The sequence below is a fragment of the uncultured Photobacterium sp. genome, from assembly GCF_947039875.1.
Lineage (GTDB): Bacteria > Pseudomonadota > Gammaproteobacteria > Enterobacterales > Vibrionaceae > Photobacterium.
Genome location: NZ_CAMRAN010000008.1, coordinates 1 through 57671 on the forward strand (window position 1 = coordinate 1; position 57671 = coordinate 57671).

General features: G+C 38.8%; 48 protein-coding genes, 1 pseudogene and 1 riboswitch (1 of these 50 running past the window's edge). Of the genes and pseudogenes, 24 read left to right on the plus strand and 25 right to left on the minus strand.

Annotated elements, in window-relative coordinates; genetic code table 11:
• Window positions 1-39: 39 nt before the first annotated feature.
• The 6 genes and pseudogenes from Q0V26_RS04450 to Q0V26_RS04475 form a co-directional block, all read right to left on the minus strand.
• On the minus strand, window positions 40-207 hold the full coding sequence (locus Q0V26_RS04450) for a hypothetical protein (RefSeq protein ID WP_297478447.1): 168 nt from the start codon (window positions 205-207) through the stop codon (window positions 40-42).
• Window positions 208-345: 138 nt separating this feature from the next.
• Window positions 346-2079, minus strand: a complete 1734-nt coding sequence (locus Q0V26_RS04455) for an anti-phage dCTP deaminase (protein WP_297478449.1) — start codon at window positions 2077-2079, stop codon at window positions 346-348.
• 487 nt (window positions 2080-2566) lie between these two features.
• Window positions 2567-2857, minus strand: a pseudogene (gene lepB, locus Q0V26_RS04460) (signal peptidase I); the annotation flags it as partial.
• Between the two features lie 322 nt (window positions 2858-3179).
• On the minus strand, window positions 3180-4061 hold the full coding sequence (lepB, locus tag Q0V26_RS04465; protein ID WP_297478451.1) for a signal peptidase I: 882 nt from the start codon (window positions 4059-4061) through the stop codon (window positions 3180-3182).
• Window positions 4062-4412: 351 nt separating this feature from the next.
• Window positions 4413-5420, minus strand: coding sequence for a transposase (locus Q0V26_RS04470; RefSeq protein ID WP_297478452.1), 1008 nt, complete (start codon window positions 5418-5420; stop codon window positions 4413-4415).
• Between the two features lie 84 nt (window positions 5421-5504).
• Window positions 5505-5732, minus strand: coding sequence for an amphi-Trp domain-containing protein (locus Q0V26_RS04475; protein ID WP_080157619.1), 228 nt, complete (start codon window positions 5730-5732; stop codon window positions 5505-5507).
• 361 nt (window positions 5733-6093) lie between these two features.
• Here Q0V26_RS04475 and gss point away from each other — a divergent pair, with 361 nt between their 5' ends.
• Window positions 6094-7974 carry a bifunctional glutathionylspermidine amidase/synthase gene (gene gss, locus Q0V26_RS04480; protein WP_297478455.1) on the plus strand — a complete coding sequence of 627 codons (1881 nt, stop codon included), beginning with the start codon at window positions 6094-6096 and terminating at the stop codon, window positions 7972-7974.
• A 99-nt stretch (window positions 7975-8073) separates the two neighbouring features.
• On the opposite strand, the gene Q0V26_RS04485 is transcribed toward gss, so the two are convergent.
• Window positions 8074-10209: a TonB-dependent hemoglobin/transferrin/lactoferrin family receptor gene (locus Q0V26_RS04485; RefSeq protein WP_297478457.1), complete on the minus strand. Its 2136-nt coding sequence runs from the start codon at window positions 10207-10209 to the stop codon at window positions 8074-8076.
• Between the two features lie 316 nt (window positions 10210-10525).
• Between Q0V26_RS04485 and rplY the strand changes: the two genes are divergently transcribed.
• Complete coding sequence (rplY, locus tag Q0V26_RS04490) at window positions 10526-10804, plus strand: 50S ribosomal protein L25 (RefSeq protein WP_036794333.1); 279 nt, start codon at window positions 10526-10528, stop codon at window positions 10802-10804.
• Window positions 10805-10852: 48 nt separating this feature from the next.
• Here rplY and Q0V26_RS04495 read toward each other — a convergent pair whose 3' ends face one another.
• Window positions 10853-11128 (minus strand): DUF1289 domain-containing protein, encoded by a 276-nt coding sequence (locus tag Q0V26_RS04495; protein ID WP_297478469.1) that lies wholly within the window; start codon window positions 11126-11128, stop codon window positions 10853-10855.
• A gap of 266 nt (window positions 11129-11394) precedes the next feature.
• Here Q0V26_RS04495 and Q0V26_RS04500 point away from each other — a divergent pair, with 266 nt between their 5' ends.
• Window positions 11395-11712 (plus strand): hypothetical protein, encoded by a 318-nt coding sequence (locus Q0V26_RS04500; protein WP_297478471.1) that lies wholly within the window; start codon window positions 11395-11397, stop codon window positions 11710-11712.
• A 54-nt stretch (window positions 11713-11766) separates the two neighbouring features.
• Here the strand turns inward: Q0V26_RS04500 and Q0V26_RS04505 are convergent, their stop codons facing one another.
• Window positions 11767-14151: a DNA polymerase II gene (locus Q0V26_RS04505; RefSeq protein ID WP_297478474.1), complete on the minus strand. Its 2385-nt coding sequence runs from the start codon at window positions 14149-14151 to the stop codon at window positions 11767-11769.
• Between the two features lie 38 nt (window positions 14152-14189).
• Window positions 14190-14960: a nucleotidyltransferase domain-containing protein gene (locus Q0V26_RS04510; protein WP_297478476.1), complete on the minus strand. Its 771-nt coding sequence runs from the start codon at window positions 14958-14960 to the stop codon at window positions 14190-14192.
• Window positions 14961-15176: 216 nt separating this feature from the next.
• Between Q0V26_RS04510 and Q0V26_RS04515 the strand changes: the two genes are divergently transcribed.
• Entirely contained in the window at window positions 15177-15503 is a 327-nt protein-coding gene (locus Q0V26_RS04515) for an HI1450 family dsDNA-mimic protein (protein ID WP_036794328.1), read from the plus strand.
• Window positions 15504-15616: 113 nt separating this feature from the next.
• Here Q0V26_RS04515 and emrD read toward each other — a convergent pair whose 3' ends face one another.
• The 3 genes from emrD to Q0V26_RS04530 form a co-directional block, all read right to left on the minus strand.
• Complete coding sequence (gene emrD / locus Q0V26_RS04520) at window positions 15617-16831, minus strand: multidrug efflux MFS transporter EmrD (protein WP_297478482.1); 1215 nt, start codon at window positions 16829-16831, stop codon at window positions 15617-15619.
• Between the two features lie 333 nt (window positions 16832-17164).
• A complete protein-coding gene (gene ribA / locus Q0V26_RS04525) occupies window positions 17165-17761 on the minus strand; it encodes a GTP cyclohydrolase II (protein WP_297478484.1) in 597 nt (198 codons plus the stop codon).
• Between the two features lie 251 nt (window positions 17762-18012).
• Window positions 18013-19290 carry an alpha/beta fold hydrolase gene (locus Q0V26_RS04530; RefSeq protein ID WP_297478486.1) on the minus strand — a complete coding sequence of 426 codons (1278 nt, stop codon included), beginning with the start codon at window positions 19288-19290 and terminating at the stop codon, window positions 18013-18015.
• Between the two features lie 332 nt (window positions 19291-19622).
• Window positions 19623-19696: riboswitch (Fluoride riboswitch) on the plus strand.
• Window positions 19697-19909: 213 nt separating this feature from the next.
• On the opposite strand from Q0V26_RS04530, the gene Q0V26_RS04535 reads away from it, so the two are divergent.
• The 5 genes from Q0V26_RS04535 (at window position 19910) to Q0V26_RS04555 (ending at window position 26924) form a co-directional block, all read left to right on the plus strand.
• Complete coding sequence (locus tag Q0V26_RS04535; protein WP_080157628.1) at window positions 19910-20602, plus strand: iron-sulfur cluster assembly scaffold protein; 693 nt, start codon at window positions 19910-19912, stop codon at window positions 20600-20602.
• A 103-nt stretch (window positions 20603-20705) separates the two neighbouring features.
• Complete coding sequence (locus tag Q0V26_RS04540; protein WP_297478488.1) at window positions 20706-21710, plus strand: GGGtGRT protein; 1005 nt, start codon at window positions 20706-20708, stop codon at window positions 21708-21710.
• A gap of 248 nt (window positions 21711-21958) precedes the next feature.
• Window positions 21959-22867, plus strand: coding sequence for a manganese-dependent inorganic pyrophosphatase (locus Q0V26_RS04545; RefSeq protein ID WP_297478491.1), 909 nt, complete (start codon window positions 21959-21961; stop codon window positions 22865-22867).
• Between the two features lie 342 nt (window positions 22868-23209).
• Window positions 23210-24439, plus strand: coding sequence for an outer membrane protein transport protein (locus Q0V26_RS04550; RefSeq protein WP_297478493.1), 1230 nt, complete (start codon window positions 23210-23212; stop codon window positions 24437-24439).
• A gap of 34 nt (window positions 24440-24473) precedes the next feature.
• Window positions 24474-26924 carry a VolA/Pla-1 family phospholipase gene (locus Q0V26_RS04555; protein WP_297478495.1) on the plus strand — a complete coding sequence of 817 codons (2451 nt, stop codon included), beginning with the start codon at window positions 24474-24476 and terminating at the stop codon, window positions 26922-26924.
• 89 nt (window positions 26925-27013) lie between these two features.
• Here Q0V26_RS04555 and Q0V26_RS04560 read toward each other — a convergent pair whose 3' ends face one another.
• On the minus strand, window positions 27014-28228 hold the full coding sequence (locus Q0V26_RS04560; RefSeq protein WP_297478497.1) for a patatin family protein: 1215 nt from the start codon (window positions 28226-28228) through the stop codon (window positions 27014-27016).
• A 531-nt stretch (window positions 28229-28759) separates the two neighbouring features.
• Between Q0V26_RS04560 and Q0V26_RS04565 the strand changes: the two genes are divergently transcribed.
• Window positions 28760-29752 (plus strand): DUF2860 family protein, encoded by a 993-nt coding sequence (locus tag Q0V26_RS04565; RefSeq protein ID WP_297478498.1) that lies wholly within the window; start codon window positions 28760-28762, stop codon window positions 29750-29752.
• 152 nt (window positions 29753-29904) lie between these two features.
• Window positions 29905-31569, plus strand: coding sequence for a pyridoxal-dependent aspartate 1-decarboxylase PanP (panP, locus tag Q0V26_RS04570; protein WP_297478499.1), 1665 nt, complete (start codon window positions 29905-29907; stop codon window positions 31567-31569).
• A gap of 575 nt (window positions 31570-32144) precedes the next feature.
• Here the strand turns inward: panP and torR are convergent.
• Window positions 32145-32858 carry a two-component system response regulator TorR gene (gene torR, locus Q0V26_RS04575; RefSeq protein ID WP_036794308.1) on the minus strand — a complete coding sequence of 238 codons (714 nt, stop codon included), beginning with the start codon at window positions 32856-32858 and terminating at the stop codon, window positions 32145-32147.
• Window positions 32859-33056: 198 nt separating this feature from the next.
• Here torR and torC point away from each other — a divergent pair, with 198 nt between their 5' ends.
• The 8 genes from torC to Q0V26_RS04615 all read left to right on the plus strand — a co-directional run bounded on the left by torC (window position 33057) and on the right by Q0V26_RS04615 (window position 43970).
• Entirely contained in the window at window positions 33057-34223 is a 1167-nt protein-coding gene (torC, locus tag Q0V26_RS04580; protein WP_080157636.1) for a pentaheme c-type cytochrome TorC, read from the plus strand.
• Between the two features lie 93 nt (window positions 34224-34316).
• Window positions 34317-36845 carry a trimethylamine-N-oxide reductase TorA gene (gene torA / locus Q0V26_RS04585; RefSeq protein WP_297478502.1) on the plus strand — a complete coding sequence of 843 codons (2529 nt, stop codon included), beginning with the start codon at window positions 34317-34319 and terminating at the stop codon, window positions 36843-36845.
• A gap of 152 nt (window positions 36846-36997) precedes the next feature.
• Window positions 36998-37645 carry a molecular chaperone TorD gene (gene torD / locus Q0V26_RS04590; protein WP_297478504.1) on the plus strand — a complete coding sequence of 216 codons (648 nt, stop codon included), beginning with the start codon at window positions 36998-37000 and terminating at the stop codon, window positions 37643-37645.
• 428 nt (window positions 37646-38073) lie between these two features.
• Window positions 38074-39210 (plus strand): hydrogenase small subunit, encoded by a 1137-nt coding sequence (locus Q0V26_RS04595; protein ID WP_297478505.1) that lies wholly within the window; start codon window positions 38074-38076, stop codon window positions 39208-39210.
• A gap of 3 nt (window positions 39211-39213) precedes the next feature.
• Window positions 39214-40917 (plus strand): nickel-dependent hydrogenase large subunit, encoded by a 1704-nt coding sequence (locus Q0V26_RS04600; protein WP_297478506.1) that lies wholly within the window; start codon window positions 39214-39216, stop codon window positions 40915-40917.
• Window positions 40918-40930: 13 nt separating this feature from the next.
• A complete protein-coding gene (cybH, locus tag Q0V26_RS04605; RefSeq protein WP_297478507.1) occupies window positions 40931-41677 on the plus strand; it encodes a Ni/Fe-hydrogenase, b-type cytochrome subunit in 747 nt (248 codons plus the stop codon).
• Window positions 41678-41682: 5 nt separating this feature from the next.
• Window positions 41683-42231, plus strand: coding sequence for a HyaD/HybD family hydrogenase maturation endopeptidase (locus Q0V26_RS04610; protein WP_297478508.1), 549 nt, complete (start codon window positions 41683-41685; stop codon window positions 42229-42231).
• On the plus strand, window positions 42228-43970 hold the full coding sequence (locus tag Q0V26_RS04615; RefSeq protein WP_297478509.1) for a hypothetical protein: 1743 nt from the start codon (window positions 42228-42230) through the stop codon (window positions 43968-43970). Before Q0V26_RS04610 ends, Q0V26_RS04615 begins: the two co-directional genes overlap by 4 nt.
• A gap of 61 nt (window positions 43971-44031) precedes the next feature.
• On the opposite strand, the gene dcm is transcribed toward Q0V26_RS04615, so the two are convergent.
• Window positions 44032-45342 (minus strand): DNA (cytosine-5-)-methyltransferase, encoded by a 1311-nt coding sequence (dcm, locus tag Q0V26_RS04620; protein WP_297478510.1) that lies wholly within the window; start codon window positions 45340-45342, stop codon window positions 44032-44034.
• A gap of 75 nt (window positions 45343-45417) precedes the next feature.
• Here dcm and Q0V26_RS04625 point away from each other — a divergent pair, with 75 nt between their 5' ends.
• Both Q0V26_RS04625 and Q0V26_RS04630 read left to right on the plus strand, forming a co-directional pair.
• Entirely contained in the window at window positions 45418-46851 is a 1434-nt protein-coding gene (locus tag Q0V26_RS04625; protein ID WP_297478511.1) for an AAA family ATPase, read from the plus strand.
• Window positions 46851-48113, plus strand: coding sequence for an LlaJI family restriction endonuclease (locus tag Q0V26_RS04630; protein ID WP_297478512.1), 1263 nt, complete (start codon window positions 46851-46853; stop codon window positions 48111-48113). Before Q0V26_RS04625 ends, Q0V26_RS04630 begins: the two co-directional genes overlap by 1 nt.
• 589 nt (window positions 48114-48702) lie before the next feature.
• Here Q0V26_RS04630 and Q0V26_RS04635 read toward each other — a convergent pair.
• Complete coding sequence (locus Q0V26_RS04635) at window positions 48703-49590, minus strand: LysR family transcriptional regulator (protein WP_297478513.1); 888 nt, start codon at window positions 49588-49590, stop codon at window positions 48703-48705.
• Between the two features lie 101 nt (window positions 49591-49691).
• Between Q0V26_RS04635 and Q0V26_RS04640 the strand changes: the two genes are divergently transcribed.
• Entirely contained in the window at window positions 49692-50507 is an 816-nt protein-coding gene (locus Q0V26_RS04640) for a pirin family protein (protein WP_297478514.1), read from the plus strand.
• A 14-nt stretch (window positions 50508-50521) separates the two neighbouring features.
• Complete coding sequence (locus tag Q0V26_RS04645; protein WP_297478515.1) at window positions 50522-51112, plus strand: isochorismatase family protein; 591 nt, start codon at window positions 50522-50524, stop codon at window positions 51110-51112.
• Window positions 51113-51299: 187 nt separating this feature from the next.
• On the opposite strand, the gene hypA is transcribed toward Q0V26_RS04645, so the two are convergent.
• Genes hypA through hypB form a run of 5 tightly spaced genes read right to left on the minus strand, consistent with a single transcriptional unit; the run spans window position 51300 to window position 54778 of the window.
• A complete protein-coding gene (hypA, locus tag Q0V26_RS04650) occupies window positions 51300-51656 on the minus strand; it encodes a hydrogenase maturation nickel metallochaperone HypA (RefSeq protein WP_297478516.1) in 357 nt (118 codons plus the stop codon).
• Window positions 51656-52687, minus strand: coding sequence for a hydrogenase expression/formation protein HypE (gene hypE / locus Q0V26_RS04655; RefSeq protein WP_297478517.1), 1032 nt, complete (start codon window positions 52685-52687; stop codon window positions 51656-51658). Before hypE ends, hypA begins: the two co-directional genes overlap by 1 nt.
• Window positions 52684-53805, minus strand: coding sequence for a hydrogenase formation protein HypD (gene hypD / locus Q0V26_RS04660; protein WP_297478519.1), 1122 nt, complete (start codon window positions 53803-53805; stop codon window positions 52684-52686). The genes hypE and hypD overlap by 4 nt, the downstream gene beginning before the upstream one ends.
• Window positions 53802-54041 carry a HypC/HybG/HupF family hydrogenase formation chaperone gene (locus tag Q0V26_RS04665; RefSeq protein WP_080157651.1) on the minus strand — a complete coding sequence of 80 codons (240 nt, stop codon included), beginning with the start codon at window positions 54039-54041 and terminating at the stop codon, window positions 53802-53804. The genes hypD and Q0V26_RS04665 overlap by 4 nt, the downstream gene beginning before the upstream one ends.
• 2 nt (window positions 54042-54043) lie before the next feature.
• Window positions 54044-54778 carry a hydrogenase nickel incorporation protein HypB gene (hypB, locus tag Q0V26_RS04670; protein ID WP_297478521.1) on the minus strand — a complete coding sequence of 245 codons (735 nt, stop codon included), beginning with the start codon at window positions 54776-54778 and terminating at the stop codon, window positions 54044-54046.
• A 410-nt stretch (window positions 54779-55188) separates the two neighbouring features.
• Between hypB and Q0V26_RS04675 the strand changes: the two genes are divergently transcribed.
• The gene (locus Q0V26_RS04675; protein ID WP_297478523.1) at window positions 55189-55764 is read left to right on the plus strand and encodes a hypothetical protein; all 576 of its coding nucleotides are present in this window, start codon (window positions 55189-55191) and stop codon (window positions 55762-55764) included.
• 102 nt (window positions 55765-55866) lie between these two features.
• On the opposite strand, the gene Q0V26_RS04680 is transcribed toward Q0V26_RS04675, so the two are convergent.
• The 3 genes from Q0V26_RS04680 to hutX all read right to left on the minus strand — a co-directional run.
• Window positions 55867-56262 carry a hypothetical protein gene (locus tag Q0V26_RS04680; protein WP_297478525.1) on the minus strand — a complete coding sequence of 132 codons (396 nt, stop codon included), beginning with the start codon at window positions 56260-56262 and terminating at the stop codon, window positions 55867-55869.
• Window positions 56263-56471: 209 nt separating this feature from the next.
• Window positions 56472-57029 (minus strand): heme utilization protein HutZ, encoded by a 558-nt coding sequence (hutZ, locus tag Q0V26_RS04685; protein WP_297478528.1) that lies wholly within the window; start codon window positions 57027-57029, stop codon window positions 56472-56474.
• A gap of 131 nt (window positions 57030-57160) precedes the next feature.
• Window positions 57161-57671: the 3' portion of a heme utilization cystosolic carrier protein HutX gene (gene hutX / locus Q0V26_RS04690; protein ID WP_297478531.1), read on the minus strand. 8 nt of this gene lie beyond the right edge of the window; only the last 511 of its 519 coding nucleotides appear in the window; its start codon lies beyond the right edge, outside the window — the gene reads right to left on this strand; the stop codon is at window positions 57161-57163.

Genomic DNA, 57671 nt, shown 5'->3' on the forward strand with positions numbered 1-57671 from the left:
GCAGCCGCTTAATTTAAACACCTATAAAGGTGTACAGTTTTACTTGACCACTTCATTATGAACAGTAGCAAAATAGGTTTCTATTTTCTTTTTATCGCTATCAATTTTACTATATACTAGATTTTTAAACCCTAATACATCTAAAAAAGCAACATAGCTTTTCTCATAATTAATTCTGTAATCTTCTTCTATTTTTTCAAAACTCATTTGATCTCCTTTATTTTTGTATAACGCCTGCATAACACGTTTACTACTAGGCAATTATACTTAATATTGACGCCTTAAAACGAGGAACACCCGGAAAACTGAGATTGCCGAGTGTAGTAAATCGTGTTGATGCGATTATTATAAAGCTTGCATATGACCAAGTTCATCTTTAATTGGGATGATTTGCTCATAAAGTCTATGATATGCTTTCCCTATCGCACCTCTGAATTGAACTAACTTAGGTGCATTGTCACCAATATTGATAATATGCTCTTGTGCAATTCCTGGATATGGGTCGATAAATATTATTTCTGACATCCCAAGTTGATATGCTTTTTTAGCACATAATTCACAGGGGCTTGCTGTCGTATATAACTTTCCACCTTCGATTCCAGAACTCCCATATTTAGTTAATTGTAAGAATGCATTTTCCTCAGCATGAAGAGCTCTTGTATGTACTTGGTTACCTTTATTATCTAAGCTATTATGAATATCTTTAAAACAATATGATAAATTATGCCCATCAAATATTTCATTTTTTGCATTTATTTCTTTGATTTTAATTAACTGCTCATTCGCTTTAACTCTAAAACTTTGATTATTGCGCTCATAATTACTATAAGTTACAGGATCAAACTCTTCAATTAATCCATCTAAAGATCTCATCGAACATGGAACTTGTCCTTTCGCTACATCATTCCAACCAACCGATTTTATCGAATTATTAAAATCTGTAACGACGGCTCCAACCTGTCTAGAAATACAACCTGAATTCATCTTCATTGTATAGGCAACCTGCATTACTCGTTCCATAGAAGCAGGTGTTATTAACCCCGGATGTTGCATTAATGCAACATACCAAACGATCTGAGCTTTCAGTATATTATTATTATCAAATTCATTTTTAGGGTTAAATATATGAATGTCTGATATTTCGATACATTTTTTAACATTCTGCGTTGTAAATTCTACAAATTTACCTTTCGTTTTACCTGATTCAATTTTTTCAATATCATCAATTTGCTCAGATGAAAACTTATGAAGCTTTTGCATGTATTTACTACGATGTTCATCAGGAGCGTTAATTGAAACTAAATGGAATGCTGCATATCTATCTTTAAAAAATTTAGCTTCGTACGGGTTACGGATTGCATCAATTACAATATATGCTTTATCTTTTGTTACTTGTCGAATAATTTTAATTATTCTATTAATTGTTTCAGGTAAGTTAAATACACATTTAGGATTGAATTCACTATTTTCGTATCCATTTTGGACACTTCCTGTTCTACGAATCGAATTTCCACTAGCTTGATACGTTGATACGTATAAACCATGACTAAGCTCATCAAGTTCTTTTTTAAAATCACGAGTGAATTTTCTAATAAGGGTCAAAATTCGAATAAAGTCTTTAGCTTCCTTCTCATTAACATTTAAATCATTTGAATGATCTAATAAGTTAAAAATTAGGTCTTTATGGTTTGTAACTAATCGATTACTACTAAAGACGCCAGTCTTTAGTTTTGTATACACTACATTTTCATCCAATGATTTATTGCTAGTACTACATATAAATTTAGCCAAATGTTCTGGAGATAATGTAAGTATATAAGTGGAAATTAAATCACTAACTTTTATAGAATAAAAGTTATTCCAATGCTTTTCAGCATACTTTTTTACTATTTTATACCGTTTAACATCCAAACCTTCATAAAAACCATTAAGATTATCTGCGTCAGGAAAGCTTGGCGTTTTGCTTTCAAGGATATTCGCCGTTGAAGTACAACCTGAGCCTGTTCGACCAGTTAAGCCAACCAATATGAATTGGCTATTTTCTAAAAATAACTGACTAATAAATTGTTCATTTTTCATATTTTTCTCATTATTTTAATATTGACACTACTTTTTCTTTATTACAACTTGCCAGAATTTGTTCTTTGAACTTGCGCCCGTATTTCATTCGTCATTATACAAACAACATTACAAATCAAACATATTATTATATTTACCACCCGATATAAGTCACAAAATTAGATATATTCCTTTTAGCTTTATTCCTAATACTAATTCGGGTATCTATTAACAGTATAAAAAGTGCAATATAGTTTATCTTTCTCTTATTTAAATAAAGAAACACATCTAGCAAAAATAATAACACTACAACATGCTGTAAGTAGATTCCCTATCTCGTTCGTAACCTCACTGTAGGGAATGACGGGGTGAGTTTTGCATTTACTCTTGGAATTTTCAGCAGCAAACATTAGACAGCCATATATTTTTATTTTAAATAGAATCTAAAAAAACCGACGAGTTATTTGCACGTCGGTTTTATTATTTGAGCTTACTGTTTGTCGTCGTTCTAATGAATACGACCAATACGGTTGAAGCGAACGCCATTAGGTAACCAATGCGGCCACATTGAACCTGCATCATGATTGAAGGTAAAGCTGATCCAAATAAAGGTCGCTTTACCAACTAAGTTCTGCTCTGGCATAAAGCCCCAGTAACGGCTGTCTAAACTGTTATCTCGGTTATCACCCATCGCAAAGTAATGACCTTTTGGTACAACCCATACGCCCATTGGTGAACCTGGCTGTTGGTAATAACGGTAAAGTTGTTCAGGTAATGCAGGATCTCGCAAAATGTGATGCCTCAAACATTGGACAGCCATATATTTTGTTCTTAAATAACGCCCTAAAAAATAAACCATTCCACCAGCAACAGCTTTTTTTACTGTGAAAATTACTGCTTATTTTTACATTCTTGGTTAAATCGATTCTATTTCTATATTTCAGGATCAACAAAACCCACAATATTGACCGTTATTACGGTATTTTCATCTTAATAAAACATTGGAAGCAATAAAACATTGGACAGCCATATATTTTATTTGAAATAAAATAGAATCAAAAAAAACCGACGAGTTATTTGCACGTCGGTTTTATTATCTGAGCTTACTGTTTGTCGTCGTTCTAATGAATACGACCAATACGGTTGAAGCGAACGCCATTAGGTAACCAATGCGGCCACATTGAACCTGCATCATGATTGAAGGTAAAGCTGATCCAAATAAAGGTCGCTTTACCAACTAAGTTCAGTTCTGGCATAAAGCCCCAGTAACGGCTATCTAAACTATTATCTCGGTTATCACCCATTGCAAAGTAATGACCTTTTGGTACAACCCATACGCCCATTGGTGAACCTGACTGTTGGTAATAACGGTAAAGTTGTTCAGGTAATGCAGGATCTCGCAAAATATGATGATTAACTTTGCCTAGTTGCTCGTTGTATTCATCTAACCGCCCCCCTTGCTCTGTAAAATTAGTTAAGCCAACATATTGTTTAGGTACTTCTTGCGCGACGGGACATACTTTTCGACCATCACAAGCCGGTTTAATATACAGAGTTTTGTTTTGGTAAATAACGGTATCACCCGGTAAACCAACAATACGTTTAATTAAATCAATCTTAGGGTTTGATGGATCAATAAATACGGTAATGTCACCACGTTGTGGCTTACCCGTTGGAATTAATGTTTTATGGAAGATAGGATTACGTAGTCCATAAGCGAACTTTTCTACGCCAATAAAATCACCAGGAAGCAAGGTTGGTTGCATTGAACCACTTGGAATTTGAAAAGGTTCGATAATAAATGATCGAATAATCAAAATAGCAAACAATACAGGAAACAATGAGCGAGCTTGAGTCACCCAACCTGATGCACTCTCCTGTGTTACCTCTGCTCGTTTAGGTTGCCATACAAACTTATCTAACGCGAACACAATACCTGTTATTAAGGTCGCAAGAGTAAGAATAAGTGAGAACAATTCTGCTGCGTTGAATACTGAAAGCATGTTCAATCCCAAAAACTGTTTAAATAGAATAATCTATGAATAAAATACGTCTTATTAAACCTGATTAATGTACTAAATAAAACGGTCCGATTTCGTAAACTATGATCTCACTGTGTTAGTCATTACTTTAATAATTTGAAGAACAATTTGGACAGCCAAATATTTTAGTTTCTAAATCGAGCCTCTAAAAAATAAACTATTCCACCAGCAACAGACTCTTTTACTGTAAAAATTACCGCTTATTTTTTACATTCTTGGTTAAATCGATTCTATTTCTATATTTCAGGATCAACAACGCCTACAATCCTGATGGTTATTGCAGTATTTTTATCTCATTCAAAGAAGCTATATTTAATTAGGATGTAACTGATAACTCGCTGACTTCCCTTTACACCAATGCCCACCAATATGTTGTTTGAATGCACACATTCGAGACCATTTACCACTCACATTGGCATAATGCTCCATAAACTGTTCACTGTGTTCAAGCCAAGCATCTGCTGTTATTCCCATTTTCTGTAAAATCTTGGGCTGATTAGGTGCAATAAAGCCTTTTTTATCATTTCGAATACACCGACCAGTCCAGTCAATTAGTTCAAGGTAATCGGCAAAAGCAAAGTTTATCCCTGCGGTTTTAGCTTGATGTTCTGCGCCAACAAAGGGTAATAATTGGAAATGACTTTTGTTTGATGAGGATGGTTTAAAGGGAGTTTTCGTTTGATTATATTCACGAATACGCTGCTGAATTGAGGTAAAATCTGATTGCTCTAGTGATGGTGTAACTCCCGCCCTGATCGGATTTAAATCAACGTACATCATGCATGATAATAACGCTTGTTCGTCGAGTAATGCTTGAGACTTAAACCGCCCTTCCCAAAATGCACCTTTACATTGATCTTCTTTATTGGCTTTGCGCGCAATTTCTTCATTAAGACAGCGCATAAACCAGCTAATACTGCCCAATCGTTGCTGCCATTCAGCCACTAAATTTGATAATGCTTGTTGTTTATCCGAGTCAATTTGCCCCTTTTTTAAAAAATCGACAGCGATTGGATGACCATTAAATAGCTGTAACCAGCGTGATATTACCGCTTCTGGAGTTAACTTTTGCTGCTGCTCTGTATCTATTTTAAGCACTAAATGATAATGGTTACTCATCACAGCATAAGCACACACATCAATACAAAACACAGCGGCTAATTGTTTGATTTTATTTACTATCCAACCACGACGATGCTGATAGTTTTTACCGTTATACGGATCATCCCCACACAAATAGGCACGCCGTACACAGCGGTTAATCACATGATAAAAAGGCGTAATTTGAGGCTCTATCAATTTTCGTCTTGAGATTGTCATTCGCATAACCATAAGCAACTGGAAGCTTAAATATAGTAGCTCATGGTTGATGTGCAAGGTTATGGCTGTCCATTAATCTTTTTTTTAATCTTTATTACACCACTTAATTTGAAATTCGATTTCTTCTTCGTTACCTTCACGTTCATGCTCTACGCTATATTCCGCACGAACAGGCACATATATACGTTCACCTGCAATTTGAATTTCAAACCGGCTACCACTTTCTACAGCATCGGCTAAACGGCGTAATTTGGCCGCAAACTCAGCATTTGAGTAGTGTTTTTCAATGTCTCTTTGTTTTTTATCTGTCATTTTTTAGCTCCTCTCAACCTATATCAAAACCAATAACGTTAAATAACAATAAGCATCGCCACGTCTATTTTTTACGCAATACATCATCTTAATGAACCATAAGAAAAAATACACTAATAAACTGAGACTACATCTCTATTTTTAACAATTCCACACATCCATCATATTGCGTAAAACGCCCATATCATTGAAATATATTTACAAGCCTATGTTCTGTATTGAAAACGCTTCATAAAAGTTTTAGCTTATAGAAAAGCCTTTATTTTCAACACTCCCCTGATGCGTATGCATTCAATAACGCTCACTATTCTGAGCCACATCATCGGTCGAAAAAGGTTAAACCATCAACTAGGCCAAGAACATGAATATAGATAATCCTAACAATGCCCCTTTCGGTACTTTACTCGGCTATGCAGCGGGGGGTATAGCTATTTATTCTTCTGATTACAGTACGATAGATGAAGATGAATATGCTGATGACTCTGCAATGAGGAGTTATGTTCATGGTGAATACATGGGATATAAATGGCAGTGTGTTGAGTTTGCGCGTCGTTTTTTATATATCAACTATGGATTGGTGTTTACCGATGTAGGAATGGCGTATGAAATTTTCTCGTTACGGTTCTTACGCCAAGTGGTTAACGATAAAATTTTACCTTTATATGCTTTTGAAAATGGTTCACGTCAAAAACCAGTTGTTGGATCATTATTGATTTGGCAAAAAGGAGGGGAATTCCAAGACACTGGCCACGTTGCGATTATTACTCATATTGAAGATGATAAAATAATGATTGCTGAACAGAATGTGACTTTTGCCCCCTTACCACTAGGTCAACAATGGACCCGTGAACTTACATTACATGTTGAAGATGGTTATTACACCATTGAAGATACCTTTGATGACACTGAAATTTTAGGTTGGATGGCTTACAATGCTGATGCAACTTATAGCCTCCCCCAACCCTCACCTACCCCTGAGTTACTTAACATTCAAGCAGCTTGGCGATTAAATAGCGGTCAGTTTGCAAACGACTGGTTAGATAGCAATGACGAGCTCGAACAAACGTACTCGCGCGTTAATGCTAACAAGTTACTCAATGATGATATCTACCGCTATTTCACTATTTCAGAAAGTGCGGAACAAGAGCTGGCTAAAGCAACCAATGAATTGCATCTGATGTACTTACATGCAACAGATAAAGTGCTGCAAGATGATAATTTATTAGCACTGTTTGATATTCCAGAAATCCTATGGCCACGGCTACGTTTATCATGGCAAAAACACCGCCATAGCATGCTAACAGGTCGTTTAGATTTCTGTATGGATGAAAATGGCTTGAAAGTTTATGAATACAATGCTGACTCAGCCTCTTGCCATACTGAAGCTTGTTTGATAATTCAAAAGTGGGCCGAACAAGGTGGCGACCTTACTGAAAATAGCCCAGCAGAAGATTTACTGAATGAACTTGCCAGTGTATGGAAATACAGTCAGAAATATTCTTTTGTTCATATCATGCAAGACGATGATGACGAAGAAGATTATCACGCTTTATTCATGCAAAAAGCCCTTACTTTAGCAGGCATTGATAGCAAAATACTGAAAGGATTAGACGGTATTCACTGGAATCCAGCTGGACAATTAATTGATGAAAATGAACGTTTAATTGAATGTGTCTGGAAAACATGGGCGTGGGAAACAGCCATAGATCAAGTGCGTGAAGTTAGCTCTACCGAATATGCAGCAGTGCCGATTCATACTGGCTATCCAGATACAAAAGTACGTTTAATTGACGTGTTATTGCGCCCTGAAATCAAAGTATTTGAGCCACTATGGACGGTGATCCCAAGCAATAAAGCTATTCTGCCCGTATTGTGGTCTTTATTCCCTCATCACCATTACTTATTGGATACCGATTTTCACATCACAGATGAACTCAGCCAAACAGGTTATGCGATTAAACCGATAGCTGGTCGTTGCGGCAGTAATATCGATTTAGTCAGCCATAATGAATCTGTGTTAGATAAAACCGATGGTCAATTTAACGACCAGAAGAACATTTATCAGCAATTATGGTGTTTACCAAAAGTCGCTAATAAATATATTCAAGTCTGTACTTTTACTGTTGATGGTAATTACGGTGGTGTTTGTTTGCGTTCTGATAATTCATTGGTCATCAAAAAAGACAGTGATATTGAACCATTAATTGTTCTCGAAGACAGTGCATTTCTAAAAAACCTATGACGCTTTAATTGTTAAAATCAAAAAAGCCGTGTTAATGAACTTTACATTAAAAAGATCATAACACGGCTTTATTTTTACTGTTTTTTAGCCCATAAAAGCTTAGAAATCGTAATTAAGGTTGATACCAAAGTTACGTCCAGGCTGACTACGACGATCGATACCATCAGTCGTTTTGCTTGCACCTGCCAGATCTTGATATTCCCAATACTCTTTATCTAACGCATTAAACAATCCCGCACGAATAGTCATATCTTTTACTGGATGATAATACGTCGTTAAATCAACTACGGTGTAGCCAGCAACATTTAGATTATTTTTATCTTGCCAATTATCTTTTGCTGCAACCATCTTAACATCTAAGGCCGTTCCCCACGCTTCATTAGGGGCATCATAACCGACACCAACCACTGAGGTTAACGGTGCGATCGTATCAAGTGTTTTACCTGTTTGTTTATCTTCACCATCAATGTATGCAACAGATACTTTTGCGTAAGTCCCCATTGGCGCATTAATAATTTCATCTAACCACACATTCGCCGATAGTTCTGCACCGTAGATACGGGCTTTATCTATATTTTCATTGGTCGTAATGTCGATATTATTAGAGTTTGTTGTCACTTTCTGAATAAAATTAGAATAATCATTATAGTAAACAGATGCCGTTACATTACCGATACGATTTTCTGCACGTAATCCTAACTCATAAGAATTACTTTCTTCAGGTTTAAGGTTAGGGTTTGATTTAATAATATACCCATGTGCAATATTATTTTTGTCGTAATACATTTCATAAAGTGTTGGCGCTCTAAATCCTTGGCTGTATTGAGCATAAGTACTGAAATTATCGTTCCAATGGTATACCGCACCTAAACGAGCAGTAAATGCTTCACTTTTATGATCTTGCAAACCAGAATTTGAATCGGGCTTAGCTTCAAATTCATCATAACGTGCGCCAGCTGTTACCACGGCTTTATCATTAAGCATGAAGATCTGATCTTGAATAAACACGCCACGTTTTTCAGATTTCGCCTTCGGCACTTCTGTCGGCCCTGGCTTAGAAGTGCCATTATCTACATTATAATCAATGTAATTTAAATCAAACTCATCATTGACGATCGTCGCACCGTAAGTCAGTTTGTGGCGTGATTGCGTTAACTCAATGGCTTTAGCAAACTGAATATCAAATTGCTTACTGGTATCTTCCCCTTCACGATAACGGTTACGATTACCAAACATATCGGTATGATCATAATTATCATGTTGGCTATGTTGTTGTTGCCAATTGACTTGCCATTTTAATGAGTCAAACACGGCATTATTCGCTAGCCATTCATGCTCAAAACCAAATCGTTTACGGTTATCCTCATCAACAGCACGTGTTTTAGTATAAGTAAAGCCTGGCATAACAGTATAGCCATCACGAGACAAAATATCGCCATTAGCACTACGCGTATAATACTCACTCGTAAATCCAATACGGTTAGCGTTGTTAATCTGATAAAATGCTTTCGCTAACACATTATGCGATTCTATATTCAATGGTTCAGCTGACTTACGGTTTATCCCTTTGCTGTTGTCATGGGTATCGTAAGCATCGGTCTCATGGCCATTACGGTAGGTATAGATGAACATTGTCTCTAAGTCACCAATTTGCTTAGCCGCTTCAACACCTAACTTATATTGATCATCAGCACTGGCGTAACCACTCTTTAAACCTACATGCGATGATTCACCTTTTAATAAATCTTCAGGATTTTTAGTACGCATGATCACTGTGCCACCCAAAGCATCACTGCCATATAAGGTTGATGTTGGCCCCTTATTGATTTCAATTGCTTTTAATGTATCAATTTCATAATTATTGCTATTTTTACGCATTGCATCTGCGCCGGGGTTATAAGATGTTGGTTGTTCAACACCATCAACTAATACTTTAACGCGACTGCCTTTCATTCCTCGAATGGTAATATCTTCCATACCAAATCGCCCCTGACCATTGACTGAAACCCCTGGCTCATATTTCAATGCTTGCTTTACATCAGCAGCTAAATTTTTATTCATTTGTTCAGAAGTAATTTTAGCAACAGAGGCGGGTATATTTTTTATCGATTCTTCTGTTCGAGTACCTGAAACAACAATTTCATCAAATTGAGAAACGCTATCTTGCGCATAAAGTGATGGTGAAGAAAATGCCATAACGAGTGAACTAGCGATAAGTGTCAGTTGTTTGTTCATAATTCCCTGCTTTAACAATAATCCGACAATGTAATTCGACGATGATTATACATGCGCAAATGATAATTACTATCATTATCATTGGTATTATCGATTAAAAATAAGCAGATTTTTAAACTAATTAACTATTTGAATGAATGAAAATAAACCAGCTGATTACATATCCATCTATCACAGACGAAAACAATAAAAACTGATAAAATCGCAGCCAATGTTCTTGCATATAACAATATTGGTTGTTAGTATGCGCCCTCGTTTTACGATACTAAGTAAGGTCGCATTACTTAGTAAATTATTAAATCAAAGAGTATTGATTATGAAATTTAATGCAATTGTACGTACAGACCTTGGTAAAGGTGCGAGCCGCCGCCTACGTCTTACTGAACACTTCCCTGCAATCGTTTACGGTGGCGAAGCTGCACCAGTAGCTATCACTCTTAAGCACAGTGATATCATCAACCAAATGGATAAGCCTGAGTTCTACGAAGGTTTTGTTCTTGTAATCGATGGCCAGGAAGTTAAGGTTAAGCCTCAAGACATCCAACGTCACGTGTACAAGCCAAAGGTTGAGCACATGGACTTTAAACGCATCTAATTGCGTGTTCATAAAACTCTTCAAAAAAGCACTCTTCGGAGTGCTTTTTTATGGCTTCGATTTTTGAATATCATCAAATATAAATTGTTGTTGCGGTGATGAAATACGACTCTCTTGAGTATCAGTATTTCGCTGACGACGCATAATACGTAAATAGCGCTGTCGGCATAATTTTATAACGTTAATCTTTTGATCTGCAGTCATCTGTTGCCAATAAAATCGCTCATCCCGACTTCGATAACATCCTTTACAATAACCGCGATTATTTACCTGACAACAGCCAACGCAAGGACTTGGCACATCAAAAAAATCAAGTTGCTCCATGTTGCTTCACTCTTTAATGACTCTATTCTCCTTTCTTGATCATAAACCATTCTCCACCATCCGCATTTAAATCGTAGATAAAGCCAAAAAATGTTATTAAAGCAATAATGTTGTGTTTATTGTTAATATTAATTGTTATTATTGTGTGTTGATCTTTAGTCACTAATTCTGCTAAGGTTATTAGCATTGTCACGGCAGATAATTATTTATCACTTAAATGTCTGTATTTATTGATTGGAAAACAAAGACATTAACTGGAGGGAACCATGGATTTTTTCGTACCATTGGCTAAAAGTTTTGATCAAGCACAATCTGTTTATTTATCGATTGCAGAACATGTATCAGCCCCAACACCAACGAATGATAAGCGTATTCAAAAATTAGTCTGGACCCATGAAGGTGTTGAATGCATTGGTGAAATAGGACAATTACCACCTGAAGTTTTTCGTGCTAATGACGAAATTTTAGCGATTTTTGAATGTGATAATGTTTATAAAATTTGTACTCAAAATCGTGGGGTTATTAATTTTGATCCTATTTTAGCAAGTAGAGATACTGTAAAACACATCACTTATTTTGACTAACTGTCTTTAGTTCAAATAAAAGCGCGCTCAATACAGCGCGTTTTCATTGTGCTACTAAAATAGACCTAGCTGTGATGCCGTTATATTATCGAACGATTTTCCTATAAAAATAAGAATACCATCGGCTACAGGCTTTAATTGTTTTTCTAAATAATGATTATAATCAATCGCGTTTTGGCGATATTCAATAGGTTCTGCACCTGAAGTTGTAAATACGTATTCTATCACACCTTTTTGTTGATATTGCAACGGACGCCCCAGCTTAGTATTCATTTCATCTGCCAATCTTGCCGCACGTACTTGTGGTGGAATATTTTTTTGATAATCATCTAAATTACGTCGTAAACGCTTACGGTAAACTAATTGATCATCAAACTCCCCAGCCAACGTTCGATTGGTATAATCACGCACATAATCATCAACATCGAGATCATGAAAGACCATTGAATATAATGTTTGCTGAAAATGTTGAGCTAATGGTGTCCAGTCTGTGCGTACGGTTTCTAAACCTTTAAATACCATTTGCTCACTATCACCTCGCCACACAAGTCCTGCATAACGTTTTTTACTGCCCGTTTCTTGGCCGCGAATTGTTGGCATTAAAAATTTATGATAGTGCGTTTCATATTCAATTTCTAATGCAGATACTAAGCCGTATTGCTGCTGTAAATGTTGTTGCCACCATTGGTTGATATGTTCAACCAGTGCATTACCAATATGAGTTGCATCTTGCTGAGAATGGGCTTTTTTTAGCGAAACAAAGGTTGAATCTGTATCGCCATAAATCACTTCATAGCCTTTCACTTCAATCAGCTCACGAGTGAGCTTCATAATTTCATGACCGCGCATCGTAATTGATGATGCTAAGCGGTGATCAAAAAAACGACAGCCTGATGAACCTAACACCCCATAAAACGAGTTCATGATAATCTTAATTGCTTGTGAAAAGGCTTTATCGCCCTCTTTTTTAGCACGATCACGGGCAGCCCATAACAATTCAATCATCTCAGGTAAAAAATGACGTGTTCGATGAAATTGACCACCACGAAAACCAGCAATGGCTTGATGTTCAGCTTTTCCCTCTTCTAATAATAAGCCTTCAACTAATCCCATTGGATCGATCCTGAATGATCGAATAATAGAGGGATACAGTGACTTAAAATCCAAGACTAGCACAGAGTCATATAATCCGGGCTTAGAATCCATGACATAACCACCAGGACTGGCGATCCAATTATCACTTTCAAGGTTAGGAGCAATATAGCCTGCACGATGTAACTGCGGCATATAAAGATTGGTAAATGCCGCAACTGAACCACCAATACGATCAAGCTCCACCCCCGTAAGGCGGCTTCGCTCTATCGCAAACTCTAACAAATGTGTCTGCTTAAAGATTCGTGTCACTAACTTACAGTCTTGTAGGTTATATGTCGCCAGTGATAATTTGTCGTGCTTAAACATATGGTTAATTTCCGCCATACGATCATGCACATTATGAATGGCTTTACCTTCACCTAATAACTCTTGCGCTACCGCTTCTAATGACCATGAGCGAAAATTATAAGATGCAGTTTTTAAGGTATCAATACCATCCATCACCACTCGGCCAGGAATACTGATAAAGCCTTGATTGGCATTTTGAGTCGACCGTCGATAATGCGGAGTTTGTTTACCTCGACCGATACGAAGACTAATTTTATTCCATTCCGCACGATGCAATAGTAATCGAAAATCAAAATCAATCACATTCCAGCCAATAATAATGTCTGGATCGTACTCAATAAACCATGCTTCTAGTGCCAACAATAATGCTTTTTCGTCAGCCACCCATTCAATATTAAGTTCAGAATTAGGTTGATAATCAGCGGGCTGATCTCCCACCATAATGACGCGACTGTCCATCTGGCTATGAAAACCAATCGAGTATAAAATACCTTTTTCTGAACACTCAATATCGAGTGATACTAAGCTCAGTTCGGGGATATAATCTGCCGCTTTGGCCTTTGTAAATAATACGTCACGGTATCCATTACGCTGCTTTACATCTCCCGTAAAAGCAACCCCGCCGCGAATAAAACGTTCCATCAAAAAGCGATCAGCTAATCGAATATCCGCTTCAAATGCCTGAATACCCTCAGCTTGTAAGCTTTTACTAATAGCGTAATTATCACGAATAGTATCACTATAGCAACCAACGATATCCTGATGCTGAAATGTTTTTAGGGTTAATGGCTTCCATTGCACTTGAATATTAGCCGCTCGAATAATATCCATAGCTTGCTGTTGCTGATGAGCACAAATAAAGAGTACTGGTTTATCGCCAACAATAGATAATCGACAAGGGCCTGTGGCGGTTTTTACCCACAAAACAATTTCCGTTTGTCCTTTTATGTCTCGACTTTGACGAGTTAATACAAACCCGGTTGAATTTGACTGCAAAGAAACCTCAATCTAACCTTGATACGACAAAATAAGTGTTAACCAATTTTTCGCTCGATATTATTAAACTCATTCACAATCCATGCCCCAAATTGCGATAGCATAAAAATAGACGCTTTCTTTGGCACTTGTGGGCCATTAATTAACACAAATAATCGTTCAATCTCTGTTACTTTATTTGGATAGCGTGCCAGAAAAAAATTCGCGCATTGTTGATCAGTATATGCCCAATCATCAACATCAATAGCCACCAGCATAAAACAACTTCTTAGCATTTTTTTACCCGCGCACCGACAATAATATTGGTATTCAGTGATACTTTTAGTGCGTCTAATCTGTTGTTCTATAGCAACTAAAGCCGCGGCAATATCGTGATTAAACGCTTTTGCTATTTCCCAACAAGGTTCAAAATCACCAAATTGTTCACTAAGATTAATACCATATAAACACACGCTACAATGTTTTAGCCAAAAACCCCATTTAAAGATAGATGCAATAGATAACACATCATCAAGCAGTACCCATGTAATATCAACCGCTGAGATCACAGGATAATTATGGCTTAATGCCTGCGACACACAGGCAATACGATGTTGCTCTTCCACTGTTAACGGTGATGTGATCACCACGGTCAGATTCAAATCGGACACACCACTTGTTGCCTGCCGATATGCAATGCTGCCATTCAGATAAATACTGTGTAAGGCTGTTAATTGAGATTGTAAATCTGTAACAGCTGCCATAAGCAATGGCATAAAATCTAATTGAAAAGAGGTTTGACTATCTAACCGAGGTAAAAACTTAGCCACAAAACATACTCATTACATCAACTAATACATATTAATGACATTTAATTATCAATCTCGGTCATTAACTTACTAAATAAACACCACTATTTTCCCCTACTATATCGACCTCAAGCATGATAATCATCAGTTTCGCTAACGATTATCGCTAAATATCGCATATTCCAAGGGTTTCGGTATAATAACACTACTAAACACAGATAGAGATCAATCAGTATCATGGAAACAGAAAACCTTATTTCATACGATGATGTTATTGACGTTGCATACGATATTTTTCTAGAAATGGCAGCGGATAACTTAGAGCCAGCTGATGTATTGCTTTTTACCATGCAATTTGATGATCGCGGCGCTGCTGAAGTTGTTGAAACCCGTGATGATTGGGAAGAACATTTAGCGTGTGAAATCGATAAAGACCTTTACGCAGAAGTATGTGTCGGCCTAGTTAACGAAGAAAATGACGAACTTGACGATGTTTTTGCTCGTTTATTGATCAGCCGCGATCCTGAAAACAAAGGCTGTCATATTTTATGGAAGCGTGACTAAGTCAATACGCTATCTATAAAAAAGGCGCGGAATACACTTTCAACTGTTAATGAGTTAGAAAGTTATATTCTGCGCCTTTACTTTTCTGACGGCTTAATTAATCGTCGATAGTATTAGCTAGCCAGAATCGTCGTATCTTGTTTACTGTAACGGATCCACCATAAACTCAGGATGACAATAATAGCCATCACCGACATTACTACACCTAAGCTAAATTGGCTTTGTGCACTCATAAATGACGCCGTTAATGTTGCAGCTCCTGCGCCCACATTTTGTAAGCCACCTAGCACTGCGCCCGCGGTTCCTGCATGATTAGGGAACGGTTGTACTGCCGCTGTCGTCGCAACAGGACATAACATACCTGTACCAACAAAATACAAAAACGCACCACCAATCAAACTCTTGATTGTAATTAAGCCTGCAAATCCAGGTATAATAATTGTCACCGCACCCAGCACAAGTGCAATCATGCCGATAACCAACACACGATCAATACCGAGGCGTCGAACTAATCGACCAGATAGCCATGCGCCGCCTAAATATCCAGGTAAAGGCAAAATAAACAACCAACTTACAGTGATAGGATCTAATTTCAATACACTACCCAATAACACACCCGCTGATGCTTCAAACACCGCAATACCGGCAAAGGTAGCAATAAGACAAATCACATAGCCTTGAAAACGACGATTACTTAATACATAACGGTAGCTCACAAGTACACGCTCAGCATGACGTTTTTCTGGCGGTAATGTTTCGGTAAAGTATTTCATCATCGCAACAGTAACGACAACACCAAGGGCTAATAGAAAAGCATACACCGATTCCCAGCCAAAATGCTTCGAAAGATAACCGCCTAACACTGGGGCAATCAGTGGTGATAAAATAACCCCCATGCTAATTAAACTATTCGCTTGGTGTAAATCATCACCATCATAACTATCACGAGGCACAGTACGACACATCGCACCACTACAACCGGTGCCACAACCTTGAATAAACGTAGCAACAAGGAACCAATGGAAATTCGATGACAATAATGCGCCAAGGCTACCAATAAGGAAGATCACCATGCCGGAAATAATGACCGGACGACGTCCAATACGATCAGATAATGGACCATAAATAAACTGTGATAACCCGTAGGGAATAAGATATACAGCCATTACCGCTTGTAAGTAAGCAGATTTGATCGAGAAAAATGTCGCCATGTCAGGAATAGCTGGCACATACATTGTTTGTGTCATTTGTCCCACAGCAACTAAAATAATAAGTAAGAATAATAACTTACCCATGTTGCTAGCCGAAGATTGCTTAATCACAACCATCACCCTCAAAAAAATTAATATTGTTCGTTAATTATTGATAATCAACATATTAAATAAGAAGAAAAATATAGAATAGAGTATCTTTGCTATTGAAGACGAAGCTGGTTCGTTTAAATAGTATCTATGCCTGTAAAATCAGCGCAAATAGTAGTCTTCTGATCAGTAACTAACAAGTGAATCTTGTTGATAACGCACGATAGTTTATTATGAAGTGCATTAGAAAAACTAATCTGTAGCAAATATTGGTTTTTAGATGCAATTTTTAGTTAAAAAAAGCCTCATAATACTTTCAACAATAGAAAAATATCATGAGGCTATTTTATTTTATAAATATTAGTCAAATTTTAAGCGATGCTTACCGTGTGAAGCTTTCACTTTTAAATAATTTTCATTGCCGTCTTTAACATGTGCTTTTGTACCAACCACTTCAACGATATTGATACCATTTTCTTCTAAGTCACAAATCTTTTTCGGATTGTTAGTCACTAAACGTACTTCATTGATGCCTAATGCTCTCAACATTTGTGCCGCTTCAGAGAATTCACGCAAGTCATCACCAAAACCAAGATGATTATTCGCCTCATAGGTATTCATACCTTGAGTCTGTAATTCATAAGCATCGATTTTATTATATAAGCCAATGCCACGCCCTTCTTGGCGCAAGTAAAGAATGATGCCGCCAACTTTACCCATTTTCTCAATAGTTTCATCAAGTTGCTCGCCACAATCACAACGTGAAGAATGGAAAACATCGCCCGTTAAACATTCTGAATGCATACGAACCAGCGGGGCTAGCGTTTTATCTGCACCTTGAAAAATAATAGCGACATGTTCTTTTCCTGATTCAAGGCCATTGAACGAAAGCAATTCAGCGGGGATATTGCTGTTAAGACCTACTTTAAAAGGCACTCTTGCCCTAACATTTACCATATTCTTCCTAAGCATTTCTTCATACCTCTGTCGTAGGGAGGTATTTGATTATGACTAAATAATACCGACATTAGGGTACTAACAACAACAAAACCAATCAGGATCATTGATCCTATCAATTCTGAATGCGTTACATTACCACTTAGCACCCTAAATATAAATGTTATATTATAACAATTTTTAACGATGAACGGTATTGCTGCTAAAATGATAAAATAAATACACCTTTAATGTCCACGCAAAGCTAATAATTAAATGCTATCGGCTAAGGCCATCAATTGCTCAAAAATATGCTCGCCATCAACACGTAAACCATTATGCTCATATTGATTTGTTTGCCATGATTTCGCATTTGCCAATAAAGCTAAGGTTTCACAGCTATAATGATATTCAACATACATATCTTCAACATACACAGCTGCCGCAACAGGTACCGTATTTTTAGCTAATTGTTGCGCGCAATATAATGGAGACCAATCCTCTTTTGCTGCTAATAAATGGGCTGCATCACGTAATGGCTGTAAGCATGTCATTTGATCAAACATCCACGGATAAACCATCTCACCGGTAAAACTAACATCATTACCTGTTTGATATTGGTATTGAGGATATTGCTGACGTACCCGTTCTGCCGCCCACTTAGAGGCATACTGTTGGCAATAAATAGCTTCATGTAAAATCGCATAAATAGGATTTGTTTGATAGCTCTGTTGATTTAGCATCGTATTAAGGAAATCATAGCTCAGCACTTGTTGCCCTTCTACCTCGACAAATGCTCCTTCCAAAGTGTAATACATAGCTAAATCACCACCAGTCCCTCCCAAGGTTATTCCCCATGTTTGAAATTGTTCAACAGTGAACAATTGTCCATTTGGCAAATAGGTCTGATTATTTGAAAGATACTCAGCAATAGCATTACATTGTTGCTGTGCGCCAGCAAAACGCTTAAAGAATGCTTTGTTCTTATCAGCGACTCTTTTGTACGTTGCTTGATAAACGTCATCTGCAGTTGCCGTAATGGAAGGTATTCCACCAGTAATAAACACTCTAGATAAACTTTGTGGATAAAAAGACAAGTAATGTAATGCGCAGAACCCCCCAAAACTTTGTCCAAGTAACGCCCACTGTTTAATATTAAGGTGCAGGCGTAATTGCTCGGCATCACGAACAATATTATCTGCACGAAAATGGCTTAAATATTCAGCTTGTTGCTGAGATGACTTTAAAGCTAGCGTTTGATGAGTAATGGCACTACTTGCACCTGTACCTCGTTGATCAAGTAAGAGTACGCGATAATATTTTAATGCCGCTTTTAACCATCCGCTGTTTGCTTCAGGTCGTGGTGCAGCAAAACCTGGGCCGCCTTGTAAATAAACCAACCACGGAAGATCTGCGTTAATGTTTGATTTATGTACAACCTCTCGAGCAAAAATAGTCAAGGTACCGTCTGTTATTTGTTCATAATTCACTGGTACATTAATATTTATATTTCGAAAATAAAGTTCATTACTCTTAATAAAGTCTTGCAATGGTTTTCTCCTTTACCATAATAAAAACGATTATCATTTAATATTTCTTAAATAAGAATACATCTAACAATAATATAATTCTGTATTTTTCTTCTATTTTCAAATTAACGAATAAAAACATTAATTATCAACAGGTTAATAATTTACTGTTTTTACTTAACTATTCGACAACATTAATAAGAATAATTATCAGTTAATGATTTCATATTTGAAATCTTTTTTCCAAAAATTAAACACTCTTATTTATAAAAAAAAGCGTATATTTATTTTATTCACAAAATAGCCAATAAAATCTATTTTGTTGCTATAAATGATAACTTATTATAATGATCTTTATAGCGGGAGATGATGTTCCTCCTTTAACCGCCTTATTGGATTCTTTAAGGATAATGACGTCTGACAACATTCGGCTTTTAATAGTCGAGGACCGTGTTATTTTACTACTTATATATCTAATGATATTTGTTTATAAACACGTCGCGTTGTTTGCGTATAACGTCCTCTTCTTATTATCTGCACGATAACGAATTATCAATTCTACACTGCTAACCGTAATAGGTTAATACATACCATTTGTATTGTCTTATTGCTTATACTGCGGTGTCTATGAGGCAGAGCAATGCAATACTCAAGTGAAGTTCAAAACATGTGTCCTATCTCTCGTGGCCCACAACACGAGTCAGCACCAATTCCTGTAGAAGGTCGTTGGGTTAGTCCTAAAGACGTTATTGCTATTTCTGGTTTAAGCCACGGTGTTGGTGCTTGTGCGCCTCAACAAGGTGCTGCAAAACTAACGCTTAACGTTAAAGATGGCATCATCGAAGAAGCATTAATCGAAACTATCGGTTGTTCTGGTATGACACACTCTGCAGCAATGGCTTCAGAAATTCTTACAGGTAAAACTATCCTTGAAGCACTAAACACTGATCTAGTGTGTGATGCCATCAACGTTGCAATGCGTGAAATCTTCCTTCAATTTGTTTACGGTCGTACTCAAACTGCATTCTCTTTAGACGGTCTACCAATCGGTGCTGGTCTTGAAGATCTAGGTAAAGGTCTACGTAGCCAAGTAGGTACACATTACGGTACTCGTGCAAAAGGCCCTCGTTACATGGAGATGGCTGAAGGTTACGTAACTAAAGTTGCATTAGATGACAACGAAGAAATCATCGGCTACCGTTTCGTAAACGTAGGTAAGATGATGGAATCTATTGGTAAAGGCGTTCCTGCAGCAGAAGCTATGGAACAAGCTACTGGTCAATACGGTCGCTTTGATGAAGCTGCTCGTACTATTGATCCTCGCCACGAGTAATCATAGACCTATATCACACAAGTAAATGACGTTTTTATTTCAACTCTCTCAAGAGTTACAGCGTCACTGAAATTGTTTTTACCGAATTAGAGGAAACTCCATCATGGCTGCATTATTTGAAAGTTTTGATCGTCGTATTGAAAAAATCACTCCAGTACTAGAGCAATATGGTTTCGCTTCACTAGAAGAAGCTCGTGATTACTGTAACGAACATGGTGTTGATGCATACAACATCGTTAAAGAAACACAACCTATCGCGTTTGAAAACGCATCTTGGGCTTATGTTTTAGGTTCAGCTATCGCACTTAAAGAAGGCGCTAAAACAGCAGCTGAAGCGGCTGAATACCTAGGCCTTGGTCTACAAACTTTCTGTATTCCTGGTTCTGTTGCAGACCAACGTCAAGTAGGTCTTGGTCACGGTCGTCTAGGCGCTCGTCTACTAAGCAACGAAACACAATGTTTCGCATTCCTTGCTGGTCACGAATCATTTGCAGCAGCTGAAGGTGCAATCAAAATTGCTCTAAACGCTAACAAAGTACGTACTAACCCACTACGCGTTATTCTTAACGGTCTTGGTAAAGATGCTGCTTACCTAATCGCTCGTATCAACGGCTTTAACTATGTTGAAACTAAATTCGATTACGTTACTGGCGATCTAAACGTTGTTTCTGAGCGTCGTTTCTCTAAAACTCAACGTGGTGACATCAACTGTTACGGTTCTGATGATGTACGTGAAGGTGTTGCAATTATGCACCGTGAAAACGTTGATATCTCAATCACTGGTAACTCAACTAACCCAACACGTTTCCAACACCCTGTTGCTGGTACGTACAAAAAAGAACGTCTAGAAGCAGGCAAAGCTTACTTCTCAGTAGCATCAGGCGGCGGTACTGGTCGTACTCTTCACCCTGATAACGTTGCTGCAGGTCCAGCTTCTTACGGTCTTACTGATACAATGGGCCGTATGCACTCTGATGCTCAATTTGCAGGTTCTTCATCTGTACCAGCTCACGTTGAAATGATGGGTCTTATTGGTATGGGTAACAACCCAATGGTTGGCGCAACTGTTGCTGTTGCTGTTGCGATTGAGCAAGCACAAAAAGCATAAGCTACGTAGCTAAACAAAAATTTATCTTCAAATAACGAACAAGGCGCAAGATTAGACACTTGCGCCTTTATTTTTTGTCCATAATTGTTATTTCTTCAAAATACTCTACAATCTTCCCGCATCACAGTTCTTGATTACTCTTATCCCTGTAAAACACCCTCTCTTCTAGGTATAATCAGTAAAGAACCAAGTTAGTCTTATATATGTTACACAGCACATGCTGTGACAGATAAAGTAAAGGAAATATCATGATCCAAGTTGTAGGTCACAAAAACCCTGATAGTGACAGCATTTGTTCTGCACTCGTTTGTACTGCATTTCTTAAAGCTCGTGGTCTTGAAGCGACAGCAATTCGTCAAGGCGAAATGAATCGTGAAACTCTACACATTCTTGAGCTAGCTGGCGTTACAGCTCCTGAGCTACGTACAAGCGTTGCTGGTGAGAAAGTATGGTTAGTTGACTATTCTGATCTAGCTCAAGCACCTGATGACCTAGCTGAAGCTGAAGTTGTGGGTATTGTCGACCACCACCGTCTAGGCGATGTAATGACAATTAACCCAATGGAAGCATGGATCTGGCCTGTAGGCTGTACTTGTACTGTACTCTTCAACTTATTTAAAATCGAAGGTCATGAGATCACTCGTGAACTAGCAGTACTTATGATGTCAGCTATCCTGTCTGATACTGTCGGTTTTGCATCTCCAACTTGTACTCAAAAAGATAAAGATGCAGTACATGAGCTTGCTCAAATCGCTGATGTACAAGATCTAGAATCATTCATCAAAGCACTATTGATTGCTAAAACTGACATCGAAGGCCTAACCGCGGCACAATTAGTTGAAAAAGACCTTAAAGGTTACCCTTTCAACGATCGTGATGTTGTTGTTGGTCAAATCGAACTTGCGACTCTTGAGCAAGTCGATAGCATGATTGCAGAACTTCAAGCAGATCTTCAACGTCGTTGCGACGAAGAAGGCCTTGGTATGGCAGCATTGATGCTAACTGACATCACAACAAGTACAACTCGCCTACTTTACACTGGTGATTGGAATCACATCCTTGATACACACGCTACTGACGGTGTATTAATGATGGAAAATACCCTAAGTCGTAAGAAACAAGGCTGGCCTTGGCTACAAACAGTCCTTGCAAAATAATTATATTAACTAATTATTGATGATAAAAAAGGCTCTTTCTAGAGCCTTTTTTATCATCAAAAATAGCCCCCAAATGACGAGCAATCCCTCTCGTGTAATAAAAACTCTCTACAATACTTTCGATATTAGAGCAAATACTTTAATTTATTTATTAATCTAAATGTATCTATAAAGCAGCAATACGCACAAAGTATAATCAAACAAACCATTTAATTGTGATATTTGTCTATATTTGTTTATTATTCCCTTGAGGTATAACTATAATTCTTCCTCTTTTAAGTCCAACCTTCTTTGAAGAGTGAGACAACAAGAAGCTACTAGAAATTATAGAGAGACAGTTTAATGTCCATAAATAAAAAACATATCGCCCTCATTATTACCGCAACACTTTCAAACCAAGCACATGCTGCTGGCTATCAAGTATCAGAACACTCGGCAGCAGGCCTAGGGCGGGCATATGCAGGTGAAGCTGCCGTCGCTGATACCGCTGCAGTACTAGCGCGTAACCCAGCCGCAATGACTCGCTTTAAACATGCTGAAGTTTCAGGCGTAATGAGTGTCATCAACCCATCGATTAATATTGATGATCATACCCATAATGAAACCGCAAAAGATATTTCACCAATCAGTGTTGTACCTGCGGCTTACTATATTCAGCCTATTAATGACAGGACAGCCATTGGTTTAGCCATTTTCAGTAATTATGGTGTAACAACCGATTACCCTACAGCAATGCAGGCTGGCAGCTTAGCGGGTAAAACATCATTAGAAACGGTTAACTTCAATCCCAATATTGCTTATCGCCTATCACCAAAATTAAGCATTGGTGCAGGTGTTAGCCTTGTTTATGGTACCGCAGAATTTAATCGTCGTTTGGGCTCTTTGTCTTATGCCGCGCCTAGCCATAACCTGATCAATATGGAAGGCACCGACTGGAGCTGGGGCTGGAATATTGGTGCCTTATATGAACTCGATAATAATAACCGCTTTGGACTAAGCTACCGTTCACAAGTAGATCTCAATTTTCATGGCCATTTTACTGACTACTTGGGACAAGCAACCTCAAAGCCAAATGAAACTGTTGCAGCACAGCTTAATCTTCCGCTGCCTGCCATTGCTGAATTTTCAGGCTTCCACCAGCTGAATCAACAATGGGCTATCAGCTATAGCGTTCAATGGACGCAATACAACAAATTTAAAGAAATTAGAGCAACAAGTTCTCAATGTGCAACGGGCACCTGTTTCGTTAAAAAAGAAAACTTCAAAGATACTTACCGTTGGGCTGTAGGTACAACTTATACGCTAAACCCAACATGGACACTGCGTTATGGTTTTGCCATTGACCAAAATGCAGGACAAGCAACACTGAGTATTCCTGATACTGATCGTTATTGGTATTCAGCAGGTGTGACTTATCATTACAACCCAGCTCTATCTGTCGATCTAGGCGTTGCTTATATTCACAGTAAGAAAGCTGATTTTATCGAGCAAACACCAACCGGTGAAAATGATAGTTTTACTTCATCTGGTAAAGCTTACCTTGCAGCAGCTCAAGTTAATTACCGCTTTTAATGCGTACTAAACTATAAAATCATTAGGAATAACAATGAAGATACGTTCAATAGCATTATTAGTCACTTCTGCATTAAGTTTAATTGGCTGTAAGGGTAACGGTACCTTAGAAAATCAAGCGCCGATTGATCCGAATATCGCGGCGAGTTTACAGGCTGAAACTCAAATTAATTTTGACCTTTTGTCTGCCAATAAGAAGCTAATATTACCCACATATTTAGCGATGGATACTCAAGACGGTACCCTTGCAACAGAAGCAATGGCGCAAGATCAAACCAATACTTCAGATCCCTTGGTTGCAATGGGACAAACCGATGGTTGGAGCACAACCCAGCCGATCACAATTAATTTTACAGGTAAGAATTTAGATCCATCTACGGCTACGCATGGTTTCTATCTAATAAAATCAGGCGATCCAACTAACCCTGCTGATACCACCGAACCAACCCGCTTAACTCAACAAGCGGGTGACTTTATCGTGACGGTTTCAGGTGATAACTTAATTGTTATATTACTAAAACCATTAGATCCTGCGAGTAACTACATGTATGCCGTTACTGACGATCTAAAAGATGTGAATGGCCAAGCTGTCGGTATGAGTAATTCATACGCTTTATTAAAATCGAATAATCTGCCACCAGCACCTGCATTGTTACCTGCACAAAAGATCACTCATGCAACTGAAGAAGCTTTCCACGGTATTGTAGAAAAGCGGGATATTATCTTCTCATCATGGTTTACGACATTATCATCTGGTGATGTGTTATTTGCAGCAAAAATGGCTACTGAAGAAGCGATGTCTTTAGGGGCCAAGAATGTGTGGCAAGGCTCTGCGATTGCAAAGACAGTGACTCCAGAGCAACTTTCAACATTATTTACGTTTTCTCAACCCGTAAAAGTTGACGATCCAAATAAAGTTGATGACAAAAGTAATGTCACAATCTATCAAGGCACTGTTTCATTACCGTACTACCTCGATATTCGCGCTAATAAATTCATGAATACCCCTTGGCAAAGTGGTATGCCAAGCCTTGCTAAGATTAAATATGTATTAAGCAATGGCAGTGAGGCGGATAAAGCGACTATTTTAGCTCAATTGGCGGATGCAAAAGTTACATTAGCAGACATGGCGCAAGTGGCGACAAACCCACAAGTACAAATTAAAGTGCTCACTCGCTTAATGGGTAAAACACTTTATTTAGCCAATGGTAATCAACTCGATCCTAAGCGTCTAATTACCCGCTACAGTGCTGTACCTGAACTTAAATCAGTGCAGACAATTGATTACACCTTAGTTTTACCTAACAGTAAAAAATGTCAGACTCTTGGTGCTAATGATGTCACTATTTTCCAACATGGAATTACCGCAGATAAGAGTGTATTAACAGCGCACAGTGATGGTTTACCTTCTTTAGCTGAAACGTTAATTGGCGATCAATGCCGTGCAATCTTTGCCATCAACCAACCACTACACGGTGAAGATCGTGGTATTCATACCATCGACAGCCAAGGTAATAGCCAATATAAAAATGCCGCAATAGATCCATCAATGTACTTAAATCTTGAAAACTTAACCGTTGCACGAGATAACCTACGCCAAAGTACTATTGATGTCGTCAACCTACGAGCGGCTATTGGTAAATTATTTACTCATATTCAGCAACAACAAAAAGAAGATCAAACAACAAGCAATGTTTCACCGTTAGAGATGTTAAACCCTAATAACGGCGTGAGTTTTGCGGGTCATTCACTAGGTGCGATTGTTGGTACCAATGTCGGTAATATTGCTAACCGTCCAACAATGAATCCAACATTTGATAAACAATATTTTGCGATTAATAAACTGGCATTAGCAAACCCAGGCGCAGAGATCCCTTACCTACTATTAAATTCAGGCAGTTTTGGTGGTCTTCTAAAAGCAGGCGTTCTCCAAAGTTTCGTATCTAATCCAACACAAATAACGCCAGATGTAATTGAAACAGGTAAATTTCTACAAACGTTGAATGCTTGTTATATCGCTCAAGATGATAAGCACAAAGATTTGAACAAATGTTATGTTGATAACATTACAGCGATTAAAGATAACAACCCAAGTTTATTCGCTAAATGGACAGAGACTTACGTTAAGTTTGCCTATGCGGCACAAACAGTAATGGATCCCGTTGATCCGATTAACCTAGCTAACGGCATTCCAGCATCGGTTCCCGTATATGTGCAAATGGTTAAAGGTGATAGTACGATTCCAAATATTACTACACCAAACAATCTACCTTACTCACCGTTCACTGGTACTGAACCACTGATTAAGCAATTAAATTTAGCATTAGACAATACAACTAAAGGTTGGAAAGAATATACACCAGGCAGCCATACATCGTTACTTACTGTTACGGCACCAACAACGAATGATAGCTTTACCATTGATGCGTCTAAAGCAACAACACAAAATATGCAAAAAGATATGGCTGATTTTTTAAATAAATAATCTAGCTTAATAAATAGCCTTGATAATCTTGTGTCTACCACGCAAGTTATCAAGGCTTTCTTTTATGTACTTTATTTTATGTACTAGGCCTAACGTAAATACTGCATTAAGCTGGTTTTTTGATTCAATAACTGTGAAAAAGACATCACAAACTGTTCTCCAATTTGTTTACCCTGCTGATAATCCAGCTCTAAATCTTCATAATTACTTAATAACGCACTACTATTCAATGATTTCTCAGGGGCAATTTGAATAACTTGTAACCCTTGCGGCGGATTCACTAAAAAGTCATTCACATCACGATAAGTATGATGATAACGCGCCAGCATTTCTAATATTTCTGAATTTGTTCCTTGCCCAGTGATCTCTAATAATCGTTCAACATTTAATGGTGAGAACCAACTTTTCTTTGGTATCGTCTTCGTTTTACTGACCGTATTTTGATCATTGTCTTCTTTATCTTCCCAATGCTGTTGGCGCCATTGTTCAAACCGTTGACTTAGCTCTTGATGAATATTTTTAATTTTATCAACAGGCTCATTTAAACTTAATTTATCAATATAATACGGTAATTGGGTTTCAATATTTTCTCGCCAATCATCGAAAATCCCCCGCTCCTCACCACGGTTCATTTCAGCAACGCTATCTTCTAATGGCTCAGTGCGAATAACAACCACGAGGTCAGCTCCACGTCGCCACGCTTCTTTAACAGGAATAGCAGCACTCACACCACCATCAACCCACTGAAGATCATCCATATTAACTGGTTGATTATAGAGCAGAGGAATAGCACAGCTTGCCAGTAGGACTTCACTCCAATCTTGTTGGTACATAGGGAGATAATAATCTTGGAGAGTGTCTTTACGAGTCACACATGCGAGAGCCGTTCTGTAGACTAATGTTTTATGAGCAGTGGCAATATCAAGCGGATATAAACCAGAAGCTGACACTTGCTGCAATGCCCATTCCAAGTTCATAGGTTGCTGTTTACTTAGATATTTATATAAATTAAAGAATTGATTATCCACCGAAATATTACGAATGAAATGATATCCAAATCGTGGCTGGCGGCTAATAAAAGAAGACAAATTAAGCGCGCCCGCAGAAGTACCAATATACAACTCAAACGGATCAAATTGGTGCTCAAGAAAGCTATCAAGCACACCAGCAGAAAATATCCCGCGCTGCCCTCCACCTTGAACAATTAATGCTATTTTTTTATGAGATGTAGCATTAATAGCCGCAGAGAAATCAGCGACAGATTTCTCATTGATATCACGTAAACTAAACGGAAGATAATTCATTTCTTCTCCCTGTTAAATATACAAATGGCATATATTAATAAATCTAAGAGAGCCGAATATACAATTTGTACAGATCAATAGGAAATAATGTTAAAAAATACCACCATCATTTCTCTAACATTATCCTTTTATAACTATCCATGTACAGCAATCAATCCATAGCTTGCTATGTAAATAGTATGACGGTAACGGTTATCAGTGTAAATTTTAATTCAACATTCGCCCCAATACGTAACATAATGATAACCTTAATTTATGATCAGATTATCAATAAAATCAATATTCATCGTCGAAATTACAGCTGCCATCACACTATTTAAATCATTATCAATAACATCACTAAATTGGAGGCTTCCTCATTATACTACTCAGCATATTATTGTTGTCATCGCACACAATTTATTATCGTTAATAAAGAGCCTATTTATCTTCTAGCGCCACAATATGAGTACGCATGAATATAAATGCGTCACTTATCTCTATTAAGGCTTATAATCTAATGATTGGATTAAATATTTATAGGGAGAAATAATGAAACCATTACTCACTGTCGGCTTAATTGCCACTACAATAATCTCCACTACGACACACGCTAGAGCCGTCGATTGGACTCCTGGCGTTGGCGGTGATATTTCTTTAATGGTTGGCTACAATAGATCAAACTCACAGTTTAATAGCGACAATAACACCACCCAAAATTTAAACAGCCATGGTGATGATCAAGATAAAATGTTCGTCGCCCCCATTGGTAGCATCAATTACACTTTCAAAGATGGTAATAACCAACTCTACTTTGGTACAAATCGCTCTGATATTGCCCTTGGTCGGTTTCATGTTGAGGCTGGCTATCGACAAAAATTCGCTGATAATTCCATGCTAACCCTGAGCTATATACCCGGTTTACTGACTCAAAAAACATGGCAAGATCCCTACCTTCAGAATGTAAAACGCAGTAAAACAAAAACCATCATTAATGCGTTTAATATCAAACTTAATGATATTCGTGGTTCACGTTTTTCTGGTCAGTTAGCTTATGGGAAATTTAGTGTTGATCAAGAACGCAGTGGTAACGATCCTATACTTGCGCTTACACCCAATGAAAAATCATCACTCAACCGTAATGCTACCGTTCTTTATACTGAAGGGACTTATGTCCAACCGTTTAGTCGCAGTCTGATGTTACGCACAGCGGTTAACTATACAAATATAGATGCTGACGGTAATGCTATGAGTAATAACATTTATGGTGTGGCTGCAACGATTATTCAGATATTGCCCCAATCTAGTTTTGCCTTTACCGTAAATTGCAAACGTGCTTTATTTGACTTAACTAACCCTGTATTTAATCAAAAACAACAAGATAATAAATACAGTGCTTTCTTTGCTTATGAATATAACCAACCCTTCAATTGGAAAGATTGGGGCCTAGTATCACTCATGGGCTATAGCTCTACTCAATCAAATATTGATTTCTATGACAGCAACGATCTCTTTGTTAGTGCGGGCTTAAACTACAAATTCTAATAACAATGCAATAAATAGCCACGCCCTCTGAAACCGTGATTTTATTTCGGGTAGCTATAATTTTAGCCACACCGAAATAATGCGAGACATCACTCAAAATATCGATTAAATTGACTATACTTTGCCAACGTTATGGAAACGTTAAATAAATTATGGCGACTAATAATCGTACAGCAGATGCATCCCTAGAGTCCTTGCATCGCATATTCACAATACCAGAAGCACCTGATTCAACATTAGGACTAATCGAAAAAGAGCTCTCAGAAAACCTTAACGAGTTTCTGCGAACCCATATTGCAGCAATCGAAAAACCCTTAGCTGAAATTGAAAAAGATTTCTCTACTGCAGATATTCCTGAAGTCCCTTCTTTTGTCTCTGAACATACTCAGTTCTTATTGAATAAACTTGTTGCCCAGTCTGTTCATACTGCTGCGCCTACGTTTATTGGTCATATGACCTCTGCTCTGCCTTACTTCATGATGCCTTTATCTAAAATCATGATCGCGTTAAACCAAAACCTTGTAAAAATAGAAACATCAAAAGCGTTTACGCCACTTGAGCGCCAAGTATTAGGCATGCTGCATAAATTAATTTTTAATCAAGAAGAAAGTTTCTACCAACAATGGATGCACAGTGCTGACCATTCTTTAGGGGCTTTTTGTTCGGGTGGCACCATCGCCAATATCACTGCATTATGGGTTGCTCGTAATGCTGCTTTGCAACCAGATGGTGATTTCACAGGTGTAGGCCAACAAGGTTTACTGCGGGCGATGAAGCACTATGGCTATGATGATCTGGCGATTCTGGTATCAGAGCGTGGGCACTATTCTTTAAAGAAAGCCGCAGATGTTTTAGGTATTGGCCGAGATAGCCTGATTGCCATCAAAACTGATGATAACAATCGCATTGATCTCAATGAGTTAAAAATAACACTCGCGAATCTAAAACGTAAAAATATTAAACCTTTTGCGATTATTGGTATTGCGGGCACCACAGAAACGGGCAACATCGATCCTCTAGAACAACTAGCAGATATTGCGGCAGAACATCAATGCCACTTCCACGTTGATGCGGCATGGGGGGGAGCAACCCTTATGTCAAATAAGTATCGTCACTTACTTAAAGGGATTGAGCTCGCAGATTCCATTACCATTGATGCTCATAAACAGCTCTATATTCCGATGGGTGCTGGGATGGTGATATTTAAAAATCCAGAACTCATGACCGCAATTGAGCATCATGCTGAATATATTCTTCGAGAAGGCTCAAAAGACTTAGGCAGCCACACACTGGAAGGATCCCGCAGTGGTATGGCGATGTTACTGTTTGCAAGTATGAATATTATTAGTCGCCCTGGCTATGAATTATTGATCAATAACAGCATTGAAAAAGCCGCTTACTTTGCACAATGTATTCAACAACATCCTGATTTTGAGTTAGTCACAGAGCCTGAATTATGCTTACTAACTTACCGTTATGTCCCTGCTAATACACAGCAAGCATTACAACAAGCCACCCCCGCACAGCGTGAAACATTGCTAGAACTCTTAAACGATCTCACTCAATTTATTCAAAAACGCCAACGAGAATCAGGCAAATCCTTTGTATCTCGAACGCGTATTACTCCAGAAAAGTGGCAGCGAAAAGCAACAACCGTGTTTCGCGTTGTACTCGCAAACCCGTTAACAACCACTGAAATTCTAGAAAATGTTCTTATTGAACAACAGCAACTTGCACAACAAAGCACTATTAGCTTGCCCGAAATCATTCGATTGACGCAGAAAATAATTGAAAAAAGAATAAAAAACAACATATAACGCGCAAATATCTATATGGTATTTTTCTGAATTTAACCATCTATCGCGTTTTTTGGTAGTTTTGAATTTTTAATTGTCTTGGAAATGCTAGTCAATATATGACCATTTTATGAATAACTCGCGACTTAAGTATGAACAGCGGATGATTGTAGTGTGAATAGCACCATAACAATACGCTCTTTTACGTTACCAATACTCATATGTAGAGGCAGTAAAAACCGCTGTTTTGATAAAAATTCGTTTTACAAGAAAATATGGAGCAAAATACATATTCATAAGATTTCATTTTTCAATAGGATTGTTATTAATTGGTAACCAACAACACTAAATATTGATAACAAATGATTTTACGATGTTACAAAATAGCCTTGCTGTTAATAATGATTCTCACTACTGTGATTTGTTCTTTTTTGACCCAAAAAAATATTCTGTTAATTGATGATTTAAATCAAGAAACACCCCGAATACTGCTCAAAAAAAATGCCCTATTCTTTTCAAATAGGGCATTTTTATGTCAATTTATGTCATAACTATTTTATTGAAGCTACGCTTTTCCCGCTCAAATACGACCAATATTAGTCGCCAGCAAACATATATCCTTCGCCATGAACGGTAACAAAAATCTGTGGATTCTTCGGATCTAGTTCCATTTTAGAACGCATTCTACGAATTAAAACATCAATAGTTCGGTCATTTGGCGCTTCAACACGGTGGCTTAACATGTTTAAAATACGCTCACGGCTTAGCACTACATTTGGGTGTGATGAGAAGGCAACTAATAGCTCATATTCCGCCTTTGTTAACTTCACAGGAAGCCCGTTATGAGTCAGTGCGCGTTTGTTAATATCAAACTGCCATTCACCAAAACGAATGATGTTATCTTCCTGCATTTCAACCATAGTTTCGTCACGCGCTTTTTCTACTAACGTCATGCGCCATAACAAGTTTTTCACTCTAACAAGCAATTCACGAAGTTCAAAAGGCTTAGTTACATAGTCGTCTGCACCCATTTCTAAACCGACGATCCTATCAATACTATCAGTGCGTCCAGTCACCAAAATAATACCCACTTCAGAGCGGCTACGAAGCTCTCGCGTTAGCATCAAACCATCTTCACCTGGTAGGTTGATATCAAGCATTACAAGGTCAATTTTTTCCGTTGCCATCACTTCGCGCATCTGTGCGCCACTGTCTGCTTGGCTTACCTTGTATCCTTCATTTTCAAAATACCCAACCAGTTTTGTGCGGGTAACAATTTCATCTTCTACAACAAGTACGTGATGGGTCATGTCGTTCTCTTTTTAGTTTTTGGTTTTCTAACTGAACGGTAGCACAAACTAAGACCATTCACAATTTGTCATAACTATGCCTTTGCTATTCATTCGCAGCGTTAACCTTATTCATATCGTGACAATAAGATTACCTCATAAAATTTTAACCGTCACCGTAGCCTACGGTGAGCATTCTTTTAAATGGAATCTTTCAAAATGAAAAAAATTTGGCAGATGTTGACGAAACCAAGTAGCAAGTATTCAATTCTTGCTCTGGTGCTTGTTGGTATTGGTATCGCAGTGAGTGGCATTTTTGCTGTACACAAAGGTTTTGAACACGCATCAACCAATGAATTCTGTATTGGTTGTCATACCATGAAGCAGAACTATGAAGAGTACACTCAATCTGTACACTTCAAAAATGCGTCTGGTGTTCGCGCTGACTGTGTTGACTGTCACCAGCCAAAAGATTTAGTCGGTATGATTGAAACGAAGTTAATGGCATCAAAAGATGTGTATAACCAGTTCATTACCAAAAAAATCGATACGCCTGAAAAATTTGAAGAGCACCGTTTAGAATTAGCTCAGATGGTTTGGAAGCGCATGGAAAAACAAAACTCCAGCACATGTAAGAGTTGTCACAACTATTCAGCGATGGATCATGCTAAGCAATCACCTGAAGCCGCTGCTGCAATGACAGACGCTGCTGCAAAAGACATGAACTGTATTGAATGTCACAAAGGTATTGCACACGAACTTCCAAACATGGCTGGCGGTTTCCAAAAAGACTACCAAGCACTAGAAGCTGAAGCGACCTCTCAAGGTGCAACAGCAGAGAAGCTTTACTCTCTAGGTGAGAAGGATATCTTTGCCACTGACGATGCTAAAGGTAAGTCAGAAGGTAAATTACTACCCGCTTCTGAAGTCACTGTACTTGAACGTAAAGGCGACATGCTGAAAGTTGAAGTTAACGGCTGGTTAGAAAAAGCAGGTAAAGGTCGTGTAATGACTGAGTACATGGGCAAGCGTGTCTTTAAGGCAACTATCCGTGGCGAAGTGAAAGCGAACGAGAAAATCATTAAAGAAGAAACTGATCCTGCAACTAACATTGTGTGGCAGAACATCAGCGTTCAAGGTTGGATCACTAAATCAAACATGATTGATAGTATCAAACCAATCTGGAATTATGCAGAAGATATGTACGCGTCTACATGTAACGCTTGTCACGCGGCGCCAGATCCTGGCCATTTTACTGCAAATGGCTGGATCGCAAGTCTGAAAGCCATGAGCTCTTACTACCGTCTGACTAAGACTGAAGAACGCACACTACTTAAATATCTTCAGAACCACGGCAGCGATACAGGTGGTGCTGGCGCGCATTAATCCAGCGCACCAATAAACGATTAAATGATAGGCGGGTGGTAATAGTTATCCCCGCCCCATCGATAAAAATTAAAGTTTAAGGATTCTCCAACTATGGCGACTCAAAACAATCATAAAGGCATTACACGCCGCCGCTTCCTATCAGGTTTAGCGATTGCAAGTGCTGCATCCGTTGTCGGTACTAGCCTACTTGCTCCTCGTAAAGCAATGGCTGCGACAGAAACAGTATCAGGCTTTAACGGTGAAGTGCTTTGTGGCTCTCACTGGGGTGCTTTCCGCGCTAAAGTAGTGAACGGTGTATGGACTGAAACCACGCCGTTTGAAAAAGACCCACACCCAACAGTGATGCTAGATGCAGTACGTGAAGTGGTTTATAACCCTGCACGTGTTAAATACCCAATGATTCGTATCGACTGGCTAAAACAAGGCTACAAGTCAGATACAAGCCAACGTGGTAACAACCGTTTCGTACGTGTGCCTTGGTCACAAGCATTAGATTTCTTCCAACACGAATTAAACCGTGTTCAAGAAACTTACGGCCCAAGTGCATTATACGCAGGTCATACTGGCTGGCAGTCTGTAGGTAAACTACACAATGCAGGTACAATGATGAAGCGTGGTATTAGCCTTCACGGTACTACCCTTGGTAAAATGGGTGACTACTCAACAGGTGCTGCACAAGTTATTCTTCCTTACGTTGCGGGTGCAATGGAAGTTTACGAACAGCAAACCTCTTGGGATATCGTGCTTAAAAACACAGATACCATCGTAATGTGGGGTACGGATCCAGTTAAAAACCTTCAAGTAGGTTGGTTGGTTCCTGATCACAGCGTATACGGCTCATACCAGCAGCTTGCTGAAAAAGTGAAAAACAAAGAAATTAAAGTTATTCACATTGACCCAGTACGTAACGAAACCATGAAGTTTGTTGGTGGTGAGCAATTACCTGTGCACCCACAATCAGATATTCCGTTGATGCTGGCGATTGCGCACACGCTATACACTGAAAATCTATACGACAAAGAATTCATCGCAAACTACACCACAGGCTTTGACAAGTTCATGCCTTACGTAATGGGCGAAACTGACGGTATCGTTAAGACACCTGAGTGGGCAGAGAAAATCTCTGGCATCAAGGCAAGTCAGATCCGTGAACTAGCACGTACAATGGCGGGTGGTCGTACTCAGCTTGTCGGTGGTTGGTGTCTACAGCGTATGCAACACGGCGAGCAATGGGCGTGGATGCTGGTTGTTCTAGCAGCAATGCTTGGTCAAATTGGTCAACCTGGTGGTGGTTTCGGTTTCGGCTGGCACTACAACGACGCCGGAACTATCACCTCTGCTGGCCCGTTAATGTCTGGCTTTAGTGGTGTTACTGGCGTAGAACCAATCTACAACGGTTCATTTAAAGGTTACGCTAAGACAATCCCAGTAGCACGTTTTGTGGATTGTATCTCTAACCCAGGTACGAAGATTCAATGGAATGGTAACGAAATCACCTTCCCTTACATGAAGATGGCGATCTTCAGTGGTAACAACCCATTCGCTCACCACCAAGATCGTAACCGTATGATCAAGGCATGGACAAAACTAGAGACGGTTGTTTCTATCGAGCACCAATGGACAGCCACTTGTCGTTTTGCAGATATCGTCTTACCTGCAACAACCACTTACGAGCGTGATGATATCGAGCAGTTTGGTAACCACTCCAACAAAGGTATCCTTGCATTACGTAAGATTGTTGAGCCAATGTTTGAATCTAAAGATGACTTTGATATTTTCCGTGAGCTATGTGCACGCTTCAACCGTGAAGAAGCATTTACTGGCGGTAAAAAGAAAATGGAAATCATTGAAGAGATCTACAACGGTGCGCGTTTACAAGGCCGTGGTATCGGTGTTCGTATGCCAACCTTCGCTAAATTCTGGGAAGGTGAAGGTTATATTGAATTCCCTGCAGGCAAAGAGTGGGTACGTCACGAATCATTCCGTAACGAACCGGATCTTGAGCCACTAGGTACAGCATCAGGTCTTATCGAGATCTACTGTAAGACAATCGCAGATATGGGCTATAACGACTGTCAAGGTCACCCAATGTGGTTCGAAAAAGAAGAACGTAGTCACGGCGGTCCACGCTCTGATGTCTACCCGCTTCACTTACAAAGCTGTCACCCAAATAACCGTTTGCACTCACAGCTATGTTCATCAACTGACTTCCGTGCAACTTATGCTGTTGCGGATCGTGAGCCGATTTACATCAATACTCAAGATGCAGCTGCACGTAATATTAAATCAGGGGATTTGGTACGTGTATTTAACGGTCGTGGTCAAGTATTGGCTGGCGCAGTAGTAACAGATGACTACTCTCCAGGCGTATGTCGTATTCATGAGGGTGCTTGGTATAGCCCACTTGATGGAGGTAAAGCGGGTACAATTTGTACTTATGGCGATCCAAACGTACTAACGTTAGATATCGGTACATCTAAACTAGCACAAGCAACATCAGCACATACAGCTGTGGTTGATATTGAGAAGTACACAGGTCCCGTACCTGAAGTAACGGGCTTTAACGGTCCAACTTATGAAACAGGTATTGATCCTCTATTCCCGGCAATGGACAAATAATCCCTTGTTGTTAGCATAGAAAACCAATCCATAAAAGGCGATGAACTTTTCTTTCATCGCCTTTATTTCATTTTTTAGAACCTATTCTAATAACCCTTAGGTATACTCTACCTAACTGCTTTATTTGAATATGTTTTATGTCTGGAGTGACCATGCAAGAATTTATCGCATTCAACGAACAACGTGCTGAAATCTACTGGTGGATGTCTTCACTTTTCGCCCGTGAATTAAGTGATGCAGATCTACATGAATACCATGGCGGTGAGATGTATACGTTCCTGTCTGGTCTTGGTATGACTGAGGAATTAAAAGCACCTGTCGATACTTTCCGTGCTGCTATAAAAAAATCACATGCACGTAGTGACGAACAACTAGAACTTGCTGCTGATTTTTGTGGTTTATTTTTAAGCACGCCAAAATCAGGGGCGTTGCCTTACGCATCAATGTATGTCGGTAAAACAGGCTTACTAAACGATAAGCCAGCACAAGAAATGCATGAGCTTATGGCATCATTTGATATTGCCCAACGCAAAGAATTTAATGAACCCGCAGATCATCTTGCGATTGAATTAGACTTTATGGGCAATTTAATCATCATGGGTAATCAGCAACAGACAGAAGAACAACGTGAAGCATTAATGCAATCACAGCTGTCATTCATCAACACCATGCTATTAAACTGGTTACCCTTATTTGCTAAAGAATGTCAGCTTCGAGACCAGTTTGGTTTCTATGCTGCAGCTGCAAATCTATTACTTGCTTTTTGTGTGCTTGATAAGAAATTTCTTGTTGGTGAGTAAGCTTATTTAGCCAATCTTACCCATTAAAAACGCCTTTATTTAATCAAATAAGGGCGTTTTTTGTGCCGTATTACTAAAAAAATCTAATTTTAGAATTTCCTCAATTATCCCTTCAGAATATTTATATTTTAATTCGCTTTTATATTGCATAACCCCGCATCTCATTGATCAATCGCCAAAATCACACATCCAAATAAAAACATTAACTATCATAGCGTTACCAAGAAAATAATATCGAAATGCCTTGAAATAATAGCCATTATCATTATCCAAGCGTTAATTTATGCATAGCATCATTTTTGACTTTTTATATTGTCACACAAATTTTCAAAATCTGATGTAGATCAAATATTTGTATTGATTTAAGTCATAAAATTAAACAGTAATACTTCCAAAGTATATTTAATCATAGCTAACAAGGTTGATAGATGGATTCGCATGCAGCCCTTTTTGAACTCGGCCAAAAACGTCTTGCCGAGCTTCGAAAAATGAAACCTCTTCGTGAGGGTTCTTTTCAGAAAAAACTTGAAAAAAATGGCATTACCCGTCGTGACTTCATGATTTGGAGTGCAACCATCACTTCATTACTGGCACTCCCCCTACCTTTTAGTACCATGGTTGCCGAAGCTGCAGAGCTTTCAGATCGTGTACCACTTATATGGTTGAGCCTTGCCGAATGTACTGGTTGTTCAGAATCATTGGTACGTAGTACTACACCAGATATTAGTACATTACTGTTTGAACATGTGTCGCTTGAATACCAAGAAGTGCTCATGGCGGCCGCTGGCGATCAAGCAGAAGAAAACCTTGATAACGCAATGAAAGCCTACAAAGGTCAATACCTACTTGCCGCTGAAGGTGCCGTACCAACAGCTAACAACGGTACTTTCCTTACCTTAGGTAGCAAAGCTGAAACTGGCATGTCATTAATTAAACGCGTTGCCGCAGATGCAGCCGCGGTTATTTGTGTGGGTACATGTTCATCTTTCGGTGGTGTACAAGCCGCACGCCCTAACCCAACCGGCGCAAAAAGTGTTGGTACGGTTATTGACCGTCCTGTGGTTAACGTTGCTGGTTGTCCACCAAACCCTGCCAACATTACCGGTACATTAATGTACTTCATTATGTTTGGTCGCCTGCCTGCATTGGATATTTTCAACCGTCCTAAATGGGCTTATGGCGCACGTGTTCATGATAACTGTGAGCGTCGTGGTCACTTTGATGCAGGTGAATTCGTAACTCAGTTTGGTGATGATAATGCCAAACAAGGTTACTGCTTATTTAAAATGGGTTGTAAAGGCCCTTACACTTATAACAACTGCCCTACAGAGCGTTTTAATGCTCACACCAGCTGGCCAGTACTTGCAGGTCATGGTTGTATCGGTTGTTCTGAACCTGATTTCTGGGATGACATGGCAGATTTCGAAAAGCCATTAAGCCGTCAACCTGTCCATGGTTTAGATGCAACCGCAGATACCATTGGTGCCGTTATTTTAGGTGTCACTGCCGTTGGTATTGGTGCACACGCCGTCAGCAGTATTTTTGCTAAAAAAGTCGAGGAATAATTCATGAGCAAGCGCGTCGTTATCGATCCCATTACTCGTATCGAAGGCCACTTACGCATCGAAGTTGAACTTGATGCGAATAACGTGATCAACAAAGCATGGGCATCTTCTACCCTATTTCGTGGTCTTGAAATTATCATGAAAGGTCGTACACCATACGATGTAGGCCTATTAATGCAACGCATCTGTGGTGTATGTACATCATCACACTACCTATGTGGTACGTTAGCGGTTGAAGATGCAATCAATGCCCAAGTGCCTATTAACGCGAAATACATTCGCAGCTTAATTTTAACTACCATACAATTGCATGACCACATTGTGCATTTCTACATTCTGCATGGTCTAGATTGGATAGATGTTGTATCAGCATTAAGTGCCGATCCTGCTAAAGCTGCGGCTGAGGCAATGAAATATTCAGCAACACCAATAGCTGCTGGTGAAGGTGATTTACGTGCTGCACAAGAAAAAGTACAGGGCTTAGTCAATACAGGTAAGTTAGGTCCATTTGCTAATGCTTATTGGGGCAACAAAACGTACAAATTCACCCCAGAGCAAAACTTAATCGGTTTAAGCCACTACCTTAAAGCACTAGAAATTCAGCGTATTGCCGCAGAATGCATGGCTGTTTGGGGCGGTAAAAATCCACATCCACAATCGATTGTTGTTGGTGGCGTAACCTGTGTGCGTGACATGTTAGACCCTGCTCGTCTACAAGAATTTAAACAAAAATATCAACATGTTGCAGATTTTGTTGAACGCGCATATCAAGCCGATATTTTAATGGCGGCAGCGGCTTACGGTACAGCGCCAAGTGTTCTTGGTGGCTGTAACGTTGATACCTTCATGTGCAGTGAATCTATTTTACTTAACCAAGATGATCACCTTTTTGTCAGTGGCGTTATTCGTAATAAAGATTTATCTAAAGCTGAAAAGGTTGATATTAATCTGATTGCGGAAGATGTGACTCACTCATGGTATGACGCAAATAAGCCTCAGCATCCATACGATGGCACCACCATTCCTGAGCATACACCGTTTATTGAACGCGATACCATTGTTGGTAAACGTCCGACAATCAACGAAGCGGGTAAATATTCTTGGGTGAAATCACCACGTTACAATGGCGAACCTGTAGAAGTTGGCCCACTTGCAACCATGGTAGTTAACTACGCTCAAGGCAACCCACGCGTAACACCGATTGTAAACGAATTCCTGAAACAAACAGGTCTTCCTGCTGGTGCGTTATTTACTACACTAGGTCGTACTGCAGCACGTATGTTACATACGCTAACCATCTCTCGTCATGGTTTAGAAACCTTTGAATCTATGGTGACTAACCTCAATTCAGATCATACCACTTACATTGAACCAACCATTGATCCTGATAAAGAATACAAAGGTGTCGGTATTATTGAAGCACCGCGTGGTTTCTTGAGTCACTGGTTACGCATTAAAGATGCAAAAGTTGAAAACTACCAAGCAGTAGTACCAACAACATGGAACGCAGGTCCTATTGATGGTAACGGCAAAGTAGGTCCATACGAAGCATCGTTAGTGGGTTTACACCTTGAAGATCCGAAAAAACCGCTAGAAGTATTGCGTGTTATTCACTCATTTGATCCTTGCATGGCGTGCTCAGTACACGTAATGGATTACAAAGGCCAATCATTAAGTGAATTCCGTATTCCAGCTCAGGCTATGTAACTAAGGATTTATCATGTCAACAGATACCGTGTTGTATAAACGATCCTATGTATTTTCATTCGTTATCCGTTTATGTCACTGGTTACGTGCCTTTGCGATTTTTGGGTTAGTTATTACTGGCTTTTATATTGCTTGGCCGTTTTTAGTCGCACCCGATAGCACCAACGTGCTTGAACAAGGCTGGATCCGTTTAGCGCACGAGGTATTAGGCTTTGTTTTAATTGCCGTGACCTTAATTCGTGTCTATCTGTTCTTTTTCAGCCATAGTAATGTTGAACGTCGCTCAATTCAGGACATCATCAGTCCAAAAAGCTGGGTAAAGCAGATCAAAGCCTATTTTTGGATGGGTAATGCACCCCACCATGGCGCTTATGGTCCATTGCAACTCATGGTTTATGCAGGGATTTCTATCGCTGCCATCTTCATGTGTGTGACTGGCTTAACGCTATATGCTAATGTATACCACTTAGGTATTGGTGGCATGATGTGGGAACCTGCTCAATGGGTCGCATACGCGATGGGCGGGTTAGATGAAGTGCGTAAATGGCACCATTACATTACTTGGGCATTCATTATTTTTGTATTGATCCACGTGTATATGGTGATTTGGACAGGGATCCGTTTCCGTAACGGTTCAGCTGATGCCATTATGTCTGGTTACGATTACCACCCAGTAAACGTAAAAAAAGCAGATAAAGGCAATCATCCCGTCCAGCATCATGCTCACCACAATAGTCATTCAAAAAATAAAGGCCACTAGCGCAAATGAAGATATTGCTGCTTGGTATTGGCAATGTCTTGTACGCCGACGAAGGAGTCGGCGTACATTTCGTCAATTATCTCACAGAAAATTACCGCTTTACGCACTCCGACCATCAAATTGATCTTATTGATGGCGGTACGTTAGCACATTGTCTTATCCCAACATTAACCCAATACGACCACCTTGTTGTGGTTGATACTGTTAATGCCGCCGATGTAGATGCTGGTGAAGTGTATTTCTTTGACTTTGATAAAGCCCCTGCTGAAATCGATTGGCAAGGCAGTGCTCACGAAGTTGAAATGCTACAAACATTAATCATGATGGAATTGGTTGGCGATCGTCCCAAAACCTATGTTTTAGGCGTTACACCAACAGTGTTAGAGCCAATGCATATGGGTCTAACATCTAAAATTAATGCTGCAATACCGATTATGGAGTCTGCATTGCTTAAACACCTTTCAGCACTCGACATAGATTGCGAAAAAGTGAACAATATTGATATTAACAGCCTGATTCCAACAGCTTACAAGCGAGGTATTGAACAACAATGAAATTAATTCAGTTTTCTTTTACTTGTTCACGTCCTGTACCATTTTATGCTCAATTATGTAACGATTACCTAGCAAAACAACAGTTAGAAATCACTATTGGCTATGAAAAAAATCGTTATATCATTGAAGCGGTTGGCACTCAGCCACAACTTGAAGCACTAGCAGACCAAATAGCAAAAGATTTTTTACTGTCTATTTGGCTGATTGACTCTTCAATTAAAGAAATTCGTCACCGTGAAGGTCGTATTGTTCCCTTAATAACAACTGCGCATAATCTGCCTTTCTGTAGTTATTGCGAACCCGCTCTTGGTGATAATCAATCTGAACTCTTTGGTGAGATTGGCATTACCTGTTCCCATTGCCATGGTGAACAACTGGTTGATTCATCAATTAGTAGTGAGCAAATTCAGCAATGGGCTGATACGGTAATGAACACGGGTCATGTTAGCTTTAGCTTACCGCTGCCTAACAACCAACAACACGAGTTTCATCTAAGCCGTGGCCCTATTGCTGCAACACAGCACCAGCGTCAACAAGTTATTATCTGTAACCCTAATAATGTACCGATGCATTTTATCGTGCCATCAATCCATGTATTAGCGTTATCGAGCTTAGAAAAACCCCGTGTCACTGTTCGCGCTAAACGTCACCATGCTCAGCTTGATCAACCCTTGTATGATCTTTGCTTTAGCTACAATCGCGTATTAACAGTACTCACTGAAATACTGCGTGTGCGTGGTATCGATTATTTACACATTGAAACCAATCATCAACAACCATTAATTGCACGCATCAATAAAGGCTGGAGTCAGGTTTGTAGCGATCCTGCTATTCATCCTCTCGTGCCGTTTAAATCGGTTGAGCCTTTGCACGATCAAGCTTGCATCAATGGCCTAAACGCCTATTGGAGCAAACGTCGCATTAGGTTTGATTACCAATCTAATCATGCTAATGATGTTCCCGCTCATACCTTGCCTATCTGTGCATTGCATGGCGGAATGTTAGAATCAGGTGTTGGCCGTCATAGTGCCGCGATTTATTTTAGTCGTTATGCTGCTGGTGAAATTGTCAGCCAAGATAAATTTACTCGTACAGATACGTTCTTAGTAATGCCTACCCTGCCACATTCTGGCGCAGAAATGATTGCAGTATTAGCTGCGGGTGAGCAAGCGGATGTTTTAGCTAAATTTAAGCAGCAAATACCGGTGAGTTATAATGATCTTAACAAGCTAGTCTTGAATGAGTGTAATGATCAACTTTCAGGCTTATTTGCTGTTGTCGCAACGGTTCTTGGCCTGTCAAAATCGGGGCATGATAGCGTTCAATATCTTAACGATGCACTGATTGCTAAATCACTACACAATGATAGTAACCAAGGTCATCGTGTTGATTTTTCATTAGATATGGTAAATAGCAAACGCACCATTGATTGGGCAAAAATGCTCGGCAGTTTAATGAGCTTTAGCTTAGTGGTTGATGAAGTCGATTACGACAAACTCGCCTTTGGTGTAATGGACTCATTAGCTGATTATATTGCTAACTGGATCGAACGTATGGACGAAACCACAGGCATTAAAGCCGTTACCCTTGCAGGTAGTGACTTTGCTAATGAAGTGCTAGCAGATCGCATCTGCTTACGTGTAGGTAAGAATTACCCTATCGTAACAAACCGCAAGTTAGAGCTTGATGGTAGCAACTTAAGTGCTGGTGCATTGTTCTTGAAACTGCGCCGCCGTTAAGGTTTTATTTTATTGAATTAAATAGCCCCATTGCTGTTAGTGATGGGGCTTTTTTGTGGGGTTATTTTTTATCGAGTTTTTTTAGAGTAATTACTAATTGCTCTGCTACAGCATCAATAACTTTCATACATACAGAATTACCAAATTGCTTATATATTTGACCTTGTGATACAGCATCAACAATAAAGTTATGAGGAAAACCTTGTAAATTTGCACACTCTCTTGGTGTTAACTTTCTTGGATTTTTATCAAGATGGCTTTGATCAATTAGTATTTCAGATCCATCTTTATAATAGCGTGCACTTATTGTATTTGTATATTCGCTTTCAGCATTGAATAACGAATAACCAAAACCATTCCCTTTTGTTTTATGCTCTTCTTTACGTTTTTTATGCCCAGTCCACAACTTATCAGAAATAGTAAAACGATCTTTATCGTGCTTGTCTTTATCGACATATAATTCAATCTGAGGCTGTAGAATATCACCTACACGAGTTGTGGTTTTTTCACCAATAGGCCAAGTAAAGATATCTTCAAGTTTTATATTTTCATCTAAACCAAATGCATCACGATCAAATCCAACAAAAAAGACTCGTTCCCTATTTTGTGGGATTCCAAAATCACCTGCACGTAAAACTTTTACATCAACGCAGTAATTCAGCTTTTTAGATAATGCACTACGAGCATCTTCACTCATAGGTACATCAGTTGGAATCTCTTGCTCAAATTCACCACGCAAAATAGCCAAAATGGTTTTTAACGTTTCACCTTTATTATGGCTTTGAATTTGCTTAACATTTTCAAGTAAAAATGCTTTTGGTCTTTTTTCTGCGAGAATACGCTGAATTTCAAAAAACATGGTTCCACGTGTATCACTAAAACCTTGTTTTAATCCAGCTTGTGAAAATGCTTGGCAAGGAAATCCGCCAAGCAAAACATCGTGATCTGGAATGTCTTTTGTTTTGATCTGAGTAATGTCACCATTGGGCATTTCACCGTAATTAGCAAGATAAGTTTTTTGTGCAAACTTATCCCATTCTGATGTAAATACACAATGTCCGTTTAATTTTTGAAATGGCAACCTAATACCACCAATACCTGCAAATAGATCGATAAAGCTAAAATCTGAATCCGAAAGTGATTTTTGCTTAAAAGGAGCATTGTTATGGTGTTCTTTTAATTCATATTCTAAATTTAGAATTGCGTTCCACTTTGCCTTGGTTGGTTCATGCTCACCTTTCTCCCAGCCTCGTACTGTTCGCTCGCCTGTCGAGTTTAAACCTAAAAGATTTGCGACTTCTGTTGCTCCAAGTCCAAGTTTTGATCTTAAAGTTTTGATATATTCAGCTTTATTTATAATTACAGTTGTCATTAGGTATGCTTATCCGGTTTTTAACCCGGCTAATACTAACACTGTATATAATCACATGCAATGGAATAAGGTTATATGTCACCTAATACATTATCTAGTTTTGTTAAAAAATGCTCTGATATTGAGAGCGGGATGAGCCTGACTTACGGTGAGATCTCACCAAGTTTTATTTTTTCAAATACAGGTAAAGGAGGTAATCCTAAATATTTTTCAATAAGTTTAATTCAACTTATTGATGTATTAACAGATATTAAACAAAATCTACCTGTTTTTTTAAAGCACATTAATTATATTGAAAAAGATTGGCGAGATTTATTTTCAACATATATAAAGGATCCTGTTGTAAATGCATTATCAACAGTTCAAACACTTCCTTTGTTTGCTTTGATTAATAAAATCATTTATCAATTAAATAATCTTAGTAATTATAAAGAAAAAGAAATTCAACTATCAGATGAATATTTAGCCATTGCCATTGATTATCTTTCGTCTCAAAAGTGTAACATCACAGAAATCAGAGAGCTAAAAAACTCTAGTGGCGACAACTTTCATAGTACTAATATTATTTATTATGGTGCCCCAGGTACAGGTAAAAGCTATTCTATATCTCAAGGAAAAGATGAAAATTATTTTACTCGTACTGTTTTTCATCCCGATACACAATACAGTGACTTTATTGGTTGTTTAAAGCCAATAATGAACAACAATAGTGTCAGTTATCAATTCCGTCCAGGTCCATTTACAATAGCAATTATTAAAGCCATATCTGACCCCTCCTCTGAATATTTTCTTGTAATAGAAGAAATTAATCGAGCTGCTGCTGCTGCTGTTTTTGGTGAGATATTTCAATTACTTGATCGTGATGAAAACGGTGAAAGTTCTTATTCTATTGATGTATCAGATCCTGATTTACTAGCCTACCTTAATGAAAAAACGCTTAATAATTTTTCTACTGGTAAGCTAAAAATTCCATCAAATTTATCATTATTGGCTACCATGAATAGTAGTGATCAAGCAGTAATGCCAATGGATACTGCATTTAAGCGCCGCTGGCAATTTAAATATTTACAAATTGATTACTCAAAAGCATCTAAAGGGACATTAAATATACCAATTGAATCTGCTGGAAATATAACTATTCAACCTATTGAATGGTCTATTTTAGCAATGGTTATCAATAAGCATTTAGCAACTGAGCGTATTCCAGAAGATCGTTTACTTGGTCATCGATTTATTAGTGAAACTGAACTTCAAAAGGATCCTGACAATACATTAAAAGGTAAATTACTAATGTATTTATGGGATGATGTATTACGCCATAACCAAAAAACGATTATTTTCAAAGATGAAGTAATTATAAATGGACAATCTGTAGAATTAATCAACTTTAGTCAATTAATTAATGCTTTTGAGCAAGGATCTACTGTCTTTAATAACGCTATTGAAGAAAGCTTACTATCAAAAATGGCTGAATCTGTTGATACTAAGACATACTTGGAATACGAATAATGCCATCAAAACTTTATCATTATACTGATAGAGCACTGGTATCTTCCCTACCAGATGCTCTCAGAAAGCAAATGTATAATCAGTATTTGATCACCCATGACGATATAAAAATATCGTTTTGTGGACTAGTTATAAACAGTTCAGGAGCTCATGTCTTTTTACCCAGAAACTCAGATATTCCTAAATTAGGTAGCCGTGATAGTTATCAAATTGCTTCATTTTTAATGAAAGCAATTCGTCGTTATTCTGAAGATAGAACAAGCAAACTATATGCACTAGATGAAGGCATTGACTGCATTGGTAGTCATCGTCTCAATTTAATATCTACCTTACTTGAAGATTTTTGTAATAACGGCTTATATTCTCGTCGATTATCAGAGAAAGTTTTGAATACAGGTAAACCTGATTGGAAGCGAACAATATCAAACCAGACACCTTTTCCAGGAGATGGTGGACCTGTTTATCTTGATGTATATGGTACTAGGCGTCGTTATTTTTCTAATAGCGAAGTATCTCGTATACATGCCAGTATTATTAAACAAATAGATAAATCTTTTGGATGGATAGTTACTGGATCTAAATTATCTGTATCACAAGACATACAAAACATACCGTTACCAAAAGGAAATATTACAGAACAATTACGCGTATTACATTCTGAATTAATATCTGTTTTTTCGGAAAGAGATATCCGATTATTACAATTATTATCTGAATATCTAGAGTGTAATCATGGACGTGAAATAAGTGACTCCGTAATTGGGCTCAAACATTTTCATGGTATGTGGGAACATATGCTAGATAAAACATTATCATGGAATTTTCCTGTTAATCGATTACTTTCTGTTCCTACATATCAATTTAATGACGGAACACTAAAGCCAGCAGCTTCAAAGGCACAACGAACAGATACCGTTTTAAGGTATCCTAATAGTAATAAATTTGCTGTTGTTGATGCAAAATACTATGGAGCACAAGGTCTTAATAGCGCCCCTGGGTGGCCTGATTTAGTAAAACAGTTTTTCTATGCAAAAGCACTGAAAGTCTATTGTCCAGAATCAAAGGTCAGTAATGCTTTTGTTTTCCCTGGTTCTGGCCCATTAAAATCAGTTCACATGCAAAATAGAACAACTAAGAATCTAGAAGATGATGATTACCCTCCAATTAAGTGCTTGTATTTAGACCCAATTAAACTGATTAATCATTATGTTAAAGGGAAAAAACTTGAAGAGTTCAGCCGTGAAATATTATTCAATGATTAAGTCTACAACGCGTGGATAGTAGATTTCCTATCGCCCTCGCGGGCATTCACTGTAGGGAATGACGGGGTTGGGGGCGGCATTCATTATAGGGAATGATGAAGGTTATTTTCCCGTCATCCCAGAAGTTGAGGAACGAAACTATCCGGGATCTATTCACCGCGTGATTGCGCATCACAGACATCAGCAAAAACAAGCACTCTACAACACGCGGATAGTAGATTCCCTATCGCCCTCGCGGGCATTCACAGTAGGGAATGACGGGGTTGAGGGTGGCATTTATCGAAAGGAATGACAAAAGTTATTTTCCCGTCATCCCGGAAGTTGAGGAACGAAACTATCCGAGATCTATTCACCGCGTGTTTGAACATCACAGGCATCAGCAAAAACAAGCACTCTACAACGCGTGGATAGTAGATTCCCTATCGCCCTCGCGGGCATTCACTGTAGGGCATGGCGGGGTTGGGGGTGGCATTTATCGTAGGGAATTATGAAGGTTATTTCCCGTCATCCCGGAAGTTGAGGAACGAAACTATCCGGGATCTATTCACCGCGTGATTGAGCCTCAAAGACGCCAATGAAAACAGAAACTCTACAACGCATGAAAAGTATCCATCACATAATCAATAAACAAACGGGTAGTTTGCGGTTGTAGGCGATGAGATGGGTACACCATATACATATTTCCTGATTCATGACTATATTCAGATAAAATCGGTATCAGTTCCCCGCTATCAATATATTGTTCAACTAACCCTTCTGGCAACCGCGCAATGCCTCTGCCCTCACGCACTGCAGTAATGTGTAAATGGGTATTGTCTGCAGCAAAGCGGCCTTTAACTGGGAATTCTTTTAAGCCATTTTCATACGCAAATGTCCAATATTGCTTGGCTTCAGATTGCTGCCATAAAATACAATTATGATCGATTAAGTCACTCGGTGATTGAGGTGTGCCATAGTGTGAGATATAGCTTTTACTCGCGCAATAAATGATTTGCTTACGCCGTATTTTTCTCGCTATCAATGTTGGTGTTGCAAGCTCACCGGAACGAAAAGCAATATCTACGTTGTGATCAATCATATCCAATAGATTGTCATTGACGATCAGTTCTATCTTCACTTTTGGATATCTATCAAGAAAATCATTAATCACTGACTGTAAATAATAAACAGAGAAATCAAACGGGGCTGTAATACGAATTAAACCATCAGGTATTTGTTGGTTCTGTTGTAGCGATTGATTAGCCTCTTCCATACCGCACAAAAAAGGCTTCACCTGTTGGTAATAAATTTCACCTAAATTAGTTAACGATAATTTACGGGTGCTGCGATTTAATAACCGTACCCCTAACGCTGTTTCTAATTGCTGAACTTTGCGGCTAACGGTGGTTGATGGCATAGCTAACTTTTTGCCAGCATCAACAAAGCTGTTCATCTCAACAACAGTTGCAAAGATCTTAATCTCGTTTAAATCAACCATTCAATTACCAATAAATATGGGACAAATAAACTCAATTATACCATCTAATAAAGCATTCGATTAAAGCATACACTTATTCCATCAAACAGAAGGAGTTTATCGTGATTAAATCAAACTATACTGGTCTACGCCATGGGCCAATAAACAGCTTTATTCGACAAGATAACATGCAGCAATTAAATCCTTTTGTGATGTGGGATCATTTCCAATTGAATTCACCCCAAACGGAAGCTGGATTCGATTTTCATGGCCATTCAGGTATTGCTGCCATTACTTATGTTATTCATGCCGATCTCATCCATCAAGACTCACAAGGTAACGTTGCTAGATTACCAACGGGCAGTGTTCAACTGTTAGTGGCGGGTGCAGGCGCACTGCATAAAGAAACATTAACCTCACAAGACGGTCACTTTGAGGCATTTCAACTTTGGACCGCTTTACCAAAAAACATCGAAATGGGTGAAGCGCACTATCAAGGTGTTTCTAATGAAGATCTGCCGATTATCGAAGAGGTAAATACATCGACGAAAATATTGGTGGGTGAATACGCAGGGATTAAAAGTCCAATTAACCATATTATTGATATAAACTATTATCACATAACGTTATCAGCCAAAGATGCAAACTGGCGTTATGCGCCGACACCAAAGCAGGATTCACGCTTTATATATGTACTAAAAGGTAGCATATCAATATCTGGCGAGCGTGTCGCAACCCAACAATTAATCACCATTGATAATGCTGCGATGTTAGAGATCATCGCTGAAACGGATAATAGTGAATTTATTTTTGTGTCAGCGGCTTCTTTGGCACAACCTATTTTACCAACAGGGCCATCGGTCCACACTAGTTACGAAAATGCCACAATTGGTCAGCAAAATATTGCACAACTTTTTAAAACAATGATGAAATCATAATAAGGAATACCACTATGACAAACACATTATTCACACCAGAAAACAGTGCAATGCTTCTCATTGATCATCAAGTGGGCACTATGGGATGGGTTCATTCTGCTGATTTAGAACAAATCAAACGCAATACATTAGCCTTAGCACGTGCTGCAAAAGAGACAGGAATGCCTCTAATTTTAACTTCTAGCCAAGAAAATAATGTCCAAGGGTTATTATTTGATGAGCTGCAACAAGCCGTACCTGAAGCTTATGCATTACGTATTCAAAGAGCAGGTGTTGTCGATGCGATGAAAGATCCAAACTTTGCTAAAGCTGTTGCTGCAACAGGCCGTAAAAACTTAATCATTGCAGGTATAACCACTGACGTTTGCGTTGTTTACCCTGCGCTTACATCTGTTCAAGAAGGTTATCGAGTACAAGTTGTCGTAGATGGCTCAGGATCGCCAACGACATTAGCGGATGAAACCGCATTGCGTCGCATGGAATCAAATGGAGTAACACTAACTTCAACTAACCAATTAATTGCAGAATTAGCTCAAGATTGGACCACAGAAAATGGTCAAAAATTAATGACGGTATTATTTGAAGAAATACTATCAAAGCAATAAGGTCTAGGGCGAGTGCGATCGAGTTTGTATCTACAACGCGTGGAGAGTAGATTCCCTATCGCCCTCACGGGCATTCACTGTAGGGAATGACGGGGTTGGGGGTAGCATTCACTGTAGAGAATAACGGAAATTAAAAAAGGCCATATCAGCATTAACTGATACGGCCTTTTTTAGTGATAATCGCTGCTTATGCGTCTTTGCTTTGCTCGACTTCAAGCTGCATTAGCATTAAATCTTCGCCATCTAAAACATGGGTGCGATTACTACCGCAATGCTGACAGATAATGCTGCGCTCGTTATGAATGGTTTCTTGTCCACATTCAAGGCAGGATAACACCAGCGGCTGAATGTTCATTTCAAACTCAGCGTCATGGCAAATGCCTTCCAGCTTAAAAGTCTGAAAAGCCGTTTCAAGTAAGGCGGGTTCTACCCCACTTAAAATGCCGACTTTAATTGCAACACGAGTGACTTTGTCTGCATTGTTATCACGAGCATGTTGTTCGCATTGTTCGATTAAAGCGCCAACAATGGAATACTCGTGCATTAACAGATCCTCGGTAATAATTCACCTTGAGGAAGGTCAAGATAACGACGACTACCCCAACCACTGGTTAGAATTACACGACCTGTATGTTCATTATTAACCGAACCAATCACAGCTGCGTTTTCACAGGCGGCAAAGGCTTCAAGCACTTCTAATGCTTTTTGCGCTTGTGCCTGAGGCAATGCAATAATAAACGTGCCTTCGTTGGCTAAATCAAACGGTTCAAACCCGTATAATTCACATAGGCCACGCACTTCTTCACTAACAGGTACATCATCTTCAACAAGGTTGATACCCACATCAGAGGCTTGTGCCCATTCATTTAATACCGCAGATAAACCGCCACGGGTTGCATCACGCATTGCATGAATATCAAGCCCTGCCGCAATAAGTGCTTCAACCGCAGGCCATAGCGTATTGCAGTCACTGATAAGCTCAGATTCAAGGGTTAAGCCTTCACGCGCCATTAAAATAGCTGCGCCATGACGACCAACATCACGCGACACAATAATTGCATCACCATCAGCAAGGTTACGGACTGAAATGCCTGTTTGCATGATTTTGCCAACACCGGTGGTATTAATAAAAATACCGTCAGCACACCCTTTAGGCACTACTTTAGTATCACCACAAACGATTTTAGCACCTGAAATACTTAACTCATTTGCCATGCTATTAACGATAGTTTTAAGTTTATCGATTTCAAACCCTTCTTCGATAATCACACTACAACTTAAATATTGTGGTTGTGCGCCCATCATCGCTAAATCATTCACAGTGCCTGCAATGGCTAATTTACCAATGTTACCACCAGCAAAAAACAACGGTGACACTGTAAATGAATCAGTAGTAAAGGCAGTTTTACCTTCAAGGGTTAATACTGCAGCATCTTCTTCGCTACGCAGAATCGCATTATCAAACGCTTTAAAGAATAAGCCTTTAATGAGCTTATTCATTTCCTGACCGCCACCGCCATGACTTAGTTGAATAGATTTTGTAGTCGATAAAGCGGAGAAATCTTGTTCACTCATTTTACACCTCGGTAACGGAAATACGCATTACACGCACCTTCTGAACTCACCATGCAACTGCCAAGTGGCGTTTGTGGCGTACAACCACGACCAAAGACTTTACAATCTTTTGGTTTTGCTAAACCGCGTAGAATATCACCGCACTGACACGCTTTATGGTCATCAATCGGTGTCATTGGCAAGCAAGCAGCAAATTTAATTTCAGCATCACGATGGCGATATTTTTCATTCAATTGTAATGCTGAGTTAGCAATCGGCCCTAAGCCACGCCAGCGGAAACTATCACGAATATCAAAACAACGTTTAACCGCCGCTTGAGCAACCGTATTACCTTCTTCTGTTACCGCGCGTGTATATTGCACATCAAGTTCAGCAATGCCTGCTACTCTTTGCTTGGTTAAGCGCAGAATAGATTCCATCACATCAACGGGTTCAAATCCTGCAACCACGACCGGCGTTTGGTATTTTTCAACTACCGAGCGATAAATTTTAGCACCTTCAATAACACTTACATGTGAAGGACCAATAAAGGCATTCACTTTCACCGCAGGATCAGCCATCACCACATCAATTGCAGGTGGCACTAATACATGGTTAATATGAAAATAAAGGTTATTGATCTGACGTTGCTCGGCAAGTTCAATTAAAATCGCCGTCATTGGGGTTGAGGTTTCAAACCCAATCGCAAAGAAAACCACGTCTTTATCGGGGTTATCAAGCGCAATCGTTAAGCAATCAAGCGGATCATAAATTGGGCGAATATCACACCCTTGAGCGCGATATTGTGCCAAGCTGCCTTTTGAACCAGGAACACGAATCATGTCGCCCAATGTCACTAAAATCACATTAGGCTGACTCGCTAATGCCGCTGCATGATCAATGCGCTCTTTGGGCATCACACACACAGGACAGCCAGGGCCGTGAATAAAATCAATGTTCTCAGGTAATAGCTGCTTTAAACCATACTTCATAATGGTATGAGTATGACCACCACACACTTCCATTACTTGCATCGGCTCAGGTAAATCAACCGCAAGTTGCTTAATCTGTTCAGCTAAACTCAATACTGTATCGGCATCACGAAAGCCTTCATACAGTTTTTTTAGATCGAAATTCATATTGGAAGTGGCCCTGATTCATCCATAATAAACTGATACATTTCAAGACTTTCTTGTGCATCTTTATCATCAATTTTGCTCATGACAAAACCGATATGGATCAATACATACTCACCAATAGCAAGCGGGTCCATTAATAGATGACAGCTTACGCGACGTTTTACGCCCATAGTATCAACCGTGACGGTATTATCTTCGTGAATCTCTACAACTTGCGATGGAATCGATAAACACATAATTACGCTTCCTGTGGGCGTTGATTAGCAGTTAACCACTTAACTAAAGGCGCAAAAGTTGCTTCATCTTTGGTTGATAGCGTAATCACTTCAACATTAGGATTCAGTTTCTTCAGTTGTGCTTTCGCTTCATCAACGCTGAAATCAAAATACGGTAATAAATCACACTTAGTGATCAAAACCACATCCGCCCGACGAAACATCACTGGGTATTTTTCAATTTTGTCATCACCTTCTGGCACAGAAACCAAAACAATATTTTTATGGGTGCCCACATCGTAACTTGCAGGACAAACTAAGTTACCCACGTTCTCAACAAAGCAAATATCAATATTTTTAAGATCAACATGATGTAATGCACCGTGAACCATAAAGGCATCAAGGTGACACGCAGAACCTGTTTGAATTTGGTATGCGTCAATACCGTGTGCTTTTAGGCGATCAGCATCACGCGAAGTTTCTAGATCACCTTCAATGACCGCATATTTTAAATCGGTGTACTTATGTAAATGCTCCAGTAATGTGGTTTTACCGCTACCAGGGCTACTCATCAAATTAAATGCCGTCACATTTTGTGCTTCAAAATGGGCGCGATTATGTGCAGCCTCCACATCATTCTTATCTAGAATTTTATGAATAACTGATAATGTCTTTTTATCATTTAATTGAGGGTTTGCTTGTAGTTGGTGATGATGGTGATCACCTCTTGGTAATGAACAACCGCAATCTTGGCACATATGAACTCCAGCAATAGAGGGACTTTTAGCTATCGTTTTAATCAAAAAATAGATAAACGGTAGGAAAATTAAACAGGACTCAGTTTAGGTTATTGAACACTCAAATTCTGAGAATTATAAGCATCAATTATCTATGCTTTAAGCGAATAAATCAATTTGTGTGACAATTTATTTGACGGATAATTAGATTAATATTATATATATCGCCCTTACTGACAAACTGATAAAATATGCGTTTGCGATTCAGTTTAGCTTCAGACTTAATGACAATTATCTGACATAACCCTAAATCTGTACGCGTATGTTATGTCATAAGAACTTCAAGAGTAATTACGCTGAGACTTGCTATAACGCTCTCTCATGATATCTTGAATAAGAATGTTATTCATCGAACAAAAAGAGAAACCATAATGCAAACAAAAACATCTAACTTAAAAACCAAGCTTCTAAAATTAGCTGCACCCGTTGCGTTAGCTTGTGCATTTGCAGCTGCACCAACAGTAGCGATGGCTAAAGATGCTCCAAATGCCTCTATGGTGGCATCTCAAAAAACCACAGCTGAACAACAAAAGGTTGTTGCTGAAATTGGTAAAATCCAGCAAGAGCTTGCCGCTATTCGTGTGAAAACATTAAAAGCAAATCCTCAATTAATCGAAGAGATGAAAGCTTACGAAACAGCATTTAACAATAAAGTTAAAGCCAAGGGTTACAAACCAGAAAAACTAATCAAGCGTGCTCAAGAAATCCAAGTTGAAGCAACAAAGAAAGATGTTTCAAATGATAAGCGTACTGAGTTGATTAAAGAATTTACAACTATCCGTACTACGCTTGAGAAGCAACAACGTTCAATCTTGAATGATCCTGCAATCAGTAAGCAAGACAAAAAAGTACAAGATGACGTGATTAAGGCCATGAAAAAACAAGATCCAAAAACGACTGATCTACTAAAAAAATTAAATCAACTTGTTATGCAATTTAAAAAATAATTGCGTAATATAACTGAATAGTCTTTTATTCAAAAAAAGGATAATCAAACGATTATCCTTTTTTATATCTACTGTTTTATCTCTAATGAATAGAATATATAATTACAGCTTAACCGCTTGATTTTGACTTAACAATTTCATGCCATTAATAATTTTTGCAAGCCACACCACTACCGCGACAAAAGCTATAGCCCCACCGACGAACGGTAAGATGTTCAACACTTTATCTAGAATTTCGCTATGAATCCAGTATTCAGCACCAGCAATCATGCCCGTTGTTGTTGCTGCCGACACACCCAACACCACAAAAAAAGTAAGAAACAAAAAGAAACTACGAATAATGGTGTAGTAATGGCTATAAGCAACCTCATCAGCGCCTTTATCAAGTTTATAGCCAGCATAAATAATGGCGATAATCCCTGATAATAATAAAGTAAACGGGGTTAGAAAGCTGGCAATATATGCAAACCAAATACCCTTTTTATGTTCTTCCGTCATCATATGGTCCGAATAAATAAGCAATGTATAAGTTAATTATCACTGATATTTACTTGAGTTCAAGTTTCGCTCTAAATTACGATGACCGGGATCAACTTCTCGATCATTACTGTCGCTAGGATCTGCTATAACGCCCTAAACGAACACATGCCTGCGATAAATCGACAGGCATGGAGTAGGTTTATTTTACGACTGCGAACAAATGCTATTTATAATTTATCCGTTGGCGTTTCAATTTCAGAGCCATCTTTAATACGACGGTGACCTTGTTCTAAATGAACAAAATCCACTAAATCATCACCACTAACTTGAAACGCTTTACCAAACCCTTTTACAAATAGCCCTTGCGTTGGTGCTAAGCGGAATAAGACAAAATCTTCTAAGCCACTTAAACCATCAATTATCTCACCAAAGCGATCCCGTAACGCTACCACTGCCGATGTCCAACGATCACTATTACGCTCAACCACACTCACATCAGCTTCAAAGGTTAATCGTTTACGGGCATACAACGTTTTGGCCGTAGTTTCATCTTCAATCATCATGAGAGAGACTTGAGGATTTTCCAGTAAATTACGCGCATGCTTGGCAATCTGACTAATTAACACGTAATACCCATCATCAAGTAACGCAAAAGGTGCATAACTAACATTAGGTTTGCCATTAATATCAACCGTCGCCAGTTGCAGTGTTAAACACGCTTCACGAAATTCTTTAATCTCTGGTCCTAAACGGTTTTGCAGTCGTTGTTGTTTTACTTCACCCATTTTATTTCCCTTCTTCCTTTTTAATGCAGACTGACTAACATTCTATTTTTATATTGTTATTATATTTTTAACTCATGTTTTTAAAATAATGGTTCTTTTTAACTAATGACTGCTTCTCATAAACCAAACATTTAATTTGTTAGTAGTTTGAGCTGTTGAAATTTTTCAATTTGATCTGAAAATAAGTTGCGCTGTTTATCTCGCCCCAAATAGACTTTAAAGATACATTCACCGTGTTCGGCAAAGAAACCTATAAAATAGCTTTCCTGACCCATAAATGGCTTACTAACTAATGCAATATGCTCAACTAAATCTAATCGTAGATGACCATGTAATTCACCCTCTTTACCCATTAAATTATAGTAACCGCGGGCTAATTTTCCTTTGGGAAACGGTGCTTTTACTTCAAAGATAGATCCCATTGAATGCACGATGGCCGTAACTGGCCCCCAACTCGGTAATACCTCTACGATGGTTTGTGCCACATTGCCAGCCAATGGAAAAACTAACTCAGATGGCAGCGATAACACCACTTCACCTTCTGTAACCTGTAGTTGTTCAGCAATTGCACCTGCATGAAGTTTTTCATCCTGTTGTAATATTTGAGCAACTTTCGTTTTTAATTCATCATGAGAATAGCGA

Coding starts and splice junctions, on each gene's coding strand:
- torD (WP_297478504.1), top strand. CDS start 36,998: ATGCAAGAATTTATCGCATTCAACGAACAACGTGCTGAAATCTACTGG.
- Q0V26_RS04500 (WP_297478471.1), top strand. CDS start 11,395: ATGGATTTTTTCGTACCATTGGCTAAAAGTTTTGATCAAGCACAATCT.
- Q0V26_RS04470 (WP_297478452.1), bottom strand. CDS start 5,420: ATGACAATCTCAAGACGAAAATTGATAGAGCCTCAAATTACGCCTTTT.
- Q0V26_RS04455 (WP_297478449.1), bottom strand. CDS start 2,079: ATGAAAAATGAACAATTTATTAGTCAGTTATTTTTAGAAAATAGCCAA.
- Q0V26_RS04545 (WP_297478491.1), top strand. CDS start 21,959: ATGATCCAAGTTGTAGGTCACAAAAACCCTGATAGTGACAGCATTTGT.
- Q0V26_RS04600 (WP_297478506.1), top strand. CDS start 39,214: ATGAGCAAGCGCGTCGTTATCGATCCCATTACTCGTATCGAAGGCCAC.
- Q0V26_RS04645 (WP_297478515.1), top strand. CDS start 50,522: ATGACAAACACATTATTCACACCAGAAAACAGTGCAATGCTTCTCATT.
- Q0V26_RS04675 (WP_297478523.1), top strand. CDS start 55,189: ATGCAAACAAAAACATCTAACTTAAAAACCAAGCTTCTAAAATTAGCT.
- torC (WP_080157636.1), top strand. CDS start 33,057: ATGAAAAAAATTTGGCAGATGTTGACGAAACCAAGTAGCAAGTATTCA.
- Q0V26_RS04485 (WP_297478457.1), bottom strand. CDS start 10,209: ATGAACAAACAACTGACACTTATCGCTAGTTCACTCGTTATGGCATTT.
- panP (WP_297478499.1), top strand. CDS start 29,905: ATGGCGACTAATAATCGTACAGCAGATGCATCCCTAGAGTCCTTGCAT.
- Q0V26_RS04515 (WP_036794328.1), top strand. CDS start 15,177: ATGGAAACAGAAAACCTTATTTCATACGATGATGTTATTGACGTTGCA.
- ribA (WP_297478484.1), bottom strand. CDS start 17,761: ATGGTAAATGTTAGGGCAAGAGTGCCTTTTAAAGTAGGTCTTAACAGC.
- Q0V26_RS04450 (WP_297478447.1), bottom strand. CDS start 207: ATGAGTTTTGAAAAAATAGAAGAAGATTACAGAATTAATTATGAGAAA.
- Q0V26_RS04625 (WP_297478511.1), top strand. CDS start 45,418: ATGTCACCTAATACATTATCTAGTTTTGTTAAAAAATGCTCTGATATT.
- hypA (WP_297478516.1), bottom strand. CDS start 51,656: ATGCACGAGTATTCCATTGTTGGCGCTTTAATCGAACAATGCGAACAA.
- hypB (WP_297478521.1), bottom strand. CDS start 54,778: ATGTGCCAAGATTGCGGTTGTTCATTACCAAGAGGTGATCACCATCAT.
- Q0V26_RS04565 (WP_297478498.1), top strand. CDS start 28,760: ATGAAACCATTACTCACTGTCGGCTTAATTGCCACTACAATAATCTCC.
- cybH (WP_297478507.1), top strand. CDS start 40,931: ATGTCAACAGATACCGTGTTGTATAAACGATCCTATGTATTTTCATTC.
- Q0V26_RS04475 (WP_080157619.1), bottom strand. CDS start 5,732: ATGACAGATAAAAAACAAAGAGACATTGAAAAACACTACTCAAATGCT.
- gss (WP_297478455.1), top strand. CDS start 6,094: ATGAATATAGATAATCCTAACAATGCCCCTTTCGGTACTTTACTCGGC.
- hypD (WP_297478519.1), bottom strand. CDS start 53,805: ATGAATTTCGATCTAAAAAAACTGTATGAAGGCTTTCGTGATGCCGAT.
- hutZ (WP_297478528.1), bottom strand. CDS start 57,029: ATGGGTGAAGTAAAACAACAACGACTGCAAAACCGTTTAGGACCAGAG.
- Q0V26_RS04555 (WP_297478495.1), top strand. CDS start 24,474: ATGAAGATACGTTCAATAGCATTATTAGTCACTTCTGCATTAAGTTTA.
- Q0V26_RS04535 (WP_080157628.1), top strand. CDS start 19,910: ATGCAATACTCAAGTGAAGTTCAAAACATGTGTCCTATCTCTCGTGGC.
- dcm (WP_297478510.1), bottom strand. CDS start 45,342: ATGACAACTGTAATTATAAATAAAGCTGAATATATCAAAACTTTAAGA.
- Q0V26_RS04540 (WP_297478488.1), top strand. CDS start 20,706: ATGGCTGCATTATTTGAAAGTTTTGATCGTCGTATTGAAAAAATCACT.
- Q0V26_RS04550 (WP_297478493.1), top strand. CDS start 23,210: ATGTCCATAAATAAAAAACATATCGCCCTCATTATTACCGCAACACTT.
- torA (WP_297478502.1), top strand. CDS start 34,317: ATGGCGACTCAAAACAATCATAAAGGCATTACACGCCGCCGCTTCCTA.
- lepB (WP_297478451.1), bottom strand. CDS start 4,061: ATGCTTTCAGTATTCAACGCAGCAGAATTGTTCTCACTTATTCTTACT.
- emrD (WP_297478482.1), bottom strand. CDS start 16,831: ATGGTTGTGATTAAGCAATCTTCGGCTAGCAACATGGGTAAGTTATTA.
- torR (WP_036794308.1), bottom strand. CDS start 32,858: ATGACCCATCACGTACTTGTTGTAGAAGATGAAATTGTTACCCGCACA.
- hypE (WP_297478517.1), bottom strand. CDS start 52,687: ATGAGTGAACAAGATTTCTCCGCTTTATCGACTACAAAATCTATTCAA.
- Q0V26_RS04595 (WP_297478505.1), top strand. CDS start 38,074: ATGGATTCGCATGCAGCCCTTTTTGAACTCGGCCAAAAACGTCTTGCC.
- Q0V26_RS04665 (WP_080157651.1), bottom strand. CDS start 54,041: ATGTGTTTATCGATTCCATCGCAAGTTGTAGAGATTCACGAAGATAAT.
- Q0V26_RS04630 (WP_297478512.1), top strand. CDS start 46,851: ATGCCATCAAAACTTTATCATTATACTGATAGAGCACTGGTATCTTCC.
- Q0V26_RS04610 (WP_297478508.1), top strand. CDS start 41,683: ATGAAGATATTGCTGCTTGGTATTGGCAATGTCTTGTACGCCGACGAA.
- Q0V26_RS04680 (WP_297478525.1), bottom strand. CDS start 56,262: ATGACGGAAGAACATAAAAAGGGTATTTGGTTTGCATATATTGCCAGC.
- Q0V26_RS04495 (WP_297478469.1), bottom strand. CDS start 11,128: ATGGAGCAACTTGATTTTTTTGATGTGCCAAGTCCTTGCGTTGGCTGT.
- rplY (WP_036794333.1), top strand. CDS start 10,526: ATGAAATTTAATGCAATTGTACGTACAGACCTTGGTAAAGGTGCGAGC.
- Q0V26_RS04560 (WP_297478497.1), bottom strand. CDS start 28,228: ATGAATTATCTTCCGTTTAGTTTACGTGATATCAATGAGAAATCTGTC.
- Q0V26_RS04615 (WP_297478509.1), top strand. CDS start 42,228: ATGAAATTAATTCAGTTTTCTTTTACTTGTTCACGTCCTGTACCATTT.
- Q0V26_RS04635 (WP_297478513.1), bottom strand. CDS start 49,590: ATGGTTGATTTAAACGAGATTAAGATCTTTGCAACTGTTGTTGAGATG.